Here is a 56,869-nt window from a genome sequence, read left to right on the forward strand (position 1 = left end):
ATCTCCGTGATGGAGACGGGGTATCAACTAATCTGGCGTTGATTTTTGGCACGCTGTTGAGTTCTCAAGGAACGGACGCTTCCTTCGTACTCACCCTCTCGGGCTTTCCTCCGGGCGCTTCCCTTCGGTATTTCGTGTTTCCAGCTTAGCAGATCCGTTTTCCGTTTCCGCCACCCGCTGGAGCGGGCTGCCGGGCCGTTCTCCGCTTTCGCGTTTCCCTTTCCGGCGGTTCCGACTCTATCAGCCTTTTTCCGACCCCCTGACCACCCACCCATGGACACAGAGGTGTAGACCAGAGGTGTAGACCAGTTAGGATCCGGCTTGAGAGTCGCTGCCGACCTACGACTCAACGTCGCGTCCGGGTCAGGCAGGTGTACGACCCTACCGCCCGTTGGTAGTTGAGGCAAATCGTTTCCGGTGGTCCCTAGGTCCCCGAACCCGGACCTCTCGTGCGGAACCCGGACTTCTTATGACATACGCTTCTGATCAGTACGCCGCCCAGGACAGGCAGGCGGCGACACAGAAGCTCCACCCCTGGGAGGCTCCCCATGACCACCGTGACCTCGCCGCTCGAGGGCCGCGCCATCGGACTCGCCGCAGTGCCCGACCCCGTCTTCTCCGGCGCGATGGTCGGCCCCGGTACCGCCATTGACCCCGTGCGGGAGCCCTCGGAGGCCGTGTCTCCCGTGGACGGCATCGTCGTCTCCCTGCACCCGCACGCCTTCGTGGTCGTCGACGACGAGGGCCACGGAGTACTGACGCACCTGGGCATCGACACCGTCCAGCTCAATGGCGAGGGCTTCGAGCTGCTCGTGAGCAAGGGCGACACCGTCCGGCGCGGGCAGGCCGTCGTGCGGTGGAACCCCGCGGCCGTCGAGGCGGCCGGCAAGTCCGCGATCTGCCCGATCGTCGCCCTGGAGGCCACGGCCGAGTCCCTGGCCGACCTCGTCGAGAGCGGCGATGTGAAGGCGGGCGACTCCCTCTTCTCCTGGCGGTGACGTCAGTGCCGCCTTCGGGCGGCATCGGGTCGGGACATTCACGCGCGGCGGCCGGGAAGCCGCCGCTCAATCGGAGACAGGTGTAATGGAGACAACGCTGCGGGGCGTCGGCGTCAGCCATGGGGTGGCGATCGGCGAGGTGCGCCACATGGGCACGGCGGTCCTCGAGCCGCCGGCCAAGCAGATCCCGGCCGAGGAGGCGGAGCGCGAGCAGGGGCGTGCCCGTCAGGCCGTCGAGGCGGTGGCGGCCGATCTGATCGCGCGGGGCAACCTGGCCGGTGGCGAGGCACAGCACGTGCTCGAGGCGCAGGCCATGATGGCGCAGGACCCCGAGCTGATGGCCGACGTCGAGCGCCGTATCGCCGTGGGGAGCACGGCCGAGCGGGCCGTGTACGACGCGTTCGCCGCCTACCGGGCGCTGCTGGCCGGGGCCGGCGAGTATCTGGCGGGGCGGGTCGCGGACCTGGACGACGTGCGCAACAGGATCGTGGCGCGGCTGCTGGGCGTGCCGATGCCGGGTGTGCCGGACAGCGACGAGCCGTATGTGCTGATCGCACGGGATCTGGCGCCGGCGGACACCGCGCTGCTGGACCCGACGCTGGTCCTCGGTTTCGTGACCGAGGAGGGCGGGCCGACCAGTCACAGCGCGATCCTGGCGCGGGCGCTGGGTGTGCCCGCGGTGGTGGCGCTGCCGGGAGCCGGTGAGCTGGCCGAGGGCACCGTGATCGCGGTGGACGGCAGCACGGGTGAGATCTTCGTGGAGCCGAGCGCGGAGAAGCGCGCGGAGATGGAGCGGGCGGCCGCCGAGCGCAAGGCGGCGCTGTCGGCGGCGACGGGTCCGGGTGCCACGTCGGACGGGCACAAGGTGCCGCTGCTGGCCAACGTCGGCGGGCCGGGCGATGTGCCGGCCGCCGTGGAGGCCGGGGCGGAGGGTGTGGGCCTGTTCCGTACCGAGTTCCTGTTCCTGGACGACAGCGAGCAGGCGCCGTCGGAGGCCAAGCAGGTCGAGGCGTACCGCAAGGTGCTGGAGGCGTTCCCCGAGGGCCGGGTGGTCGTGCGGGTGCTGGACGCGGGTGCGGACAAGCCGCTGGACTTCCTCACTCCGGCCGACGAGCCGAACCCGGCGCTGGGCGTGCGGGGTCTGCGTACGCTGCTCGATCACCCCGAGGTGCTGCGCACCCAGCTCAGCGCGCTGTCCAAGGCGGCGGAGGGGCTGCCGGTGTACCTCGAGGTCATGGCCCCGATGGTCGCCGACCGCGCCGATGCCAGGGCGTTCGCCGAGGCGTGCCGTGAGGCGGGGCTGCGGGCGAAGTTCGGGGCGATGGTGGAGATCCCGTCGGCGGCGCTGCGGGCGCGTTCCATCCTCCAGGAGGTCGAGTTCCTGTCGCTGGGGACGAACGACCTGGCGCAGTACACCTTCGCCGCCGACCGGCAGGTCGGTGCGGTGTCCCGTCTGCAGGACCCCTGGCAGCCGGCGCTCCTGGACCTGGTGGCGCTGGCGGCGGAGGCCGCCAGGGCCGAGGGCAAGAGCTGTGGTGTGTGCGGTGAGGCGGCTTCGGATCCGCTGCTGGCCTGTGTGCTGACGGGTCTGGGTGTCACCTCCCTGTCCATGGGCGCGGCGTCGATCCCGTATGTGCGGGCGACGCTGGCGAAGCACACGCTGGCGCAGTGCGAGCGGGCGGCGGCTGCCGCGCGGGCGACGGATTCGGCCGAGGAGGCGCGGCTGGCCGCGCAGGCGGTGCTGTCCGGGGAGTAGATCCCGGCCGGGTTGTCGAGGAGGGGCTTTTCCGCCGGTGGGCGGGGAAGCCCCTCCTTCTTTTCCGCTCAGTGGTGGGTGGGGTGGTCGTCGTCGGGGGTGATGTCGAATCCGGCGCGGTAGTCGACGCCGGGTTCGGGGGCGAGGGGCTCCCCGGTGTCGGCGTCGGTGCAGTAGGCGTTGAAGACCTCGGCCTCGGTGAGCGGGACGAGGAGGCCCTGGTCGAGGCGCCAGCCGTGGACGCGGTCGGGTGCGGCGGGGGTGGTGGTGCGCAGGACGAGGCCTCCGGGGGTGCGGAGGGCGATGCCGACGGCGAGGACGGTGACGAATTCGGCGGCTTCGGTGGTGTCGAGCGTGGCGGGTCCCGTGGGGGGCCGGTCGGCGTGGAGGACGGCGAGGAGCTGCTCGTCGGCGGGCACGCTGCACACGAGGTGGTGGGTGCCGGGGCCGGCTTCCTCAAGGAGGCGGGTGAGCAGGTGCGACGCCTGGTCGAAGGTGGCGCGGCCGATGTCCTGGCCGCAGTCGGCGCACTGTCCCAGGTCGGCGAGGAGCATGGTGGCGTACTCCCAGGTGGCCTGCCGGACCGCCCGGTGGACGAGGAGCGGGACGAGCCGGTCGACGGGCTGTCCCGTGTAGGTGACGGCGGCGCCGGTGGCGGCGATTTCGGCGGTGAAGCGGCTGCGGCTGTCGGGGGTGTCGGGGTCGAGGCCGGTTTCGGTGCAGTACTCGGCGTACTCCTCGGGGTCGAAGAGGGCGACGGTGGTGTGGCCTCCGTGATGGGCCAGGTCTTTCAGGAGGTGGTCGACCTGGCGGAGGTAGGTGCCGTGGTCGTCGAAGGTGAAGCTGCGGTAGCGGCGGCGCATGGCGGTGAAGTCCTCTTCGTCGGCGAGGAGGCCGACGGTGCTGGGTACTTCGCGGCGGAGTGCGCGTCGCATGGTCGTGGTGGTCGTGGTGCGTGCCATGAATCCCCCTTGTTCATTGGTGCTCACTCACCGTAACCGGGGGCACTGACAGCGGGGGGTGGGGAAGGCGTCGGCGGACCAGTCGGCGCTGGGCGAGGCAGGTGGCGGCGAAGCCGGCGCCGAGGAGGGGCCAGGCGAGGGGGCCCGCGGCGATGACGGCGGTGACGAGGAGGGGGCCGGCGCTGCGCTGGGTGGAGGCGGCGAGTCCGTGGACGCCGAGGTAGGCGCCCTGGGCGACGGTGGGGGCGAGGGCGACGGAGAGTTCCCAGGACGCGGTGGCGTGGATCATCTCGGCGAAGGTGAGGGCGACGGCGGCCGTGGTGAGCGCGGCGACGGCGGTCCAGCGGTCGCCGGCGGCCGAGGCGGCCATGGCCAGGCAGCCGGTGAGGAAGAGGCAGGCGAGGGGGGTGAGGAGGGTGCGGGCCGCTGTGGGGGTGGCGCCGAAGCGGGCGAGGGGGACCTGGAAGAGGACGACGAGCAGGGAGTTGAGGACCAGCAGGAGCGGGGCGAGGCCGAGGGGGGCGTCGGTGGCGTGGACGATCCACAGCGGCATGCCGACCTGGAGGATCGCGTCGTCGAGGTAGAGGACGGCCTCGGTGGCGGTGAAGAGGAGGAAGGGGCGGTCGCGCCAGGGGCTGGAGGGCTTGGTGGGGGGTGTGGGGGTGGCGGGGGCCGCGGGGGTGGGGGGGGGGGCGGGGGGGGTGGGGGGGGGGGGGGGGGGTTCGGCGCAGCGGAGGGTGAGGGCGGCGATGACGGCGTACGAGAGGGCGTTGGCGATGAGGAGGGTCTGGTACGCGGTGGTGGTGGCGAGGGCGAGGGCGGCGGCCGCGCCCAGGCCGCCGACGGCCCAGCCGAGGTTGGAGACGGTGCGGTTGAAGGCCTGGTAGCGGACGCGTCGGGGGCCGGCGACGCGGGCGGCGTAGAGCTTGGTGAGGACGTTGGAGGCGCGGTCGGGGAGGGCGCCGATGGCGGAGTAGAGCAGGAGGAGGGTGAAGTCGTGGGTGGTGAGGAGGGCCAGGAGGGCGGCGGCGCGAAGGAGTTGGGCGCAGATGAGGATGCGGGTGACGGGGAAGCGGTCGGCGAGGCGTCCGGCGAGGGGGGCGCCGGCGATGCCGATGGCGCCGGAGAGGCCGATGAGGAGTCCGACCTGGGCCAGGGTCATGGCGGTGACCTGGGTGAAGTAGAGCGGGAGGGCAGTGGCCCAGAGTCCGGTGCCGGTCTTGTCGATGAAGGCGACGAGCAGCATGCGGTGGCCGTCGCGGCCTCCGGGTATGCGGAGGCGTCGTGCGAGTGCGGGCCTGTGCTGGTGCGGGTCCACCGTTCCCCCTTGACTGCGCATTATGTATTGATACATAGTTCAGTACGTGGCAGCACAATATGCGATCAGTGGGACCACGGCCAGGGGAATCTCGGCTTCCGTGGAGCGGGCGGTGGCGGACGGGGGGCTGGTGCCCGGCGCCGCGCTGCCTCCGGTGCGGCGGCTCGCGGACGAGCTGGGCGTCAGTCCCGGCACGGTGGCCACCGCCTACAAGGAGCTGCGTCAGCGCGGGATCGTGGTGACCAAGGGGCGTGGCGGGACCGTGGTGGCGCAGGCGCCGGCGGTCGGTTCGCGGCGGCCGCCGCGGGTGCCGGAGGGCGTGCGCGACCTGGCGGGCGGCCACCCCGACCCGGCGTTCCTGCCGGAGCTGACGCCGCCGCCGTTGGTGCCGGCGGTGCCGGGTTCGCACCGGGCCTCGCCCCGGCTGGCGTCACTGGAGGGGCTGGCGCGTGAGTGGTTCGCGCGGGACGGGGTGCCGGCGGAGCGGGTGACGTTCGCGCACGGCGCGCTGGACTGCGTGGGGCGGCTGCTGTCGACGGAGCTGAGGCCGGGCGACTCGGTGGCGGTGGAGGACCCGGGGTTCCACCATCTGCTGGACCTGGTGCCGGCGCTGGGGCTGCGCATGGTTCCGGTGGCGGTGGACGACCGCGGGATGGTGCCCGAGGCGCTGCGGACGGCGTTGCGGGCGGGCGTGCGGGCGGTGGTGTGCAGTCCGCGCGGGCAGAACCCGGTGGGCGGGTGCTTCTCGCGGGAGCGGCGGGACGCGCTCGTGGAGGTGCTGGGCGGCTTCCCCGAGGTGCTGGTCGTGGAGGACGACCACAACGCCGACGTGTCGGGGGCGCCGTCGTACGCGCTGGCCGCGGCGGGGCTCCCCCGGTGGGCGCACGTGCGGACGGTGTCCAAGCACCTGAGCGTCGACCTGCGGTGGGCGGCGCTGGCGTGCGACGGAACGACGCTCGCGCGGCACGACGGCCGGCTGTTGATGACGTCCGGCTGGATCAGTCACGTCCTGCAGGAGACGGCGGCGCGGCTGATGGCGGACGGGGCGGTGCGGCGGCTGGTGGGACGGGCGGAGGAGGCGTACGCCGAGCGGCGCCGGGCGCTGATCGGGCAACTGGCGCGGCACGGTGTCGCGGCGCACGGGGCGAGCGGGCTGAACGTGTGGGTGCCGGTGCGCGACGAGGCGGCGGTGGTCAGCGGCCTGCGGTCGCGCGGGTGGTGGGTGGCGGCGGGGGCGCGGTTCCGGATCGCGGCGCCCACGGGCGTACGGGTGACGACGGCGGAGCTCCCGCCGGCCGACGCGGCCCGGCTGGCCTCGGACTTCGCCGCCGTGCTGGGCGAGTCCGAGGCCGTGTACGGGGGTTGAGCCGGGGCCTCAGAGGGTGTCGAAGGGGTGCCGTGCGGCGAACTCGGGGGCGGTCATCCCCACGAGCACCAGGTCGTGGTGGCGGCCCGCGAAGAACTCGTGGTCGCGCAGCCTGCCCTCCTCGGTGAAGCCGAGCTTGCGGTGCAGGGCGAGCGACGGCTCGTTGTACGCGTGGATGCCGGCCTCGCACTTGTGGTAGCGCCGCTCGCCGAACATGAAGCGCAGCAGCACCACCACGGCGTCGGCGGCGTAGCCGCGCCGCTGGTGGTCGCCGCCGATGCCGATGCCGTAGCGGAACCGGCCGGCGCGCGGGTCGGAGTCGGCGGTGGCCACGGAGCCGACGAGTTCGCCGGTGTCCAGGGCCTCGACGGCCAGCCGGAAGTCGTCGCCCTCGGGCACGGCGACGGCCTGGCCGGCCGCCCAGGCGTGGTAGCCCTCCGCGGAGCGCGGCGGGTGGAGGGCGTCGACGGACCGCTGGTGCCCGGTGTGGGCGTCGAAGTCCATGAACGCCTGCCAGTCCTCGGGCTCGCTGCCGCGCAGCCGGACGCGCTCACCGGTCCACAGGGAGGTCACCGGGTGCCCTGGGCGCGCTTGCGGGCGAGCTCCTCGTAGAACCGGAGCAGGTCGAGGTTGTCGACGGAGCCGGGGTTGACCGCCTTGGACAGGTCCGTGCCCTGGAGGAGCCGCTTGACCGGGACCTCGATGCGCTTGCCGGTGAGGGTGTGCGGGACGCCGGGCACTTCGATGATCTCGTCGGGGACGTGGCGCGGGGAGAGCTGTTCCCGGATGGTCCGCTTGATGCGGGCGATCAGGTCGTCGTCCAGGGCGGCGCCTTCGGTGAGGTGGACGAAGAGCGGCATCCAGTAGCCGCCGTCGGGCTCCTCCAGGCCGATGACGAGGGACTCACGGATCTCGGGGAGGCGTTCGACGGCCTCGTAGATGTCGGCGCTGCCCATCCGTACGCCCTGGCGGTTCAGGGTGGAGTCGGAGCGGCCGTGGATGACCACCGAGCCGCGGTCGGTGATGGTGATCCAGTCCCCGTGCCGCCACACGCCGGGGTAGGTGTCGAAGTAGCTGTCGTGGTAGCGGCTGCCGTCGGGGTCGTTCCAGAAGCGGATCGGCATGGAGGGCATGGGGTTGGTGACGACCAGCTCCCCCACCTCGTCGGTGACGGGCTTGCCCTGCGGGTCCCACGCCTGGAGGTCGGTGCCGAGGCAGGCGGCCTGGAGCTCGCCGGTGTGCACGGGGAGGGTGGGTACCGCGCCGGCGAAGCAACTGCACACGTCGGTGCCGCCGCTGACGGAGGCGATCCACAGGTCGTCGCGCACCTCGTCGTGGAGCCAGCGGAAGCCGTCCGGCGGCAGCGGGGAGCCGGTGGTGGCGACACAGGTGACGCGGGAGAGGTCGTAGTCGCGGGAGGGGTGCACCCCCGCCTTGCGGCAGGCCATCACGTACGCGGCGGAGGTGCCGTACAGGGTGGCGCCGGTGATCTCGGCGATCCGCCACTGGGCGCCGGTGTCCGGGTGACCGGGGCTGCCGTCGTACAGCACCACGGTGGTCCCGGTGAGGAGGCCGGAGACGAGGAAGTTCCACATCATCCAGCCCGTGGAGGTGTACCAGAAGAAGCGGTCCTCGGGGCCCAGGTCGCAGTGGAGGCCGAGCTGTTTGACGTGTTCGAGGAGGATGCCGCCCTGGGACTGGACGATCGCCTTGGGCAGGCCGGTGGTGCCCGAGGAGTACAGCACCCACAGGGGGTGGTCGAAGGGGACCTGCTCGAAGACCGGCTCCGCGTCCCCCGCCGTGAGGGCGTCCCATGCGAGGGCGCCCTCGGGTGCCTCGGTGCCCAGGAGCGGGATGTGGACGACGGCGCGGAGGGTGGGCAGCTCTCGGCGCAGCTCGGCGACCGTGTCACGGCGGTCGTGTTCCTTGCCGCCGTAGCGGTAGCCGTCGATGGTGAACAGGACCACCGGCTCGACCTGCTGGAACCGGTCGAGGACGCTGCGGGCGCCGAAGTCGGGGGCGCAGGAGGTCCACACGCCGCCCACGGCGGCCGTGGCGAGCAGGGCGACGACGGCCTGCGGGATGTTCGGCAGGTAGCCGCTGACGCGGTCGCCGGGGCGTACGCCGAGGGCGCGCAGCTCGGCGGCGAGGGCGCCCACCTGGCGGCGCAGCTCGGCCCAGCCGATGGGCGTCACCTCCTGCAGCTCGTCCACGTGGAGCAGGGCGGGGGCGTCGGGGCGGTCGGCGGCGGCGCGCAGCGCGTGCTCGGCGTAGTTGAGGGTGGCGCCGGGGAACCACTGGGCGCCGGGCATGGAGCGGTCGCCGAGGACGCGCTCGTACGGCGTGGAGAACCGGATGTCGAACCACTCCGCCACGGCCTGCCAGAAGGTGTCGAGGTGGTCGACCGACCAGCGGTGCAGCGCGGGGTAGCCGCCGTCGGCGGGTGCGCCGTGCCGCTCGGCCGCCCAGGTCTGGAAGCGGGTGACCGCGGCCGCGTCGACGCGGTCGGGGTCGGGCTGCCAGAGCGGGTCGGGCTGGGCGTGCTCTGTGGTCATGGGGCTGCTCCCTGGCTGTACGTCCCTGTACGCGGGTCTGCGTGGGTCTCGCGCACGTGCGGGGTGTGCGCGTGACGCGGCTGAGCAGGACGATGCCATGTGATCGTTGTTCGCACCAGGGTTCGCCCCCCATGGTCGGCGGGATGAATATGTGCTCCCGCCACGGGTGAACGGCAGTTGAACGGCCCTTGCGCACCCCCGGGCCGGTGGCAGGGTGATCGGCATGGACGGTCGTGATCTGGTGCGTTCGGTGAGGGTCTTCGCCACGGTCCGGGGCCTGCGGGCGATGCGGTCGGCGTGGCGGCAGCGGCGTACGGATGCCTGGGCACTGCGGCCACCGGGGGCCGAGCGGGCCCGGGTGCCCGGGCCCGCGCAGGGGGTGGAGCGGCTGCCGGGCGGGGGGATCGTCCGGTTCGCCCGGTCTCAGGTGCGGGTGTGCGTCTCCAGCGGCGGCACGGTGTTCTGGGGCTGGGACGGGGCGGAGCCGCTGCCGTCGTACGCGGTGGCGGGGCGGGTGCCGGAGCCCGATCCCCGGGCGGAGCTGGAGCCGGACAAGGGCGGCGGCTGGCGGGTGGTGTCGGAGCGGGTGACGGTCGCGGTGTCGCGCAACGGTGCCGTGGAGGTCCGTACCCCCGGCGGGGTGGTGCTGAGGCGCGACATGCCGCCCCGCTGGTGGGAGCCGGCCGCCGGGGGCCCGGCGCGGTGGGTGCAGCGGTCGGAGGTGCCGGCCGACGCGCGGTTCTTCGGGCTGGGCGGGCGGGCGTCGGGGCCCCGGCTGCGCGGCGGGACGTACCGGCTGTGGAACACCGACCCGCGCGGCAGCTTCGGTCCGGGCGACGATCCGCTCTACATCACCATGCCCGTGCAGTTCGTGGTGTCGGACGCGGGCACGCACCTGGCCTTCCACGACAGCTCCTGGGACGGGCAGGTGACCCTGCGGGAGGGCGAGGAGGGGGCCGGGTCCGGGCACGACCGGCCGGGCGCCAGCGAGGTGCGGATGAGCGGCGGGCCCCTGCGGTGCTGGGTGGTCGTCGGCACCCCCGCGCGCGTGCTGCACGGCTGGACCGCGCTCACGGGTGCCCCGGCGCTGCCGCCGTCGTGGGCGCTGGGGCCGCAGCACGCCCGGTGGGGGTTCGGCAGCCAGGAGGAGGTCCGGCGGGTGGTGGCCGGCTACCGGGAGCGGGAGCTGCCGCTGTCGGCGCTGCACCTGGACATCGACCACTACGAGGCGCACCAGGTGTTCACGGTGGACGAGGAGCGGTTCCCCGACCTGCCGGGGCTGGCGCGGGAGCTGCGCGAGGAGGGGGTGCGGCTGGTGTCGATCGTCGACCCGGGGGTGAAGGCGGAGCGCGGGAACCCGGTCTATGAGGCCGGCTCCCGGGTGGGGTCCTCCGGGGCGTTCGTCCGGGACCCGAGGGGCGGGGCGGTGCGGGGCGTCGTGTGGCCGGGTGAGTGCGTCTACCCGGACTTCACCGACCCGGCCGTGCGGGAGTGGTGGGGCGGGCTGTACGAGGAGCGGCTGGCGCGGGGCTTCTCCGGGGTGTGGCACGACATGAACGAGCCGGTGTCGTTCACCCCGTTCGGTGACATGACGCTGCCGCGGTCTGCCCGGCACGCGCTGGAGGGCCGGGGCGGGGACCACCGGGAGGCACACAACGTGTACGGGCTGGCGATGGCGCGGGCCGGGTACGAGGGGCTGCGGCGGCTGCGGCCCGACGAGCGTCCGTTCCTGTTCTCGCGGTCCGGCTGGGCGGGGATGCAGCGGTACGGAGGGACGTGGTCGGGCGATGTGTCGACCGGGTGGCCGGGGCTGCGGGCGTCGCTGTCGCTGGTGCTGGGCCTCGGCCTGTGCGGGGTGCCGTACTCGGGGCCCGACGTGGGCGGGTTCGACGGGAGTCCGTCGCCGGAGCTGTTCCTGCGATGGTTCCAGTTGGGTGCCTGGCTGCCGCTGTTCCGTACGCACGCCGCGATCGACGCGGGGCGCCGAGAGCCGTGGGAGTTCGGCCCGGAGGTGCTGGAGCACGCGCGTGCGGCGCTGGCGGAACGGGAGCGGCTGCGGCCGTACTTCGTGACGCTGGCGCACTTGGCACGGCGTACCGGCGCCCCTTATGTGCGGCCCGTCTGGTGGGGGTCCCCCGAGGACCGGGCGCTGCGGGACTGCGAGGACGCGTTCCTGCTGGGGGACGCGCTGCTGGTGGCGCCGGTCCTCACACGCGGGACGGACCGGCGGGCGGTGCGGCTCCCGCGCGGCCGCTGGTACGACACGGCGACGGGTGCGGCGCACGAGGGGCCGGGGCAGGTGCTGGTGGACGCGCCCCTGTCACGCGTCCCGGTGTTCGCCCGGGCGGGTGCGGTGATCGCGGTGCGGGGCGCGGACGGCGCGGAGGAGCTGGAGGTGTGGGCCCCGCCGGTGGGGCGGACCGGGGGCGGCCTGGTGGTGCGGGACGCCGGTGACGGCTGGGCGGAGGCGGAACTGGAGCGGTACACGTCCCGGGTGGTGGACGGGCGCGTGGTGGTGGAGCGGGTGACGCCGGAGGGGGCGGTGGAGGCCGGGCGGAAGGTGCGGGTGCGGGGGCCGGGTGGTGGGGCAGGGGTTCGGGTGCGGTAGCGGGCGGCTCTGAGGTGCTGGTGCGGCTGGTTCTCCGGTGCTGGTGCGGCTGGATTTCCGGTGCTGGTGCGGCTGTTTTCGGGTGCCGTAGCGGCGGGTTTCTCCGGTGCTGGTGCGGCTGGATTTCCGGTGCTGGTGCGGCTGTTTTCGGGTGCTGGATTTCCGGTACTGGTACGCCGGTCTTCAGGTGCCGTAGCGGCCGGCGAACCAGTGGGCGGCCGCCGTCGTGTGGAGCGGGAAGGCCAGTTCGGCGGGGGCGCGCAGGATGTGGTGGCCGGCCGTCTCGTCGGTGGCGACCGAGGGCGGGAGCGCGGCGGCGGGGCGTGCGGGCAGGAGGCCGAAGAGGAGCAGGTGGCCGGCGGGCGAGCTCATCGCGTCGGCCAGCGTCACGTCCTGGGCGGGGGCCTCGATGCCGGTCTCCTCCCGCAGCTCGCGCACCACCGCGTCCCGCCAGTCCTCGGCGTGGTCGATGAAGCCTCCGGGCAGGGCGATGCCGCCGCGCCGCGGCTCGATGGTGCGGGTGATGACCACGAGCCCGGTGCCCCGCGCGTCGGCGACGGGCAGCAGGGCGACGGCGACCGGCAGGGGGTTGCGGTAGGCGACCGTGCCGCAGGACGGGCAGGCGCGGGGCCAGCCGGTGCCGGCCGGGTGGGCGGTTCCGCAGCTCGCGCAGTGGGAGTTCACGGGTGGACTGTACCGATCCGGCGGGGCCCGGTAAGACGGTGGCCATGACAGCTTTCGCTTCCGGCGCCCGCCTGCGCCGTGCCCTGGTGGTGACCGCCGCGGCGCTCCTCCTGGGGGCGGCCGTGCCGCCCGCCGCGCGGGCCACTCCCGAGCCCAAGGCGCCGAAGGAGTTCGTGGCGCTGCGCTCCGTCGACCCGACGATCATTCAGGAGATGCGCTACACGACCGCGCACAACTTCGTGGGCGAGCCGGTGGACGGCTACCGGCAGCCCGTGTGCATCCTGACCCGGCCGGCCGCCGAGGCGCTGCACCGGGCCCAGGTGAGGCTGCTGCGGCAGGGCCGTTCGCTGAAGGTCTACGACTGCTACCGCCCGCAGCGGGCCGTGGACCACTTCGTACGGTGGGCCAAGGACCTCGGGGACGAGCGGATGAAGGCGGAGTTCTACCCGCTCGTGCCCAAGTCGCGTCTCTTCGCGGACGGTTACATCGCCGAGAAGTCCGGGCACAGCAGGGGTTCCACGGTCGACCTGACCGTCGTGGAGCTGCCCGCGGCACGGACACGCCCCTATGTGCCGGGCGAGCGTCTGGTGCCCTGTCACGCCCCGAGGGAGGAGCGGTTCCCCGACAACTCCGTGGACATGGGGACGGGTTTCGACTGCTTCGACACGCTGTCGCACACGGAGGACCCGCGTGTCCGGGGGGCGCAGCGGGCGAACCGGCAACTGCTGAAGGGCACCCTGGCCGCGGAGGGATTCGTCAATCTGCCCGAGGAGTGGTGGCACTTCACGTACAAGCCGGAGCCCTTCCCAGGCACGTACTTCGACTTCCCGGTCTCCAGGCGGTCGGTGGCGGGGCACTGACACGGCCGGCGTCTCGCGGGGCGCGTCTCCCCGTGGCACACTTCTGACGATCCGTCAGATCGGTCGGCGTGCGGTGGGAGGGGCCTTGAGGCGTACGCGCACACCCGTGGTGGCCGGGTGGTTCACCCAGGACGGTGCCGAGGGGGACTTCCGGCTGCTGGGCACGCGGTGCTCGGCCTGCTCGGCGGTCTTCTTCCCGCGCGAGGACGACTTCTGCCGCGACCCGGCCTGTCCGGGCGGCGGTGAGCTGCGGGAAGTGCCACTGTCCCGGCGCGGACGCGTCTGGTCGTACACCGACGGCCGCTACCGGCCGCCCGCGCCCTACCCCTCGGACCCCGAGGCCGTGTGGCGGCCGTACACCCTGGTCGCCGTCGAGCTGGAGGCCGAGGCCATGGTGGTGCTCGGTCAGGCGGCTCCCGGGGTGGGCGTCGGCGACCTGGCCGTGGGCATGGAGGTGGAGCTCGTGCCCGGCGTCCTCGCCGAGGACGCCGAGACGGTGTGGACCACCTGGCACTGGCGCCCGGTGACGTCATGAGCGGCGACGTCGCCGTCCTGGGCGCGGGCATGCACCCGTGGGGCAAGTGGGGCCGCAGCTTCGTGCGGTACGGGACGGTCGCGGCCCGCGCCGCGCTCGCCGACGCGGGCGTCGACTGGCGGGACGTGGGCTCGGTCGTCGGCGCCGACACCGTGCGCGGCGGCTACCCGGGGTACGTGGCGGGCGCGACGTTCGCGCGGGCGCTCGGCTGGCAGGGCGCGCGGGTGACCAGCGTGTACGCCGCGTGCGCGTCGGGCGCCCAGGCCATCGCCACCGCCCGGGCGCAGATCCTGGCCGGGCTGGCGGACGTGGTCCTGGTGGTGGGCGCGGACGCGGCGCCCAAGGGGTTCTTCGCACCGGCCGGCGGGGACCGGCCGGACGACCCCGACTGGCTGCGGTTCCGGGTGCTGGGCGCCACGAACCCGGCGTACTTCGCCCTCTACGCCCGGCGCCGGATGGCCCTGCACGGGGACACCCTCGAGGACTTCGCCCTGGTCAAGGTGAAGAACGCGGCGGCCGGGGCGCTCAATCCGCACGCCCGGTACCAAAAGCCGGTCACCGCCGCCGAGGTGGCCGCGTCGGCCGTGGTCGCCGACCCGCTGAGGCTGCTCGACATCTGCGCGACCTCGGACGGCGGCGCGGCGCTGGTCCTGTCGTCGATGGCCTACGCGCGCGTGCACGGCGTCACGGACCCGGTGCGCATCCGGGCCGTGTCGACCGTGACGCCCGCCTATCCGCGTACGGTGCTCGATCTGCCGGACATCGCCACCGACTCGGCGGCCGGTGCCGCGCCCGGGATCCCGTTCCGGGAGTCGATCGCGGCGGCCGCGTACGAGGAGGCGGGCATCGGCCCCGGGGACCTGTCCCTCGCGGAGGTCTACGACCTGTCCACCGCCCTGGAACTGGAGTGGTACGAGGACATCGGCCTGTGCGGCCGGGGCGAGGGGGCCGGGCTGGTGCGGGCGGGAGCCACGGCGCTCGGCGGGCGGGTCCCGGTGAACGCGAGCGGCGGGCTGGCCTCCTTCGGCGAGGCGGTGCCCGCCCAGGCCATCGCCCAGGTCTGCGAGCTGACCTGGCAGCTCCGCGGTACGGCCGGGGCGCGGCAGGTGGCGGGTGCCCGCGTCGGGATCACCGCGAACCAGGGCCTGTTCGGCCACGGTTCGGCCGTCGTGGCGGTGCGCTGACGGTACGGACGGCCGGGGACGGTACGGAGGGGCGGCCCGTGCCGTCGGCGACCTTGACGGTCCATCAGGGCAGGAGAACACTGCCTCTTCGTCGACATCGCCGGTCCGCCCGTCGCAGCACCCCATGCCCGTTCGGCACGCCGTGAAGCCATCGAGCCCAGGAGCCGCCGTGAGCAATGGAGACATCTTCGCCGGTGAGGTCATCGGCACCGCGATCCTCATCCTGTTCGGGGCGGGCGTCTGCGCCGCCGTCACCCTCACCTTCTCCAAGGCGAAGGCCGCCGGCTGGGCCGTCATCGCGTTCGGCTGGGGCTTCGGCGTCCTGGCCGGGGCGTACACCGCCGCCCCGCTCTCCGGGGGGCACCTCAACCCGGCCGTGACGGTCGGGGTCGCCGTCGACACGGGCGAGTGGGGCAAGGTACCGCTGTACGTGCTCGCGCAGATGGTCGGCGCGATGCTGGGAGCCGTCCTGGCGTGGCTGGTCTACTACGCCCAGTTCCGGGCGAACGCCGACGAACGGACGGCGCAGCCGACGCTGGGGATCTTCGCCACCGGCCCCGAGATCCGCAGTCCGGCCGCCAACCTCACGACCGAGGTCGTCGCGACGGTCGCGCTGGTCCTGCCCATCCTGGCGTTCGGGAAGAACGACGGCATCGGCATCGGCCAGATCCCCGGCGAGCGGGCGGGCATCTACGGCTCCGGCATCTCCATCCTGCTGGTGTCCCTGCTCGTCGTCGGCATCGGCATGTCGCTCGGCGGCCCGACGGGCTACGCCATCAACCCGGCCCGCGACCTCGGACCGCGCATCGCCCACGCGCTGCTGCCCATACCCAACAAGGGCACCTCCGACTGGGGTTACGCCTGGGTGCCCGTGGCCGGCCCGCTGATCGGGGGGCTGCTCGCCGGAGTGCTCTTCAACGCGGCCTACTAGCGGCGCCCACACACTCGCGACAAGGGGTTTCGTGATGACGGACAGGTTCGTCGCCGCAATCGACCAGGGCACCACCTCCAGTCGCTGCATCATCTTCGGTCAGGACGGTGCCGTCGTCTCCGCCGACCAGCGCGAGCACCGCCAGATCTTCCCCAAGCCGGGCTGGGTCGAGCACGACGCCACCGAGATCTGGTCCAAGGTCCAGGCGGTGGTGGCGGGCGCCCTCGCCAAGGCCGGGCTGCGCGCCGAGGAGCTGAGCGCGCTGGGCATCACCAACCAGCGCGAGACGACCGTCCTGTGGGACCGGGCCACGGGAAAGCCGGTGCACAACGCCATCGTCTGGCAGGACACCCGCACCTCGGCGCTGTGCGCCCGACTCGGCGGCGCGGACGGCCAGGACCGGTTCCGGGACACCACGGGGCTGCCGCTGGCCAGCTACTTCTCCGGGCCCAAGGCGGCCTGGCTGCTGGACAACGTACCCGGGCTGCGCACCCGCGCCGAGCGTGGCGAGATCGCGTTCGGCACCATCGACTCGTGGCTGATCTGGAACCTCACGGGCGGCACCGACGGCGGCGTCCACGTCACCGACGTCACCAACGCCTCCCGGACCATGCTGATGGACCTCCGGACCCTGGAGTGGGACCGCTCGATCCTCGCGGCCATGAACGTGCCGGAGGTGATGCTGCCGGCCATCCGGTCGTCGGCGGAGGTGTACGGCACCGCCACCGGGCACCTGCGCGGGGTACCGGTCGCATCGGCGCTCGGCGACCAGCAGGCGGCCGTCTTCGGGCAGGCCTGCTACGACACGGGGACCGCCAAGAACACGTACGGCACCGGCAGCTTCCTGCTGCTCAACACCGGTGAGCGGCCCGTGCCGTCGAAGAACGGCCTCATCACCACGGTCGGTTACAAGATCGGCGCTCAGGCGCCCGTCTACTGCCTGGAGGGCTCGATCGCGATCACCGGCGCCCTGGTGCAGTGGTTCCGCGACCAGCTCGGCATCATCCGCAGCGCCGCCGAGATCGAGACGCTCGCGGCGAGCGTGGAGGACAACGGCGGCGCGTACATCGTGCCCGCGTTCTCCGGGCTGTTCGCGCCCTACTGGCGCTCCGACGCACGCGGCGTGGTCACCGGCCTGACCCGGTACGTCACCAAGGCGCACCTGGCCCGTGCCGTCCTGGAGGCGACGAGCTGGCAGACGCGGGAGGTCGTGGACGCCATGTACCAGGACTCGGGCGTCCGGATCTCGTCCCTGAAGGTAGACGGCGGGATGACCGCCAACGGGCTGCTGATGCAGCACCAGGCGGACGTCCTGGGCGTTCCGGTGATCCGGCCCAGGGTGCCCGAGACCACCTGCCTGGGCGCCGCGTACGCGGCGGGGCTGGCCACGGGCGTGTGGTCCGGCCTGGACGAGCTGACGTCCCACTGGCGGCGCGACACGGCCTGGGAGCCCCGCATGGAGGCGGCCGTCCGCGAACGGGAGTACGGCAGGTGGCGCAGGGCGGTCGAGCGGAGCTTCGGCTGGGAGGACGACTGAGCAGAAGCCAGGACCAGGGCCCGCCCCGCGCCACGGGGGCGGGGCGGGCGGTGGTTCAGGTCGTCGCCGGTTCGCGGCCGCGGGCGGCGAGGGTGTGGGCGTGTTCCACCACGGCGACCAGGACGTCCTTGACCGACTCCCGGTCGCGGGCGTCGCACATCAGCAGCGGCACCTCCGGGTCGAGGTCGAGTGCCGTCCGTACCGTGCCGGCCGGGAAGCGCGCGGCCCCCTCGAAGCAGTTGACGGCCACCGCGAAGGGGATGCCGCGCCGCTCGAAGTAGTCGATCGCGGCGAAGCTGTCCTCCAGGCGGCGGGTGTCGCACAGCACCACCGCGCCCAGGGCGCCCTGCGCGAGCTCGTCCCACAGGAACCAGAAGCGGTCCTGTCCGGGCGTGCCGAACAGGTACAGCACCAGGTCCTCACGGAGCGTGATGCGCCCGAAGTCCATGGCGACCGTGGTGGTGGCCTTGGTCTCGACGCCGTGCAGGTCGTCGACGGGCCGGCCCGCCTCGCTGAGGGTCTCCTCGGTGCGCAGCGGCCGTATCTCGCTGACCGCGCCCACCAGGGTGGTCTTGCCCACCCCGAATCCGCCCGCCACCAGGATCTTCAGCGTCACCGGCTCGACCGGACGCTTCCTGCGGCCGGAGCTAGAGCGCCCGAAGGCCATTGATCACCTCACGGAGGATGCTGACGTCCGGCAGTTCGGCCGGCGGCACGGGACGGGTTACGTGGACGAGTTCGTCCTCGACAAGGTCGCCGACCAGGACGCGGACCACCCCTACGGGGAGGTCCAGCCCGGCGGCCAGCTCGGCGATCGACCGGGGGAGGTCGCTGCACCGCTCGACGATCTCCACGTGCTCCGGGGAGAGCGTCTGGTCGCGGCCGGGATCGTCGGCGGCGGGTTCGGGGACGACCACCGCGATGAGGTCGAGGCGGTGGCGGGTGGCGCTGCTGGTCCGGCCGCGCGTCATCGCGTACGGGCGGACGACCGGGCCCGCCTCGTCGTCGAACCAGTGGTGCGGCCCCTGGCTGCCGGGACGTCTGTGCCGGCTCTGCTGTCCTGCTGCGTCACTCATCGCATCCCCCGTCACCCTCCGGCGGGCAGTCCGGCCCGGGGCGCGGTCGCGAGGTGGGCGCCGACCCGCTTGACCATCAGCGTCATCTCGTACGCGACGAGCCCGACGTCCGAGTCGGCGTCGGCGAGCACGGCCAGGCAGCTTCCGTCGCCCGCCGCCGTGACGAAGAGGAAGGCGTCCTCCAGCTCGACGACGGTCTGACGGACGCGGCCGGCGTCGAAGTGGCGGCCGACGCCCTTGGCGAGGCTGTGGAACCCGGAGGCCACGGCCGCCATGTGCTCGCTGTCCTCGCGGCTGAGGTCCTTGGACGCCCCCGTGGCCAGGCCGTCGCTGGAGAGCACCAGCGCCTTGCGGATGGAGCCGACCCGGTCGACCAGTTCGTCGAGGAGCCAGTTGAGCTCGCCGGTCGAGCCGGTGGTGCTGGGTACTGCGGCGTTCGGTGCGGTCATCGACCGTCCCCCTCCGGTGTCGTTCCTGGTGCTGTGTCCGCGCGGCCGGCGGGCGGTGTGCTCCCGGCGTTCTGCCGGCGCCCGCGCTGCCAGCCGCGCTGCATCGCCGCCATACGGCTGCGTACTTCTTCCGCCTCGCGTTCGGTGTCGCGGTCGGTGTCCACGGCCTCCGGCTCGGGCCGGCCGGCCGCCTTCCTGAGCTGGGGCGCGAGGCTCGCCTGGCGTACCCGGCGGGGCAGCCCGCGCAGCAGCATGGTCGCCTCGTCGTCGGGTGCGGGGCCGGTGGTGGGCGCGGGGCTCGCGGGCGGCCGGTCGCCGGGTGCCGGGGCGGGGGGCGCGGGCGCGGCGGGCCGGGTGGCCCGTGCCCGTCCCTCGGGCGCCGCCGGATGGGTCCGGCCGCGTTCGTCCAGGCGCCTGCCGCGGTGCGCGATGAGCGTCGGCGGTGTGCGGCGCGGCAGCGGGACGGGGCCGCCGGGCGGCCGCTCGGGGCTCGGGTCGGGGGCCTCGGACGCCTGCTGGTGCTGTTCGTGGTCGCCGTGGCGGCCGGAGACGGGGCGCAGCGGCGGCCGGGCACGGAACAGGCCGCCGCGCTCGCTCTCGGTGTCCTCCAGGTCGCCGAGCCGTTCGTCGAGGTCCCCGAGGCCGGCGAGCCGGTCTTCCGGGCCGAGGGCGCCGACCGGGGCCTCCAGTTCGACCGGTCCGTCGAGGACGGAGGGTCCGGTGTGGGGGGACAGGCCCGAGGGCACCTTGGAGAGCGCCGCCCTCCGCGGCGGGGCGTCCTTGCCGCCCTTGCGGTCCAGCCGGAATCCGGCGCCCTGGGTCTCGGGGGCCTCGGTGAGCAGGGCGGCCGGGATGAAGACGACCGCGGTGGTCCCGCCGTACGGGGAGGGCTGGAGCGAGACGCGCACGTTCTGGCGCTGGGCGAGCCGGCTGACGACGAAGAGGCCGAGCCGGTCGGTGTCGGAGAGCTCGAACTCGGGGGTCTCGGCGAGACGCAGGTTGGCGTCGAGCAGGGCCTCCGGGGCCATGCCGAGGCCGCGGTCGTCGATCTCCAGGGTGAAGCCGTTGGCGACGCGTTCCCCGTGGACGTGGACGGCGGTGTGCGGCGGGGAGAACACCGTGGCGTTCTCGAGCAGTTCGGCGACGAGGTGGGTGAGGTCGGCGACCGCGGGGCCACCGACCCCGATGCGCGGCAGTCGCCGCACTTCTATGCGCTCGTAGTCCTCCACCTCGGCGACCGCGGCCCGTACGACGTCCATGAGCTGGACCGGCTTGCGCCACTGCCGTGAGGGCGCCGCCCCGGAGAGGATCACCAGGCCCTCGGCGTGGCGGCGCATCCGGGTGGTGAGGTGGTCCAGGCGGAACAGGTCGGCGAGCTCCTCGGTGTCCTCGGTGCGCCGCTCCATGGTGTCCAGGAGGGTGAGCTGGCGGTGGAGCAGGACCTGGTTGCGGCGGGCGAGGTTGACGAAGACCTCGGACACGCCGCGGCGCATGTCGGCCTGCTTGACGGCGGCTTCGACGGCGGCCCGCTGGAGGGTGTTGAGGGCTTGGCCGACCTGGCCGACCTCGTCCTTCTCGTACTCCAGGTGCGGCACTTCGGTCTCGACGTCGACGTGTTCACCGGCGGCGAGGCGGCGCATCACGCTCGGCAGCCGTACGCCGGAGACCTCCTGGGCCTCCTTGCGCAGGCGCCTGAGGTCGCGCACGAGGCCGCGTCCGATGCGTACGGAGACGACGATCGACACCAGCAGGGCCACGAAGCCGAGGACGCCGGCGACGCCCGCCTTCAACAGGACGCTGTGGGCGACCGGTTCGACGCGGTCCTGGTAGCGGTTGCCGGCCTCGGTGTTCTCGCCGGCGAGCCTTTCCAGGACGGGGTTCGCCCGTTCCTCCCAGCGCGGGGCGGCGATGGTACGGGGGTCGTCGGTGGCTCCGGCGGCGAGGAGCGCGTCCTCGGCGTCACGCAGGGGCTCGGTGTCGGGGCCGCTCCAGTACGCCTCGAAGATCTCGCGTTCGGAGCCCGGCATGAGCTCCAGGTTGACCTCGTAGAGCAGCTCGCGGTGGGCGACGAGGTCGGAGATGGCGCGGATCTCCTGGGCGGTGATCCGCTTGCTGATGAGGGAGGAGACCACCAGGGCGTCCTCACGGGAGAGCATCTCGCGGGCGCGGACGACACCGACCAGGGCCCGGCCCTGCTTGTCCATCTCCACGTTGTCCAGGGCGTGGAGGTTGGTGAGGAAGCTGTAACAGGGGTCTATGAGCCGGTTGTAGAAATCCAGTGCCTGAAGGCGGCCGACGGCACGGTTCTCGACGGAGCGGCGCAGCGAGGTGAGGTCGTCGAACGCGTCGAGGAGGGAGGTGAGCCTGGTGGACGCCGGGGTGCTGAGGGCGTCGGTGACCCCGGGCTCCTGGGCGTTGGCGCGGATCAGGGAGATGGCCCGGTCGGTCGCGGCGCGGTCGCGGCGCAGAGCGGGGAGGGCCTCGGAGGAGCGGGGGTCGGCCAGGTAGACGAGGGTCTGGCGGCGTTCCCGCTGGATGACGTGGATGGTGTCCTCGAGGGGGTGGCCCACCTTGCCCACGATGTAGCCGACGTCGAGGAGCTGGCCGGCTTCACGGCCGGTGATGAGGGTCGCGAAACCCCAGAGCCCGGTGAGGGAGAGGAGCGGCACGAGGAGCAACGCCACGATCTTCCGGCGGATCGACTTGCCGCGAAAGCGCATGGCCTCCCCCACTCGCACCCGCCCTGCCGTCCGGCGTGGGTGTACCCATCAACACATCAACACATCAACAAACGGCGCGAGCCTACTACTGCATCACGGACAACTCGAAGGGACGTCCGGGCGATTTTCAGCCGCACCGTGGCGCGCAGATCATGAGTTGTCCTGGTATTCGAGGCGGTGAAGAACCCGTGGGACGAAGGACGCCTGGCGGGGCGTGACTTCCGCCTGGTCGCCGGATGGCTGGAAGTACGCGTTCCGGAGGGAATCTTCACCGGCGGTCGTTCGTCCTTCTGTACGGGGAGGCGAGAACGGTCGGCGTAAAGCGGCTCAAGAGGGGCAGCCACCCTGGAGACGGTCGGTCGTGGGGAGTGGCGATTCGGATGGAGACGGCGGCACGGCGCGAACTGTGGGTGGAGGAGCCGGTGGGGAGGCGAAGGCTGCCCGATCCGGTGCGTACGGCGGCGGTGCGTGCCGTGCTGATCGCGGCGCTGACCCTGATACAGGCGATGGTGGCGTTCTTCTGCACGCTCACCGCGTCGTGGCTCGCCTTCCCGATGGTGCTGAGCAGTGTCGGCAGCACGGTCGTGGCGACATGGGCGGTCCTCGACGTGTGGGTGACGCGGCAGGTGTGGAACCAGCGCCATGGCGTCGTGTCGACGCCGAGCAGTACGGCACGGCAGCTCCGGCGGGAGCGGCGCCGGGCTCGGCGGGCCGCCCGCGCGGAGGCCCGTGCGACGGCGCGCATAGGGCGGCGGCAGGGCACGCGCGACAGGCATCTGTCCCGGGCGTGATGGGCCGGTCCGGGAGGGCCGGTGGCGGGCATGCCCGGGCCCTGGTTCTTCGGGCCCGGTGGGGCGGTGGAAAGACCTGGCGCCGCCCCCTGGCCGGGAGGGGGCGGGGCCGAGGCCGGGTCACAGGGACGCGTCGCGGTGGGTGGGTCGGCCGGCGAGGACGGTGAGCAGCACCGGGACGTCCGGTAGCCCGGTGGCCGCCGTGGTGAGCGGGTCGGCGGCGAGGACGGTCAGGTCGGCGCGGTGGCCGACCGCGATGCGGCCCGCCTCGTGCTCCTCGCCCGCCGCGTGGGCGGCGTTGACGGTCATGCCCTGGAGGGCTTCCAGGGCGGTGAGGGCCTGTTCCGGGCCGTGCGGCGCGCGGGTGAGGTCGCGGGTGGGCCGGCGGTGCCGGGCTCCCGCCATGACGCCCAGCGGCGGGGAGGGGGGGGGGGGGCCGGCGGGGCCGGGGGCGGCGGCAGCTCCGGGGGCGGACAGGGGGCCGCGGCGCCCGGCGCGGGGGGGCGCCCCCCCGCCGGGGGGGGCGGGGGGGGGGGCGGGGGGGCGGGCGGGGCCGGGCTCCCGCCATGACGCCCAGCGGCGGGTAGGGGGCGATGGGCCAGTCGGAGCCGAGGACGACGACAGCTCCGGAGTCGTACAGGTCGCGGCAGCGCCAGGCGCGGGAGGCGCGCTCCTCGCCGAGGCGGCGCGACCAGTTGTCGGTGTGGTCGGCCCGGGTGAAGTCGCAGCAGTGGGTCGGCTGCATGGAGGCGGTGACGCCCAGCCGGGAGAACCGGCTCAGTGTGTCGTCGGGGACGGTCTCGATGTGCTCGATGCGGTGCCGCACCTCGGGCCCGCCGCCCGCCCGGGCCTTCTCGACGGCGTCGAGGGCATGGCGTACGGCCGCGTCGCCGATGGCGTGCGTGGCGGTGGGCACCCCGGCCCGGTGGAGTTCGCCGATGACGCGGGTGTACTCCTCGGGGTCCGGCCAGAAGGCGTGCCGGGACTCGCCGTGGCAGTCCGGGCGTTCGAGCCAGGCGGTGCCGTTGTCGATGGTGCCGTCCATGAAGAGCTTGACGCCGGCGGTCCGCCAGAGCCGGCCGCCCGTGCCCTGCTGCTCGATGAGTGCGCGTACGCCGTCGGCGCCGGTTCCGGGCTGGCACCAGGGCGCGACCCGCAGGCGCAGCGGCAGTCGACCGGCCGCGTCGAGTTCGGCGTAGAAGGCGAGGCTGTCGCCGTTCGCGTCCATGGCGTGGCCGCCGGTGAGGCCGGCGGCCGCCATGGCGCGCAGCGCGGTGGCGAGCCGTTCGCGGCGTTCCTCGCGGGTGGGCCGCGGGGCGATCCGCTCCACCAGCTCGCAGGCGGCGTCCTCCAGGAGCAGCCCGGTGGGCCGGCCGTCGGCGTCGCACACCACCTCGGCGGTGGCCTGGTCGAAGGTCCGTGGTCCGTCGATCCCGGCGAGTTCCAGCGCGCGCCGGCTGGCCAGCATGGAGTGGGCGTCGAAGAGGAGCAGCATGGCGGGAACGCCGTCGAGCACGGTGTCGAAGGGGGCCGTTGCGACGGGGTGGCCGGCGAAGACGTTGGGGTCGAGGCCCCAGCCGTGCAGCCACGCGCCGCGGTCGAGTTCGCGCACCGCGCGGGCGAGTGCCTCGCGCACCTGCTCCACGTCGGTGCAGTGGGACAGGTCCAGGCCGTGGGTCAGTTCGGCTCCGGAGGCGGGGTGGAGGTGTCCGTCGACCAGTCCGGGGGTGACGACCGCGCCCTTGAGGTCGATCACCGTGGTGGAGGCGTCGGCGAGGGCGCGGACCGTGGGGTCGTCACCGAGGGCGGTGATGCGTCCGCCGGCCGCGGCGAGCGCGGTCTGCGGCAGGACCCGGCCGGTGACCGGGTCGAGCAGGCGGGCGGAGAGCAGGATGAGGGAGGGGCGCACGAGGTTTCCTTGCCGGACGGGTCAGTTGGGGGCGGTGGCGGTCAGCGTGCCGGCGGGGAGGCCGAGTTCGCGTTCCGCGGTGGTGAGCGGCATGCGGAGGATCTCCGGCGGGTCGTCGCCGGTGTCGTGGCTGTTGACGAGCATGCCGAGGCCGTCGAGGACGACCAGGATCTGCATGGCCGTCACCATCGGGTCGGCGGTGCGGAACTCGCCCTGGTGGACTCCGTCGCGGATGAGCGCCTCGAGCCGGTCGCGCCAGGCCGCCTCCTGAACGGCGACGCGGTCGCGCAGCGTGGGGCGGTAGCGGCTGAGGTGGCGGGCGTTGAGCCAGAGCCGGCTGATGTTGTCGTACGCCTCTCCGGTGGTCCGGGCGAGGAAGCGCGCCAGATGCCGGGTGGGGGTGGCGCCGCCCCGGTCGGTCGGCAGGAGTGCGTCGAGTTCGGTGGCGGCGGCCTGTCCATACGCCTCGGCGACCAGGTCCTCCACGGCCGGGAAGTAGTGGCTGATCAGGCCGGGGCGGACGTCGAGCTCCTCGGCGACGCGCCGGAGGGTGATGCACTCCAGCCCTTCGGTCAGTGCCACAGCGGCGGCGGTGTCGACGATTTCCGCACGTCTGGCGGCTGGAGACTTGCGGATTCGCTTGTTCGGGAGGCTTGACGGCATGGAAACGATGCTATTGAGTGTGCGACCAACAAGCAAGCAGGTGGGTAACCAGCATCCGGAGGGGCCGCATGGCGTCCACGATTCCCGACCCGCACCGAAGCACCCGCGGAGAGCGGCAGGAGGAGCCCTCCCCGGGCGGACGGACGGGCCGGGTGGAGGCCCACGGCATCGACCACATCCCCGAGCACGAACGCCACGGCCGGCCCCGGCAGTTGTTCTCCGTCTGGGCGGCGGCCAACGTGAACTACCTGAGCCTGGTGATCGGCGGCGCCCTGATCCTGATGGGCCTCACCCTGTGGCAGGCCCTCGCGGTGATCGTGGTCGGCAACCTGTTCTGGGTGCTCACGGGCGTGCTGTCGATACCGGGCCCGGCGGCGGGCGCGCCGAGCGAGGTGATCACACGGGCGATGTTCGGCATCCGCGGTAACCGGGTGAACAACGCGGTCGTCGGCTGGCTCATCTCCGTCTGTTACTTCGCCCTGAACCTGGCCGCCGCCGCGACCGCCGCCTTCTCCCTCGTGGAGCGGGCCGGCACCACCACGACCACCGGCGTCAAGGTCGTCGTCGTCCTGGTGATCGCCGTGCTCACCCTGACCATCGGCGTCTACGGCCACGCCACGATCATGAAGCTGTACTTCCCGGTCACGCTCGCCCTCGCGGCCGTCTTCGCCGTCGTCGCGGCCGGCGTCCTCCGGCACACCGACTTCGGGTACGCCCCGGCCGAACCGCTCGGCGGAAACACCCTGTGGGCGGTGCTCCTCGCCGGTGTCACCCTGGTCGCTTCCGGCCCCCTGTCGTACACCACCAGCGCCGACTTCTCCCGCTACCTGCCCCGGACGACCTCCCCCCGGGCCATCATCGGGTGGACCGCCCTGGGCGGCTTCCTGCCGAGCGTCGTGGTCTGCTCCCTGGGGGCACTGGCCGCGACCGCGGTCGACATGACGGACCCCCAGTCGGGGCTCCGGACGATCCTGCCCGGCTGGTTCGAGCCGGTGTTCCTGCTCGCCCTGGTCCTCGGCACCATCGCCATCAACGCCCTGACCGCCTACAGCGCCGGGCTCGCCCTCCAGGCCGTCGGCATCCGCGTCCGCCGCTCCCTCAGCGTGATCGCCGACGGGGTCGCCGCCGTCTCGCTCACCCTGTACGGGCTCCTCGTCTCCGACTTCCTCGACACCGTCAGCAACGTCCTCCAGCTCACGGTCGTCCTGCTCGGCCCGGCCGTGGCCGTCTACGCCACCGACATCCTGCTGCGCCGCAACCGCTACGACGGCCCCGCCCTGGTGGACGAGAGCCCCGGCAGCCCCTTCTGGTACACCGCCGGGGTCAACACGGCGGGCGTGCTCGCCCTCACCGGAGGCGTCACCGCGGCGGCCCTGTGCGTCAACACGCTGTACACCGGGCCGGTCGCCCGGGCCCTGGACGGCCTGGACCTCGCCCTCCCCGCCGGTCTCGCCGTCTCCTCCTCGCTCTATGCGCTCCTCTGGCGCCGGAACAGCGCCCGGCCGGCCGCGGGCCGCTAGCCCGCGTTCGCCGCCTCCGGGTCCGGGGTGCGCCGGAACATGCGGGTGGCGGTGATCTCGCCGTGGACGACCGTCTCGCCCTCGGTGGCGGGCTGCGGCAGGCCGGGGCGCAGGTGCTCCTCCACGCTGATGTACTTCAGGCCCGCCCGCAGGTCCGCGTCGTTGCGCAACCGGATGACCAGCGGGAACTCGGCCAGCGCGGTCGTGTCGAACAGGCCGGTGGTGTACAGGAGCTGGACGCCGAGCGCGTCGGACACCGCCCGCTGGAGCTCCAGCAGGTACGTGGCGTTGGCGCGGCCGATCGGATTGTCGAGGAACAACGTGCCGGCGTGCCGGTGCTTGTCGCGGCCCCGGTCGTTGCTGCGCAGGGCGGCCATCGTGCAGTACAGCGCGATGGCGGCGGTGAGCAACTGGCCGCCGGAGAAGACGTCGCCCATCTGCCCGACGGGGACGCGCTCGGCGCGCAGCACCGCGTCGGGCTTGAGGATCTCCACCGCCACGCCCTTGGGCTGGAGGGCGGCCTGGACACCGCGCAGCAGGAGGGACATCCCGTCGCGGCGCAGGTCGGAGTTCTTCTTGACGGCCGCGCGGGTCGCCTCGTCGATGACCTCGCCGAGCCGCTCGATGAGCGTCGCCTGGTCCGGCTCCTCGAACCTTATGCGCAGGAACTCCTGGCCCGACCATTCACCGAGGCCCTCGGGGAGGCGGGACAGGCGCTGCGCCGAGCGGAGCGTGGCCAGCGCGGACTCCACCAGGCCGCGCAGCCGGTCGACGATGGAGTCGCGGTTGCGCTCGAGCTGCGCCAGCTCGTCGGTCAGCACGCGCAGCCGGGGCGCGAAGGCGTCGGCCCACTTGGCGGCGTGTTCGGGCAGGGCCGAGGCGGGCAGTTCGCGGATCTGCTGCCGGGCGGGGGTGCGGACCTGTTCGTAGCGGGTGGAGTTGGCGTGCCGTACCAGGACGTCGCAGGCCTCGCGTACGGCGGCGTCGGCGGCCGACAGGTCGGCCGCGCAGCCGCGCAGGGAGCGCCGCGCCTCGGCGGCGGACCGGCGGGCCTCCTCCAGGCTGCCCGGGTACGGCTCCGGTGCCTCCTGCTCCTCGTCGGTGTGCTCCCTGAGCAGGTCACGCAGGAGGGCGGCCGTCTCGTCGAAGCCGCCGGCCGCGTCCTCCGCGGCGCGGTGGGCCTGGAGGAGCCGGGCGTGGGTGGCGCGGGCGCTCTCCAGGGCGTCGGTGCGGACGGCCAGTTCGGTGGTGGCGGTGCGCAGGAGGGACTGGGCGTGGTCGGCGTCGGTCGGTTCCAGCTCCTCGGGCAGCCCGGTGTGCGCCTCGCCGTCCGCGGGGGCCAGCCGCTCGGCCTCGCCGCGCAGCCGGCCGAGCTTCTCGCTGGCCTCGGAGGCGCGGGACTCCAGCATCTGGACCAGGGACTCGGCGCGGGCGGCGGCGGCCTGGCGGGAGGGGCCGTCGGCGCCGTCGGGGCTCTCCAGGAGCTGGGCGGCCCGGGTGCGGACCTTGTTGGTGAGCCGGTCCAGCTCGGCGAGGGCGGCGCTCTCGTCGCTCTCGGCCCGGGCCTGCTCGGCGCGCAGGTCGGCGCCGACGCCGACCTTCTCGTACAACTGGGAGGCCGCGCGGTACGCCTCGCGGAGGGCGGCGAGCGGCACGCGGGGGGCCTCGCCGTCCTCCTCCGGCAGGTTCTCGGGCGCGCCGGCGATCTCGGCGCGCTCGGCCCGCAGGGCGCGGGCGGTGCGGTGGGCGTCGTCGGCGGCGCGCTGGGCGGCGCGGCGGTCCTCGTCGGCGGCGCGGGCGCGCTCCAGGCAGGTCTGGGCGCGGGCTTCGTACTCGGTGGCCTCGTCGGCCAGTTCGCGGAGCCTGGCCTGCCAGCCGGCCCGCTCGCGCAGCCGGAACGCCAGGCCCGCGAGGGCGTCGGCGGCCCGGCGGGCGCGCTGCGCGGCTTCCTGCCGCTCGTCGCGCACCCGGGCGGTGTCGGCCGCCGCCTCGTCCGCCTCGGCCCGTACGGTGCGGGCTTCGGCGAGCGCGGCCTCGGCCGTTTCGGCGGCCACGCGCGCGGTGGCGGCGGCCTCCGCCAGTTCGGTGAGCATGCCGGGCGGGCAGTCGGCGCGCCAGGAGCCGATGCGGGCGGCGAGCGAGCGGTCGCCGGTGAGGCGGGCGGCGAGGGTGCGGATCTCCTCGTCGCGGGCGGCGGCGCGGGCGCGCAGCGCCTGGCGCTCCTCGTCGGCGGCGTGCTCGTCGTGCATGGCCGGGTTCGGCGGGACGAGGAAGACGTCGGTGTCCGTGCCGCCGGTGGGTCCCGGCACGGGGGCGAGGAGCGCGGCGGCGGTGCCCACGGCCACGGCGGAGCGCGGCAGGAGGGCCGCGCCGGCGAGGACCTCGCGGGCCCTGGCGTACGAGACCGGGTCGGTGATGACGACACCGTCGACCAGCTCGGGCCGTGCGGCGAGCACGGCGGCGTGGTCGGCGGGGTCGACGGCCTGGGCGAGGTAGCGCCAGCCGGGCAGGGCGGGGATGCCCTGCTCGCCGAGGTACTCGACGGCGGCGAGGACGTCGGGGCCGGGTGGCAGGAGCCCGCCGTCACCGAGGGCGCCGAGGATGCGGGAGTCGTCGGCGGCGGCGGTGCGCAGTTCGAAGAGCTTGCGCTCGGCGGAGGCGATGCCCTGGTCGAGGAGGTCGCGCAGCTCGTCGGCGTACCGGTCGAACTCCTCGACGGTGAGCGGCCCCTGTCCGGATCGCACGGGTGCGGCCGCGGCCTCGTCCGGCTCTCCGCCCTGGCGGGGGCCGGGGACGGCGGGCTTGGCGGGCGGGAGGCTCAGCAGCTCGGCGAGGCGCTCCTCGGCGGCGATGGACTCGGCGGCGCGGCGCTCCGCCTGGTGGGCGCTCTCGGCGGCCTGGGCGGCGTCGGCCGCGCGGGCGGCGGCCAGTTCGGCGCGGGACTCGGCCGCGGCGGCCTCACGGGCGCGGTCGGCCGCCGCGCGGGCGGCGTCGCGGGCCTCGTCCCAGGCGGCGACGGTGGTCTTCTCGGCGTCGCTGGCGGCGAGCGCGGCGCGGGCGGGGTCGGCGTCCGGGGCGGTGTCGTCGAGCCATCCGGCGCGTACCGCTTCGGCGGTCTCCTGCTCCACCTCGGCGAGGCGCTGGCGCAGGTGACCGGCCTCGCTGCGGGCGCGCTGGGCCTCGGTGGCGGCGGCGGTGGCGTCGCGGTGGGCGGTCTCGCCGGCCTCCTGGAGGGCGGCGGAGCGCTCCTCCTCCTCGTCCGCGTGCCGCTCACCCTCCTCGGCTGCGGCGTGCAGCGCCCGTACGAGGTCGGCGGCGGCCTTGGCGCGGGCGGCCAGCGCGGGGGCGGCGTCCCGCTCGGCCTCGCGGATGGCGGCGGCCACGCGCGCGGAGCGGTCGGCGGCGGCACGGTGCCTCAGGACCGCCTCGGCGGCCTGCCAGGCAGCGTGGAGCGTGCGGGCGTCGGACAGCTCGCGGCGCTGGGCGGCGGCGCCCTTCTCGGCGGCGGTGAGGGCCAGGGAGGCGTGGCGGTAGGCCAGTTCGGCCGCGATGAGGGAGGCGCGGGCGCGTGCCTGCTCGGCCTCGGTGACGGTGTGGGCGGCGGCGGTGACCTGCTCGGCGAGCTCGGCGGCGCGGCCGCGTTCACCGGCGGCGCGGGCGGAGAGGCGGGTGGCGAGGGTGCGGGTGCGCCGCTCGGCTCCGGCGTGGACGTCGCGGGCACGCGCGCGTGTGCCGGCCGCTTCGACGATCCGGCCGAGGAGGTCGACGGAGCCGGCGGTGAAGTCGCGTTCGGCGGTGAGTTCGGCGCGGCGGCCGAGCTTGTTGCCGAAGCCGCTGACCAGGTCGGCGAGGCCGTCGGTGTCCCGGGTGTCGGTGACGGCGCGCAGCAGCAGGTCGGTGAAGTCGGAGTCCTTCTTCACCGCGAAGAGGCCGGCCGCCTCTCCCTCGTCGGCGTTCATCTCCCGCTGGTAGCGGAACAGTTCGGGGTCCAGGCCCAGGTCGCCGAGGTGCTCGTTCCAGCGGTCGTGGATCTCCTCCCAGTACACCTCCAGGTGCGGGTACGCCTTGCCGGCCTCGGTGAGGGCGTCACGGAAGCCCTTCATGGTGCGGCGGCGGCCCTGGGCGCCGGAGACGCCCTCGGCGGGCGGGCGCACGGCGTTGGCTTCGGCGACCGGGAGGGAGTCCAGGCTCAGGCCCGGGCCGGGGCGGAAGGAGTACCAGGCCTCGGCGAACTTGCGCGGGTCGTTGGAGACCTGCCTGCCGCGCCATTCGCTGACCTTGCCGACGACGACCAGTTCGCCGGTGAGCGTGTGCTGCCACTCCAGGGCGACGTGCCCGCAGTCGTCGGCCAGCAGGAACTTGCGCAGCACGCCGGAGCTGGCACCGCCGAGGGTGTTGCGGTGGCCCGGCAGCATGACCGAGAAGATCAGCTTGAGCAGGACGGACTTGCCGCCGCCGTTCTCCAGGAAGAGCACGCCCGCGGGCGCGGGGCGGCGCGGCGGGCCGACCGGCTCCTCCTCGAAGAACTCCGCCTGGGTGGGGGCGGGGTTGGGCACGGGCGCACCGACTCCGCGCAGGTCCAGCACGGTGTCGGCGTAGCGCGCACCGGCGGGCCCGATGGAGTAGAGGCGGACCCGGGACAACTCGTACATGGCGGCGGACTCTCAGTCGTGTGCTGTCGTGTGCTGTCGTGTGGCGCGTGTCAGGCGTGGAAGGGCAGGCCGGCGTCGGCGGCCAGCTCCAGGTCGTCGCCCTCCGGCGGCGGCAGGAGGGTGGCGGTGCCGTCGGAGACCGGTACGACGCCCAGTTCCAGCAGTTCTGCCATGGCGGCGCTGCCCGCCATGTCGCGGACCTGGAGCTGGTAGCGGGCGGTGGTGCGGTAGGAGCCGCCGCCCTCGTCGCCGGTGCGCTGGAGGAACCCGGAGTCGGTGAGGAAGGCGACGGCCTTGCCGATGATGCCGGTGGTGGAGCCGGCGAGCCGGCGGGCGTCCTTGGTGGCGCCGGTCGCGCTGCGCCGCGCGTAGATGCGCCAGGCGGCCTCCAGGCCGGGTGCGTCGGTGGCGGGGTCGGTGTTCTCGCCCTGCTCCTCGGCGCGCTCCTCCAGGCGGCGGCAGGCCTGGCGTACGAAGGCGTCGACGCCGTTGACGGTGATGCGGCCGATGTACCCGTCGTCGGCGAGGTCCTCGGGGCGGGGGAAGGCCATGGCGGCGACGGCGAGGTGGGCCAGGCCGTGCAGGAAGCGGTCGCCGGAGTCGGTGGAGGCGCGGCGCGCGTAGTCGCCCATGCGGACGGCGAAGACGGAGTCCTCGGCGGCGGTGACGGCCATCCCCGCGCGCGGGGAGACCTCCAGGACGATCAGCCCGAGTCCGGTCGCCACGGCGTCGGCGAGCCGGGCGAAGGCGGGCTCCTCGCGGTACCGGCGGAGCAGGTCGGCGTACTCGGCGTCGCGGGCGGGCAGCAGCTTGGGCTGGAGCCCGAAGGAGACCAGGCGGGCGGCGTCGGCGGCGTCGGCGGGCGTGACGGTGCCGGACGCGGCGGGCTGCGGCGCCTGGGGGGCGTCCGGCTCGCTCCACGCGTCGGCGTGCTCGGCGTGGTGGTCGCTCACGGCTGGTGCTCCTTGGTGGGGGTGGTGCGGGCGGGGTCGGGGGGTGCGGGTGGGGGTGGGGTGTGGCGGTCCGGGTCCGTGCGCGGCGCCCCGGGGTCACCCCCGGCGGTCGGCACCCCGCCGGGGTGGGCCGTGCGGGGCCGCCCCCGCGTCGGGGCGACGGCGGACGCGGGCGGTGGCGGGGCGACGGCGGACGCGGGCGGTGGCGGGGCGCGTCATGCCGCGTCCGTGCGGTCGGCGGCCATGCCCACGGCGTCCAGCAGGGCGGTGCCGACGATCAGGTCGGCTCCGCCGAACTCGGGGTCGTCCAGCTCGGTGCCGTCGTCGACGGCGAACAGCAGCCGTTCCTCGCCCTGCCGGTAGGCCGTGCCGACCGGGGGGCTGGCCGCGTGGACCGCCAGCAGGGCGACCAGGTAGGGCAGTTCGGGGTCGCGGCGGCGGGCTTCGGCGAGCAGCCCGGAGAGGCGGCGTGGCGCGTCGTGCTCCAGGTCGAGCAGCTCCATGGCGCTCGCGAGCTGCTCCTCGCTGAACCGGCTGTCGTCGGGCGTGGCGATCAGGTCCGGTTCCGGCATCTCGGCGCCGAGGTGCTCGCGCTCGACCGGCGGGGTCAGCAGCAGGTCGACCAGGTCTCCCATGCGGACCGAGCCGGGGGCGCGCAGGCCGGTGCCGTGGGCGAAGTACGCGTCGGTGACGCGGGTGGCCCGTTCCACGGCGAGCGGCAGGACGGGGGCGACGAGCTGCCCGTACAGATCGAGTCCCGCACGGGCGGTGGGCTGGGCGAAGGCCTGCCGGTCCTGCTCGGCCCGGAACAGCGGGCCCGCCTCCAGGAGCCGGGACTGGAGCTGGGTGTGGCGGCGGATGCAGTCCTTGACGATGTCGACGAGCTCGGCGGCACGCCGCTTGTGCTCGTGGTCCTCGGCCTCGTCGCGGGCCTTGCGGATGTTGGTGAGGATGGCGTTCTCGTGGCGGTACCGGTCGGCGACGTGGTCGAGCGCCTCGTCGATCATGTCGGGCACGGCGGTGAGCCAGTCGACGGCGCGCACATTGCGCCGGGTGGCCTCCAGGGTCTTGCGCAGCGTCTCCGCGTACTGCACGGTCCGGTACCGCGCCTGTTCGGCGGCGAGCTGGGCGTCGGCGAGCCGGCCGCGGCTGATCAGCACCTCGAGCTTGACCTCGGCGGCGATCTGGGCGCTGGTGACGTCGGTGTCGAGGGCGCCGACGAGGACGTTGACCGCCTCGTCGGTGGTGCGGAGATAGACGCTGCCGCCGTACCCGGGGACTTCCTCGATGAGCTTGAAGTCGTAGTCGCGGCGGACATAGACGCCGTCGGTGCCGAACGTGCCGTACACGGCGCGGAAGCCGCGGTCGACGCTGCCGACGTTGATCAGGTTCTCCAGCACCCAGCGGGCCACGCGCTCGTGTTCGGCGGCGGGCCGCCGGGGGGCCTGGGCGGCGACCCTGGGCAGCAGCCGGGCGACGATCTGCTCGTGGTCGGCGCCCGTGTCGAAGTCCATGTTGAGCGTGACGAGGTCGATCGCGGCGAGAGCGACCTCCGCCATGGCGTACGTCGAGTACTCCCCCGCCAGGTTCGCCTTGCGCGCGTCCAGGTCGTGCAGGGGCGCCGTGCACGCGAGCGCGCGCAGCCGCCGCGCGAGCCCTTCGTCGGCGGCCGGGCCCTGGGCGGGCCTCGGCCCCGCGCTGAGCTGGGGCGGAACGGGTTCCGTCGAGGCAGGCGAAGTCACGCTGCACAGATTAGGTCCTCGCACTGACAACGGTCGAAACGGCGCAGACGCCCCGCCGGGAGCCCCTCGGCCCGGGGTCCCGCGCCGGTGGTGTCAGTCGGCTTCGGCCGTCGGCCCGTCCTCCACCAGATGGGCATAAACCTGGACCAACCGCTCACGCGAGTCGTCCAGGTACTCCACGAGCAGCCGCTCGGCCCTGGTCCGCTCCCCCGCCCGCAATGCGTCCAGAATCTCCCGGTTCCGGATGAGATACGGCTCGTGCAGGGCACGCGGGTCGTCCACCATGTGGAAGACGAGCCGCAGTTCGGCGAGTACGCCGCGCATCAGCTCGTCCGTCCGGTCGCTGCCGGCCAGGGCGACCAGTTCGCGGTGGAAGTGGATGTTGGCGGTGGAGACGCCCTTCCAGTCGCCCTCCCGGGCGTCGCGCTCGCCCTCGCCCACCGCCCGGATCAGCCCGTCCAGCGCGTACGGCGGCTCGCCCAGGCCGTGCACGACGGCGCATTCGACGAGCCGTCGCGTGCGGTAGATGTCCACGACGTCGCCGACCGCGAGGACGCGCACGAACACCCCGCGGTTCAGCTCGTGGACGAGCAGGCGCTCGTGGGTCAGCAGCCGGAACGCCTCGCGCAGGGTGTTGCGCGACACCCCCAGCGCGCCGCCGATGCTGTCCTCCGACAGGCGCGTCCCGGGAGGGAAGAAGCCCTCGGCGATCCGCGTGCGCAGGATGTCCGCGACCCGCTCCGCCGTGCTCGTACGCCCCAGCAGCGCCCGGTCGTCCGCCAGTCCGCCGCCCCGCTCGCTCCCGGAGCCCGTCGTCCCCACAACGCCCTCTTCTCGTCCGCCCGGTGCCGCCCCGCTCATCGTAGAAGGAAATCGGCGAGCGAGAACGAGAGAACGAACCCCTTGTCGGATCGTTCAACAATCCCTACCTTGGGGGCACCGCACGGTTCCCGCTCTCCTCTGCGAGGTGCAGATGAGCACGACCAAGACCCCCCGGACCTCTTCCGCCGAACCGACCGGCGACAGTGGGGCGTTCGCCTGGCTGCGCGCGCTCGGGCCGCGCGGCCGGCGCGCCTTCGGCGGCGCGTTCGGCGGCTACGCCCTGGACTCCTACGACTTCTTCACGCTGCCGCTGAGCATGGTGGCGATCTCCGCGTACTTCAGCCTCAACAGCGGCCAGACCGGGCTGCTCACCACCGTCACGCTCGTCGTGTCGGCCGTCGGCGGCGTCCTCGCGGGCATCCTCGCCGACCGGATCGGCCGGGTGAAGGCGCTGATGATCACGGTCATCACCTATGCGCTTTTCACCGTTCTGTGCGGTTTCGCACCCAACTACGAGACGCTGCTGGTCTTCCGTGCCCTTCAGGGCGTCGGTTTCGGCGGCGAGTGGGCGGTCGGCGCGATCCTGGTCGCCGAGTACGCCTCCGCCCGGCACCGCGGCCGCACCCTCGGCGGCGTCCAGAGCGCCTGGGCGGCCGGCTGGGCGCTGGCGGTCATCGTCTACACCCTGGTCTTCCACTTCCTCGACCCGGACACCGCCTGGCGCGTGATGTTCTGGACGGGTGCCCTCCCGGCGCTGCTCGTGATCTGGGTGCGCAGGAACGTCGAGGACGCTCCGCACGCCGCCGAGGTACGCGCGGCCAGCGGCGAGCGCGGCTCCCTCGCCGCCGTCTTCCGCCCCGGCCTGCTGCGCACGACGCTGTTCGCGACGCTCCTGTCCACCGGTGTCCAGGGCGGCTACTACACGCTCGCCACCTGGGTGCCCACGTACCTGAAGAACGACCGGGGCCTGACCGTGGTCGGTACGGGCGGCTACCTCACGTTCCTGATATCCGGGGCCTTCATCGGGTACCTGACGGGCGGTTACCTCACCGACCGGCTCGGCCGGAAGCGCAACATCGTCCTCTTCGCGGTCCTCTCGGCGGTGTGCATCCTCGCGTACACCAACATCCCGGCCGGGGCGAACGGTCTCGTCCTCGTCCTGGGCTTCCCCCTCGGCTTCTGCATGTCGGCCATCTTCAGCGGCTTCGGCTCGTTCCTCGCCGAGCTCTACCCGACGGCGGTGCGCGGCACCGGCCAGGGGTTCACGTACAACACCGGCCGGGCGGTCGGCGCGTTCTTCCCCACCCTGGTCGGCTTCCTCGCTGATAGCTGGGGCGTGGGCGGGGCGCTGGTCTTCGGAGCGGTGGGCTACGGCATCGCCGTCCTGGCCCTGCTCGGCCTGCCCGAGACGCGCGGCCGCGAGCTCGTGTAACACCTGCGTAGGGAGACTCCACCATGACCTGGGCCTCGATCGACCTCAACGCCGACCTCGGCGAGGGCTTCGGGCGCTGGCACCTGACGGACGACGAACAGCTCCTGTCGGTCGTCACCAGCGCCAATGTGGCCTGCGGCTTCCACGCCGGGGATGCGGCCACCATGCGGCGCGTCTGCGCGCTGGCCGCCGAGCGCGGGGTGCGGATCGGCGCCCAGGTCTCGTACCGCGACCTGGCGGGGTTCGGGCGGCGCTCCATGGACGTGCCGCACGACGAGCTGGCCGCCGAAGTGGCGTACCAGATCGGCGCCCTGGAGGTGTTCGCCAGGGCGGCCGGTGCACGGGTGTCGTACGTGAAACCGCACGGGGCGCTCTACAACCGGGTCGTGCACGACGAGGGGCAGGCCCAGGCGGTGGTCGACGGGGTGATGCTGACCGGCGAACGGCTCCCGCTGCTGGGGCTGCCCGGCTCACGACTGCACGAGGTGGCCGGGAAGGCCGGGCTGCCGGTCGTCTCCGAGGCCTTCGCCGACCGGGCGTACACCGCCGACGGCACGCTCGTGCCGCGCCGCGAGGAAGGCGCGGTCATCACCGACCCGGCGGCCGTCGTGGAACGGTCCGTGTCCATGGCCCGGTTCGGTGCCCTCACCTCCCGGTGCGGGCGGCCGGTGGCCGTCCGCGCCCGTTCCCTGTGCCTGCACGGCGACACGCCCGGTGCGGTGGACCTGGCCCGCCGTGTCCGGGCGGAGCTGGAGGCGTCGGGCGTCCGCGTGGAGGCGTTCGTATGAGGACCCTCCCGGTGGGCGACCGGGCCTTGCTCGTGGAGCTCGGCAGCGGCGAGGAGACCGAGGCGTTCCACGCCGAGCTGCTGCGCCGCCGGGCGGCCGGGCGGCTCCCCGCCGTCACGGAGATCGTCCCGGCGGCACGGACGGTGCTGCTGGACGGGGTGGAGGACCCCGGGCGGCTCGCCGCGCTGATCGCCGGATGGAACGTCGCACCGCTCCACGCGCGCGTGGAGCCGGCCGTCGAGATCCCCGTCCGGTACGACGGGCCCGATCTCGAGGAGGTGGCCGCCCTGTGGGGCGTCACGCCGCGGGAGGTGGCGCGCGTCCACGCCGCGACCGAGTTCCGGGTGGCCTTCTGCGGGTTCGCGCCCGGGTTCGGCTACCTGACCGGGCTGCCGGCCCGGTACGAGGTGCCCCGGCGGGCCACTCCGCGCACGTCCGTCCCGCCCGGCTCGGTGGCGATGGCCGGCCCGTACACGGGCGTGTACCCGCGTTCCTCGCCGGGCGGCTGGCAGCTCATCGGGACGACGGACGCGGTGCTGTGGGACCCCGCCCGGGAACCCGCCGCGCTGCTGGCCCCCGGCACCCGCGTCCGGTTCGTGCCCCGGGACGTGAGGGGCCGATGACCGACCGGGCCCTCGCCGTCGTACGCGCCGGGGCGCTGACCACCGTGCAGGACCGTGGGCGCCCCGGCCACGCGCACCTGGGCGTGCCGCGCTCGGGCGCCCTCGACCCGTACGCCGGCGCCCTCGTCAACCGGCTGGTCGGCAACGACGCGGACGCGGCCGTGCTGGAGACCACGCTCGACGGGTGCGCCGTGCGGCCCCGCTGTGCGGTGACCGTCGCCGTGGGCGGCGCGGCCTGCCCCGTCACGGTGGACGGGCGCCCGGTGGCCTGGGGCGCCCCGGTGCGCGTGCCGGCCGGTGCCGTGCTGGAGGCGGGCCCGGCGGTGCGCGGCCTGCGTTCCTACGTGGCCTTCGCCGGGGGCGTCGCCGCCGACCCCGTGCTCGGCAGCCGCTCCACGGACCTGCTCTCCGGGCTGGGCCCGGCCCCGTTGCGCGACGGGACGGTGCTGCCGCTGGGGCCGGCGCCCCGTGCGGCGGCCGCGCCCGGAGCCGTGCCGTGGCCGGGGCCGCCCCGGGAACTGGTCCTGCACGTCCGGCTCGGCCCCCGCGACGACTGGTTCACCAGAGCGGCGCTCCACACCCTGGCCACGCGCGCGTACCGGGTGTCGCCGGCGAGCAACCGCATAGGGCTGCGCACCGAGGGCCCGCCCCTGGAGCGTGCCGTGGCGGGCGAACTGCCCAGCGAGGGCATGGTCCTGGGGGCGGTCCAGGTGCCGCCGGACGGGCGCCCGGTGGTGTTCCTCGCGGACCACCCCACGACCGGCGGCTACCCGGTGGTGGCCGTGGTCCGGGAGCGGGACCTGGCGGCGGCCGCCCAGGCCGTGCCGGGCACGCCCGTCCGGTTCATCCCCACCCGCTAGGCGCCGGCGCCGGTGCCGGGTGCGCCCGGTGGCCGGCCCCCACCCGCCGGGCGCACCCGTCCGGGCCGCCCCACCCGCCGGGCGCACCCGTCCGGGCCGCCCCACCCGCCAGGCGCACCCGCCGGGCGCACCCGTCCGGGTTCACCCCGGCCCGCTGGGCGGCGTCCCGTAGCCGCCGCCCCCGGGAGTGGAGACCACCAGGACGTCGCCCGCCCCCACGTCCACCACGTCCACGCCGCCCAGCCGCTCAACGGTGCCGTCGGCGCGCTCCACCGCGTTCTCGCCGAGCGCCCCGGGGGCGCCGCCCGCCATGCCGTACGGAGGCACCCTGCGGTGACCCGTCAGGAGGGCCACCGTCATGGGCTCCAGGAAGCGGATGCGCCGGACGACGCCGTCGCCGCCCCGACGGCGGCCGCGCCCGCCGCTGCCCTCGCGCACCGCGAAGGCGTCCACCCGGACCGGGAGGCGCCACTCCAGGATCTCGGGGTCGGTGAGGCGGGAGTTGGTCATGTGCGTCTGCACGGCGTCGGCGCCGTCGAAGCCGTCCCCGGCACCGGAGCCGCTCGCCACGGTCTCGTAGTACTGCACACGGTCGTTGCCGAAGGTGACGTTGTTCATGGTGCCGGAACCCTCCGCCTGGACGCCCAGCGCGGCGTACAGGGCCCCGGTGACGGCCTGGGAGGTCTCGACGTTGCCCGCGACCGTCGCGGCCGGGTAGGAGGGGGCGAGCATCGAGCCGTCCGGCACCCGGACGTCGAGCGGCTCCAGGCAGCCGCTGTTGAGCGGGATGTCGTCGTCGACGAGGGTCCGGAACACGTACAGCACGGCCGCCATGACCACGGACGTGGGCGCGTTGGCGTTGCCGGTCCGCTGCGGTGACGTGCCGGTGAAGTCGATGACGGCGCCGCGGGCCGCGCGGTCGACGCGGACGGCCACCTCGATGACCGCCCCGCCGTCGGTCTCGTACCGGTAGGAGCCGTCGTGGAGGGTGGCGACGATCCGGCGCACGGACTCCTCCGCGTTCTCCCGTACGTGCCGCATGTAGGCGTGGACGACGTCCAGGCCGAACTGGTCGACCATGCGGCGCAGTTCCTCGATGCCCTTCTCGTTGGCGGCGATCTGGGCGCGCAGGTCGGCGAGGTTGGTGCCGGGGTCCCGGGAGGGGTACGGGGCCTCGGTGAGCAGCCGCACGGTCTCCGCCTCGCGCAGCCGCCCGTCGCGTACGAGCAGCCAGTTGTCGAAGAGGACGCCCTCCTCGTGGATGGTACGGCTGAAGGCGGGCATGGAGCCGGGCGTGATGCCGCCGATCTCGGCGTGGTGGCCGCGTGAGGCGACCAGGAAGCGGAGGTCGCCGGATGGCCCGAACACGGGCGTCACGACCGTCACGTCCGGCAGGTGCGTGCCGCCGTGGTACGGGTCGTTGATGGCGTACACGTCACCGGGGCGCATGGTGCCCTCGTTGCGCCGCAGCACCTCCTTGATGGACTCGCCCATGGACCCGAGGTGGACGGGGATGTGGGGGGCGTTGGCGATCAGGTTGCCGTCCGCGTCGAAGAGGGCGCAGGAGAAGTCGAGCCGTTCCTTGATGTTGACGGAGTGGGCCGTGTTCTCCAGCCGTACGCCCATCTGTTCGGCGATCGCCATGAAGAGGCTGTTGAACACCTCCAGGAGGACGGGGTCGACGTCCGTGCCGACGGCGCTCCGGGCCGGCCTGGGGCGGGCCCGGGTCAGGAGCAGGTGCCCGGTGCCGGCCGCGACGGCCTGCCATCCGTCCTCGACGAGGGTCGTGGCGTCGGCCTCGGCGATGAGGGCGGGGCCCCGGACCGTGTCGGAGGGCCGGAGGTCCTCCCGCCGGTACAGCGGGGTGTCCCTGCGCCGGCCGGCCACGAACACGTCCACGGTCGCCCGGGGCCGCGGCGGCCCCTCTCCGGGCGGTGGTGCGGCGCCCACGGGGCCGTGCGGCCCGGCCCGGCCCACCGCCTCGACCGAGACGGCCTCCACCACGAGGGGCTTGTCCATGGTGAAGGCGTACCGTGCGCGGTGCGCCGCCGTGAACGCCTCGCCCATCTCCTCGGCGGACCCGAGCGGTACGGGCAGGCCCGCGTCCGTCCCGGCGTAACGGAGCACCACGCGCGCGTGGGTGGTGATCGCCCCGTCGGGGAGCCCGTCGGCGCGCAGGTCGTCGCGGGTGCATGCGGCGAGCCGGCCGCAGAGGTCCCTCACGCGCGCGTGGACGGTGCCGTCCAGTTCCGCCTCGACGGACTGCTCGCGCATCGCGGTGGCGTCGGCGAGTCCGATGCCGTACGCCGAGAGGACCCCGGCCAGGGGCGGCACCAGGACCGTGTCGACGCCCAGGGCGTCGGCGACCGCGCAGGCGTGCTGGCCGCCCGCGCCGCCGAAGCTGGTCAGCGCGTAGCGGGTGATGTCGTGGCCGCGCTGCACGGAGATCTTCTTGACGGCGTTCGCCATGTTGAGGACGGCGATCTCCAGGAACCCGGCGGCGACCTCCTCCGGTGTCCGGTCGGTGCCGGTGTGCCGCCGCACCTCCTCGGCGAGGGCGGTGAAGCGGGCGCGTACCGCCGCCGCGTCGAGCGGCTGGTCCCCGTCGGGGCCGAACACGGCCGGGAAGTGGTCCGGCTGTACGCGCCCGAGCATCACATTGGCGTCGGTCACCGTCAGCGGGCCGCCGCGCCGGTAGCAGGCGGGCCCGGGGTCGGCCCCGGCCGAGTCGGGGCCGACGCGGTAGCGCCGGCCGTCGAAGTGGAGCACCGAGCCGCCGCCGGCCGCGACGGTGTGGATGTTCATCATCGGCGCGCGCATCCGCACGCCCGCCACCTGGGTGCCCAGCTCCCGCTCGAACTCGCCCGCGTAGTGCGACACGTCGGTGGACGTGCCGCCCATGTCGAAGCCGATCACCCGCCCGTACCCGGCCTGCTCCGACGTACGGGCCATGCCGACGACCCCGCCCGCCGGACCGGACAGCACGGCGTCCTTGCCCCGGAAGTGGGCGGCCTCCCGCAGCCCTCCGTTGGACTGCATGAACATCAGCCGCACCCCGGCGAGTTCGCGGGCGACCTCGTCGACGTACCGCCGAAGGATCGGCGAGAGGTAGGCGTCGACGACCGTGGTGTCGCCGCGCGGCACCAGCTTGATCAGCGGGCTGACCTCGTGCGAGCAGCTCACCTGGGTGAACCCCGCCGCCCGCGCGGCCTCGGCGACGCGCACCTCGTGGTCCGGGTGGCGGTAGCCGTGCATGAGGACGACCGCCGCGCTGCGGAAACCCTCTCCATGGGCGGCCTTCAGCCGGTCGGCGACGGCGGCCCGGTCGAGCGGCCGGACGACGGTGCCGTGGGCGTCGACGCGCTCGGGGACCTCGACGACCCGGTCGTACACCGCTTCGGGGAGCAGGATGCGGCGGTCGAAGATGCGCGGCCGGTTCTGGTAGGCGATGCGCAGGGCGTCGCGGAAGCCCTCGGTGATGAGCAGCACGGTCGGCTCGCCGCGCCGCTCCAGGAGGGCGTTGGTGGCGACGGTGGTGCCCATCTTGACCGACGCGATCCGCTCCGCCGGCACGGGTTCGTCCGGCGCCAGCCCGAGCAGGAGCCGGATGCCCGCCACGGCCGCGTCACGGTACCGGGCGGGGTCGTGGGAGAGCAGCTTGCGGGTGACCAGGCGCCCCTCGGGCCGCCGGGCCACGATGTCGGTGAAGGTGCCGCCGCGGTCGATCCAGAACTCCCAGCGCCCTGTCATTCCCCCATTCTGGCAAGCGGCGCCGCCACGTCCACGGACGCGGACACCCGTACGGGCGTCTGCAGGGACACCGATACGGACTCCGGTACGGATGCCTGTACGGGTGCCGGCAAGGGCAGCGCTACGGCGGCGAGCGCGGCGGACAGGGCGTGCTCGGCACGTTCGTCGAGCCGTGCGCCGGTACCGCCCGCCCAGTGCCGCACCTCCGCTCCCGCGAGCCGCAGCAGTTGCGGCAGCAGGTCGTGGCACCGCCGCACCACCCAGCCGGTCCCGGCCGTGGCCAGCCACAGCAGCGCGTCCGCGCGGGTCGGCGGCGGCTGCCGGGGCTCGCGGTCCGGCGGGGCCCCGCAGGCCAGGCCGCGTTCGGCCAGCAGGGCGTGGAACCGGGCGGCGATCGTCCGGTGCCCCCGCTCCCCCGGGTGCAGCCGGTCGGCGCTCCACAGGGCGCGGTCCTCGACCCAGGCGGCGTCGGCCATGTGCAGGTGGACGGCGCCGTACCGGGCCGACAGGGCGTGCACGACGGCGTTGACCGACCGCTGGCGGCGGGCGAGCGGCCGCGCGAGCGGTGGCGGCAGGCCCAGCATGGCGCCGGGGTCGGGCAGGCACGCCGTCAGCAGGACGGTGCCCCCGGCCGACAGCCGCCCGCACACCCGGTCCAGGGCGAGGGCGAGCTCGGTGAGGTCGAAGGTGCGGCGCAGGGTGTCGTTGACGCCGACGACCACGGAGGCGACGTCCGGGCGGTACGCGAGCGCCCGCGGCAACTGGGACTCGGCGACGTCCCGGGTGCGGGCGCCGCTGACGGCGAAGTTGCGGAACTCCACGGCCCGCCCGCCCGGCTCGCCCGGCGCCGCACCACCCACGCGCCCTCCGACGCCCGTGTCCTCCCCCTCCTCCACGAGCCCGCCCGCGAGGAGCGCCGCCCAGCCGCGCCGGCCGCCCTCCACCGGGTCACCGACCCCCGCGGTCAGCGAGTCCCCGAGCGCGGCGAACCTCCGCAGCGGCGCGGCCCGTCCGCCCCGTATGCCCGTCGGCCGGCCGGGCGCCACGCACGCGTGCGGCCGTCTTCCCCCGGCGGGCCCTTCTCGCGGTGCCCCGGACTCCGGCCGGTCCGGTGCGCCCTCCGCGCCGGACGGCGCCACGCGCGCGTGCGGCAGCCGGGGCGCCGGGCCGGCGATCTCGGCGGACACGACGGCGTACGCGTCACCACCGGACAGGTCACCGCCGGACAGGTCACCACCGGACAGATCACCGCCGTACGCGTCACCGCCGGAGAAGTCACCGCCGGAAAAGTCACCGCCGGACGGCTCCGCCCCCGGGGCAACAGGCGGAGCGGGCGGTTCGGGGCCGGCGCCCGGGCGCGTGGGGGCGGTCATGCCGGGACCTCCGGGCCGGGGGTGCGGGCCGGCGCGGCGGGGGCGTCGTGGGCGGCCAGGAACGCCGCCACGGCGCGGTCCCAGTCGAAGAGCTCCGCCCGGGCGCGGGCCGCTGCGCGGCGGCGGGCCTCGGGGCGGGCCAGCAGGCGGGTCACGGCGTCGGCGAACGCGGCCGGGGTGTCCTGGGAGGCCGCGCCCGCGTCGCCGATGACCTCCGGAAGCGCGGAGGTGGCACTCGCGACGACCGGGGTGCCGCAGGCCAGGGCCTCCAGGGCGGACAGCCCGAACGTCTCCGCCGGTCCGGGCGCCAGGCACAGGTCGGCCGACGCCTGGAGGACGGCGACCCGCTCCCGGTCGTCCACGTGTCCGAGGAAGTGGACGGGCAGTCCGCGTGCCCGCCGCTCCAGGCCGCCGCGCAGCGGCCCGTCGCCGGCGACCACCAGGGCCGCCCGGACGCCGCGTGCGCACAGCTCCGCGAGGGTGTCCACGGCCATGCCGGGCCGCTTCTCGACCGACAGCCGGGAGCAGAGGAGGAGCAGCACGTCGGCGTCGGGCGCGTAACGGGCCCGCAGTCCGGCACTGCGCCGGCCGGGCTCGCAGCGGCGCAGGTCCACACCGAGCGGCGCCCGGACGACGTTGCGCGCCCCGATGCGGACGAACTCGCGCTCCGCCCACTCGGTGGTGCACACGACGCGGGTGTACGCCCAGGCGCTGCGGCGGTTGAGCCGGTCGGCCGTCCGCGCGGCCGGGCCGGCCGGCATCCCCCAGGTGCGCAGGACGCCGTCGGCCGTCTCGTGGGACACCATCACGGCTGGCACCCTGGCGCGCCGGGCCCACTCGCCCGTCCAGCGCAGGGTGGTGCGGTCGGAGACCTCGAGGCGATCGGGGGCGAGCCCTTCCAGCAGCAGCCGCAGCCGCCGCCGGTCGGTGAGGACCCTGTAACCGCCGGTGCCGGGGAGGGCGGGGCCGGGGAGGGTGATGACCCGGCCCTGGGGGGTGATCCGGTCGCTCTCCTCCTCCCCCGGCATCACCAGGACGGGTTCGTGGCCGGCGGCGAGGTAGCCGCGGCCGAGTTCGTCGAGGGCGGTGCGCAGACCGCCGGAGGAGGGGGTGACGAAGTTGGTCAGCCGGACGATGCGCAGGCTCATGCCGCCACCGCCGTCCGCTCGCGCAGCACCTCGTGGTAATGCTCGATGAGCCGGTCGCCGACGGCGGCCCAGGTCCTGTCCTCGACGGCGGCCCGCCCGGCGCGGCCGTAACCGGCGCGGAGGGCCGGGTCGGCGGCGAGGCTCTCGACGGCGGCGCGGACAACCCCCGCGTCGTGCGGGGCGACCAGGAGTCCGGTTCTGCCGTGGCCGACCAGGTCCAGGGGGCCGCCGGCGGCCGGGGCGATCACCGGGACGCCGCTGGCCATGGCCTCCTGGACGGTCTGGCAGAACGTTTCATGAGGACCGGTGTGCGCGAACACGTCCAGGGAGGCGAAGATCCGGGCCAGTTCGCCGCCCGTTCGGCGCCCCAGGAAGACGGCGCCGGGCAGGGCGGCCCGCAGCGCGCCGCCGCTCGGCCCGTCGCCGACGACGACCACCCGTACGCCGGGCAGGGCGCACACCCCGGCCAGCAGCTCCACCCGCTTCTCGGGCGCGAGCCGCCCCACGTACCCGACGAGCAGTTCGCCGCCCGGCGCCAGCTCGCGGCGGAGTGCCGCGTCCCGCAGCCCGGGCCGGAACCGCTGGGTGTCGACGCCGCGCGGCCAGAGCCTCACCCGCGCCACGCCGTGCGCCTCCAGGTCCCGGACGGCGGCCGTGGACGGGGCGAGGGTCCGGTCGGCCGCGCCGTGGACGGCACGCAGCCGCCGCCAGGCGGTGCCCTCGCCGGCGCCCACGTAGGTGCGGGCGTAACCGGCCAGGTCGGTCTGGTAGATCGCGACGGTGGGCAGCCCGAGCCGGGTGGCGGCCGCCATGCCCCGTACGCCCAGCACGAAGGGGCTCGCCAGGTGGACGAGGTCGGCCCGGTGGGCGGCGATGGCGGCGGCCACCCGCCTGCTGGGCAGCGCCACCCGGACCTGGGGGTAGCCGGGCAGGGGCAGCGAGGGGACGCGTACGACGGGGCAGGGGCTGTCCGCGTCGGTCTCACCGGCCGGGACGGCGGGGGCTATGACGAGCGGGTCATGGCCGCGTGCGACGAGGTGCCGGGCGGTCTGAAGGGCGCAGTGCGCCACACCGTTGATGTCGGGGGGAAAGGATTCGGTGACGATGACGACACGCATACGGGTGTTGTCGTCGCGCCGGGGGTGGCTCCGCCGACTTGGATCTTTCCTGGCGGGGAACGTCCCATGAGCGTTTGTCCGCGCGCCCCCGCGGTCCGCGCGCCCTCGTTGCCCGCGCGCCACCGCAGTCCGCACCACGGGCAGTCGCGCCACCACAGTCAGCGCCACGGGCAGTCCGCACCACCACAGTCAGCGCCACGGGCAGTCCGCGCCGCCGCGGTCCGCGCGCCCCCGTTGTTCGCGCGCCCCGCGCGGGGTCAGACCGCCGGCAGGTCGGGTCCGATCCTGCTCCGTACGGCGCTCTGCACCTCGTCCTCCTCGGCGGGGTCGGCGGCGAGGCGCCGCAGCCGCTCGGCCACGCGTACGTCGCCGGTCTCGGCGTGGAGTGCTGCGACCTCCCGGGTGGTCTCCTCGCAGTCCCACAGGCACTCGACGGCGAAGCCGGTCGGGAAGGAGGGGTCCGTGGCGGCGAGCGCACGGGCCGTGCGCCCGCGCAACTGGGAGGAGGCGGTCTCACGGTAGATGTGGCGCAGCACCGGCGCGGCGCAGGCGACGCCCAGCCTTCCGGTGCCGTCGACGAGCGCGTAGAGCGGCGGGGCGTCGGGGCCGTCGGCCCGTACGGTCTCGCGCAGCGCGCCCAGGACGAGCCCCGCGTCGCGGGCGTCGCCCCGGCAGGCGAGGACGCCGGCCGCGGAGGCGCCGAGCGCGTCGGGCCGGTGCGCCCAGCCGCGGGCGCGGTCGACGGCGGCGTCGCCGCACATGCGCTCGAAGGCGGCCACGGCGGCCTCGGCAACGGTACGGGAGTCACTGACCGCCGCGGCCTCGATGAGGTCGAGCACGGCGGGGTCGGCCGCTTCGGCGAGGTGGTGCAGGGCGGCGCAGCGGGCGCCGTCCGGGCCGCTGCGCGCCGCCTCCACGATGACCGCCCGGTCGTCGGGACCGGCGACGGCGGTCAGGCAGCGGGCGGCCGGCACATGGAGCGCCGCGCCGCGCTCCAGGCCCTCCTGGGCCCACTCCAGGACCGCCTGGACGCTCCAGCCGGGGCGGGGCCCGGTGGGGCGGAGCTGGCGCTGCCAGCGGTCGAAGGAGCCCTGTTCCTGGGCGGCGCGCACCCGGGCGCCGATGGCGTCCCGCCGGTCCTCGGCCCATAGCCGCCACGGTCGCGGCTCGAAGGCGTCCCGCATGGCGGCGGCCAGCTCGGCGTCACCCTCGGGGGTGGCGGGGAAGCGGGCGAGGACGGGGGCGGCGAGGCCCCGCAGCCCGGAGTCGTCGTCGCGCAGGGCGAGCTCGTCGAGCGCCCAGGCCCAGTTCGTGCCGGTCGCGGCGTACCCGCGCAGCAGCGTGAAGGCGTCCTCACGGCCGTACGCGGCGAGGTGGCCGAGGACGGCGAGGGCGAGCCCGGTGCGTGACTCCTCGGTGTCGAGCTGGTCCTCGGCGCCGAAGAGGTGGGCCTCGATCTCCTCCAGTCCGCCGTGCAGGTCCAGGTACAGACGGGCGTAGTAGAGGGAGCGGTTCTCGACCTGCCAGTCCTGGCGGGGGTCGTGGAGCACACAGTGGTTGAGGGCCGCGAGGGCTTCCGCGCGTGGGGCGGCGAGCGCGTGCAGCGTGCCGTCGCCGCGTCCCCTCTGCAACAGGCCGAGCAGGGTACCGCTCGGCGCTATGACTGGATCGAACATGGAAAATGCCTCACATCAAGCTGTCGACGCACCCGGACGGGACCGGGCCCGGGGTGACCTGGGAACGGTGATTGCCTAGGCCGCGCAGCAACATGTGGAGCCGCCCGTCGTCTTCCGCTTGGTGTCGACCATCTTCCTCTGCCTCTCGTCGGTGGCCCCCTGCGGGCCCGACGTCATGATGACCCAGCCATTTCGCCACCGCGACCACATTTACGGCACCGCCCTCACCTGGGGTTCAGCCCCCGTTCACCAGGAGGCGAACAGCTCCAGCAGGTGTGTCTTCCCAAACATCCGCGCGGTATCCACGGCGGACGGAGTTCCTGCTTCCGGATCGGCGCCATGGGTCAGCAGGGTACGGACCACCTCGTCCTCGCCCTTGAAGACGGCCCCGGCGATCGGGGTCTGGCCGCGGTCGTTGGCGCGGTCGGGGTCGGCGCCGCGCTCCAGGAGGGCGGCCACCGCCCCGGCGTGGCCGTGGTAGGCGGCGAGCATCACCAGGGAGTCGCCCTTGTCGTTGGTGAGGTTCACCGGGACACCGGCGTCGATGTAGGCGGCGAGCGCCTCGGCGTCGCCCTGCCGTGCCAGATCGAAGACCTTGGACGCCAGCTCGATCACCTCGGGGTCCGGGGTTTCACTCATCGGACGTACCGCCTCTCACCTCATTGACGCGCCATGGTGACCCATGGCCGCGCGCGGCCGCGACAGCCGCGTTGACCTGCGTGGACCCGGTTGAACCGGCCCGCACGGCGGGGGCCGCCGTACGAGTGAACCGACAGGGTACTGCCCGGGCGCGGACATGACCCGGCCCGGCCGCGGCAAGGGATGTGCCGCGCCCGGGCGGCGCACCCCGGCACGGACGCCGAGTGCGCCAGTCAAGTGAAAAGAACAGGAATTCACCCGAATGCACCTTTTATCACATAGATACTTCCTGTGAGGCTGGAAGTACTGAAGGTGACTGTCCCCTCACCCAGGAGATCCGCTCATGATCCTGTCCATCTCAGGCGTGGTTCTGCTCGGCATCATCGTCTTCCTCTTCTTCCGGAAGGACGGTCTCAAGGCGTCCCACGCCCTCGTCTGCGCACTCTTCGGCTTCTACCTCGCGGGCACCGCGATCGCGCCCAGCATCACGGCGGGCGGGGCGAGCCTCGCCAGCCTGCTCGGCGGGATCAAGTTCTGACGCCCGCGCCCCTTCCACGACTTCAGGATCAGGAGTACGACGTGGCCCGGCGCCTCCTTCCGCGACACATCCCGAACCTCCGGAGCATCCCGCGCATGCGGTCCCTGCCGAGCGGTGCCAGTGCCCGGATCGCCCGGGGGCGGGAGATCGCGCGAACGGCCGCCGACGGTGCCACCGACGTCCTCCATCCGCTGATCACGGTCACCCGCGGCCTGCGGAAGCTGGCCGGGGCCGGCCGGGCCCGGTGGGCGGCGACCCCCAAGGAGCGGCGCGGTCCCGCGCTGTTCCTGGCCGCCGCGGGTGTCCTGGTCGTCGCGCTCATCCCGTACGGGCCGCTGCTGGCCCTGGTCTCGGTGATGGGCGCGGCGGCGTGGCAGGGGCGCGAGCGCCCGGCCGTGAAGACGGGGCCCGACGAGGCGGAGACCGAGCGGCTGCGGGCCCTGTACGAGGCGCTGGTGCCGTACTTCTCCGTCCCGGAGGACCCGGACCCGCTGTTCGCGCACGGCGGCGACTGGGCCAGGGCGTTCGGCGAGGCCGAGTTCGACGGCGACGGGCGGCCGACCCGACTGCGGATCACGTATCCGGCGTACTTCACGGACGGCGAGGCGGCGTCCCGCGCGCGGATCGAGCAGGTGCTGCACGCCAAGTCCGGACGGGGCAGGGAGTACCTCTTCGACTGGGACGAAGAGGGCAACCAGCTCCTCATGCGGGTGCTTCCCGCCCTGCCCACCACGGTGGCGGCCCAGCGCTTCGTCACGGTGCCGGGCGAGACGGTGCTGGGGTTCACCGACCCCGAGGCGGTCCAGCGGACCGTGCCGGTGCGGGACGGCGACGAGTCCCGCGACGCGCCGCCGGTGGTCTGGCGCACCGGGCCGCGCTCGACGGAGCCCCACCTGCTGGCAGTCGGGCAGCCCGGCAGCGGCACCACCACACTGCTGCGGTCCATCGCGCTCCAGGCGCTCCAGCACGGCGACGTACTGATCGTCGAGGGCAGCGGAACCGGCGAGTACGCCTGCCTCACCGGGCGCACCGGCGTGCTGGCCGTCGAGTGCGGGCTCGCCGGGGCGCTGGCCAGCCTGGAGTGGGCGGCGCACGAGACGGAACGGCGGCTGATCGCGGCGAACCGGGCGCGGCAGGCCGGGCACCCGGCGCCGGAGGACACCCGGCGGCCGCTGTGGATCCTGCTGGACCGGCCGGGCGTGTTCGGCCACCTGGCGGCGGCGGACGGGCGGACGGACCCGCAGTCGCTGCTCCAGGTGCCGCTGCGGCACGGGCGGGCGGCGCACGTGACGGTGGTGGTGGCCGAGCATGCCGACAGCCTGGACGCGCTCAGCGAGGCGGTCTGGGCCCACACCCGGGCCCGGGTCGTCCTCGGACCGGCCACGCCGGAGCTGGTGCTGTCGGTCCTGGACGCCGCGCCGCACACCACCCCCACCCCGCACGTCCCGCCCGGGCGCGGCTACGCCCGGCTGGGTACGGGACCGGTGCTCCGGCTCCAGGTGCCGGCGACGCCCGACCCGTACGACGACGCGACGGCGGAGGCGCACCGGCAGGCGGTCCTGGACCTCCTGCCCGACCGCCAGCCGTCCCCGCACCCGGCTCCGGCTCCGGCTCCGGAGCCCGCCCTGCCCGCCGCCCCGCAGGCCGCTCCCGTCCCGGAGGCCGCCGCCGTACAGGCCGCCCCACAGACCTCCCCCACCGCCGGCGCCCCACAGGCCGGCCCTGTCGCCCCCGCCCCACAGGCCTCCCCCACCGCCCCCGCCCCGCCGGGCGCCGAGCCGGCCACGGCCGGCTGACGCCCGGCCGGGCCACGGCGGCACGGCGTCTCACGCCACGAACGTCCTGGGCGCGTCGCCCGCCCCGGCGCTCGCCCCCGCCCGCACCAGCCGGGCCGCCGCCGCGAGCCGTACGGCGGCCTCGTCGGCGACCGGACCCGACACGGTGAACGGCAGCCGTACGTACCCCTCGAAGGCCCCGTCCACACCGAAGCGGGGCCCCGAGGGCACCCGTACACCCACCCGTTCGCCCATCTCGGCCAGCCGGGAGCCGGACAGCCCGCCGGTGCGGACCCACAGGGTCAGGCCGCCGCGCGGCACGTCGAACTCCCAGTCGGGAAGCTCCCGGCGCACCGCCGCGACCAGCGCGTCGCGGTTCTCCCGGGCCTGGGCCCGCCGCAGGGCCACCGCCTCCTCCCAGCCGCCGGTCCGCATCAGCCAGTTGACGCCGAGCTGCTCCAGCACGGGCGTGCCGAGGTCGGCGTACGCGCGGGCGGCGACCAGGGAGCGGATGACGTCGGGCGCGGCCCGCACCCAGCCGATCCGCATGCCCGCCCAGAACGCCTTGCTCGCCGACCCGACGGTGAGCACCGTGCTGCCGGCCGGGTCGAAGGCGCACACGGGCCGGGGCATGTCGAGCCCCTCCTCCAGGTGCAGCTCCGTCATGGTCTCGTCGACGACGAGCACCGTCCCGGCCGAGCGGGAGGCGTCGACCAGCGCGCGCCGCCGGTCCTCGTCCGCCAGCGCCCCGGTCGGATTGTGGAAGTCCGCGACGACGTACGCGAGCCGGGGCGCCGCGTCCCGCAGCACCTGCCGCCAGCGCGTCATGTCCCAGCCCTCCAGGCCCTCGGACATCGCGACGGGCACCAGGCGGGCTCCGGCCTCGCGCATGAGCTGGAGGATGTTGGCGTACGACGGCGACTCGACGGCGATGCGCTCGCCGCGGCCGGCGAACAGGTGGCAGATGGCGTCGATCGCGCCCATCGCGCCGGTCGTCACCATGATCTGTTCGGGCATGGTGGGGATGCCGCGTTCCGTGTAGCGGTCCGCGAGCATCTGCCGCAGCGCGGGCAGGCCGGCCGGGTAGTCCCCGTGCGTGTGGGCGTAGGGCGGCAGCTCCTCGAGGGCGCCCTGGAAGCCCCGGGACAGCCACGGCTCGGGCGCGGGCAGGGAGGCGCAGCCCAGGTCGATCATGGAGCCGAGCGACTCCGGGGGCAGCGGTTCCAGGCCGCGCGCCGGGAGCGGATTGCCGGCGGGCACGGCCGTCCAGCTCCCGGCGCCCCGGCGGGACTCCAGGAACCCCTCGGCGCGCAGCGCCTCGTACGCGGCGGCGACCGTCGTCCGGCTCACGGACAGGGCGAGGGCCAGCTCCCGCTCGGCGGGGAGCCGGGCGGCGACCGGGACGCGGCCCTCCAGCACCAGCAGGCGGATGCCGTCGGCGAGCGCGCGGTAGGCGGGCGGCTTGCGGGTGCCGGGGCCGGCGGGCCGGGGCTGCTGCGCGTTGAGCTGCCGGGCAAGCTGGGCCGGGCCCACCGCCGAAGTCCACTCAGCCATGGAATTCAGTCCACCTTCCTGAAATTGGACCTGGTTGGAGTCCAAATCCCTGCCACAGGGTGACATGAGTCAGTCCACCACCACCACTTCGGGGGCACAACATGGCGTCGACATCCGGCACACCGGACCCGGACGGACCCGGCACACCGCGGCACCTCACCCGGCGGCTGCTCCAGCTCTACGCCGGCCTGGCCCTGTACGGCGTCAGCTCGGCGCTCCTCGTCCGCAGCGGGCTCGGGCTGGAGCCGTGGAACGTCCTGCACGAGGGGCTGGCCGAGCTGACCGGCCTGTCCATCGGGGTCGTCCTGACCATCGTCGGCGCGGCCGTCCTGCTCCTGTGGATACCGCTGCGGCAGCGGCCCGGGCTGGGCACCGTGTCCAACGTCGTCGTCATCGGTGCCGCGATGGACGGCACCCTGTGGCTGGTCCCGGACGTGCACGGGCTCCTGGCGCAGATCCCCGCGGTGGCCGGCGGGATCGTCCTCAACGGGGTGGCCACCGGTCTGTACATCGCGGCCCGCTTCGGGCCCGGCCCGCGCGACGGGCTGATGACGGGGCTGCACCGGCTGACCGGCCGGTCCATCCGGCTGGTCCGGACGACGATCGAGGTCACCGTGGTGGTGACCGGCTTCCTGCTGGGCGGCTCCCTGGGGGTGGGGACGGTGCTGTACGCGGTGGCCATCGGCCCGCTCGCCCAGTTCTTCCTGCGGGTGTTCGCCATCCCCGGTGGGGGCGGCGGCAGCACGGTGGTCGCCTCCGGGAAACCCGCACAGGCCATACTGCGGCGGTGACTCGCGTACGCCATCCCTATCTGGACCACCCCTCCTCCCTCATACCCTTCGCCCACCGCGGCGGGGCGGCGGACGGGCTGGAGAACACGGTGACCGCCTTCCGGCGCGCCGCCACGGCCGGTTACCGCTACTTCGAGACGGACGTGCACGCCACCGCCGACGGCCGGCTGGTCGCGTTCCACGACGCGACGCTGGACCGCGTGACGGACACCCGCGGCCGCATCCGGGACCTGCCGTGGAGTGCCGTGCGCCACGCGCGCGTGGCGGGCACGGAACCGCTGCCGCTCTTCGAGGAGCTGCTGGAGGAGTTCCCGGACGCCCGCTGGAACGTGGACATCAAGGCGGAGCCCGCCCTCCGGCCGCTGATCGAGACCGTACGCAGGGCGGACGCCTGGGACCGGGTGTGCGTCGGCTCCTTCAGCGAGGGCCGGGTGGCCCGGGCACGGCGCCTGGCGGGCCCTCGCCTGGCCACCTCGTACGGGGTCCGGGGCGTACTGGGACTGCGGCTGCGTTCGTACGGCATCCCGGCGGCGCTGCGGGCGGGCGCGGTGGCGGCGCAGGTGCCGGAGACGCAGAACGGCGTCCGGGTGGTGGACCGGCGGTTCGTGCGGACCGCGCACGAACGCGGCCTTCAGGTGCACGTGTGGACGGTGAACGACCCGGACCGGATGGCCGCTCTGCTCGACCTCGGGGTGGATGGCATCATGACCGATCATCTGGAGACGTTGCGCACGGTGCTGACCGACCGGGGGGTCTGGGTCTGAGCGTGCCCTTCCGTCTCCCACCACGGGGACGAAGGGGGCGGGCGTGAGCGACGCCGACACCACCGGCCGGGCCGCCGGCGAGGCCGGAGCGGCCGGCCGCCGGCGCGAGCAACGCGGCTGGTACTTCTACGACTTCGCGTGCTCGGTGTACTCGACGAGCGTGCTGACGGTGTTCGTCGGGCCCTATCTGACGTCGGTCGCCAAGGCGGCGGCCGACGCGGAGGGCTTCGTCCACCCCCTGGGCATCCCGGTCCGCGCGGGGTCGGTCTTCGCGTACGCGGTGTCCGCCTCCGTCCTCCTGGCGGTCCTGGTGATGCCGCTGGCGGGTGCGGCGGCGGACCGTACGGGCCGGAAGAAGCCGCTGCTGGCGCTCTCCGCGTACCTGGGGGCGGCCGCCACGGCGGGCATGTTCTTCCTGGAGGGGGAGCGCTATCTGCTCGGCGCCTTCCTCCTGATCGTGGCGAACGCCTCACTCGCGGTGTCGATGGTGCTCTACAACGCCTACCTCCCGCAGATCGCGGCCCCGGAGGAACGCGACGCCGTGTCCTCGCGCGGCTGGGCGTTCGGCTACACGTCGGGCGCCCTCGTCCTCGTCCTGGACCTGGCCCTGTACACGAACCACGCGTCGTTCGGGCTCTCGGAGGCGGACGCCGTGCGGATCTGCCTGGCGTCGGCCGGACTGTGGTGGGGCGCCTTCACGCTCGTACCCCTGCGGCGGTTGCGGGACCGCCGGGTGGCGCCGGGCGGCGAGGGGACGGTCGGCTCGGGCTGGCGGCAGTTGCTGGCGACGCTGCGCGACATGCGCCGCCATCCGCTGACGCTCTCCTTCCTGCTCGCCTACCTCGTCTACAACGACGGTGTGCAGACGGTGATTTCACAGGCCTCCATCTACGGGTCGGAGGAACTGGGCCTGGAACAGACCACGCTCATCACGGCCGTGCTGCTCGTGCAGGTGCTGGCGGTCGCCGGGGCGCTCGGCATGGGGCGCCTGGCGCGCACCTACGGGGCGAAGCGGACGATCCTGGCATCGCTGGCGGTGTGGACGCTGATCCTGGCGGCCGGGTACTTCCTGCCGGCCGGGGCGCCGGTGTGGTTCTACGCGCTGGCGGCGGCGATCGGGCTGGTCCTGGGCGGCAGCCAGGCGCTGTCGCGTTCGCTGTTCTCACACCTGGTGCCGCAGGGCAAGGAGGCGGAGTACTTCTCGGCCTACGAGATGAGCGACCGCGGGCTGAGCTGGCTGGGGCCCCTGGTGTTCGGGCTCGCGTACCAGCTCACCGGCAGCTACAGGGACGCCATCATCTCGCTGGTGGTCTTCTTCGCACTCGGTTTCGTGCTCCTCGCACGGGTGCCCGTGAGGCGTGCGGTGGCCGCCGCGGGGAACCCGGTACCCGACCGGATTTAGACGCGGAAGTGAAAGGCCGGTAGTGTACGCCTTTGGCCTGCCAGGCGGACCGTTACTGCGTGCTCTGTAGGCAAAGACGCTGGGTGACATCTGATGCCAGATGTGACAAACCGGGCACTGGTGGGTACAAAAAGGGGCGGCACGACGGGCGACGCATGACCCGCAACGGGAATCTTTACCGCCGACCGGACGTTGACCGGATGACGACGACAGCGACACCTGTCCTGTGGGCGACAAGCCCGGGAGGCACGATTCATGAGTGAGCGAGCTCTTCGCGGCACGCGCCTCGTGGTGACCAGCTACGAGACCGACCGCGGCATCGATCTGGCCCCGCGCCAGGCGGTGGAGTACGCATGCGAGAAGGGGCATCGGTTCGAGATGCCGTTCTCGGTCGAGGCGGAGATTCCGCCGGAGTGGGAGTGCAAGGTCTGCGGAAGCCAGGCACTCCTCGTTGACGGGGACGGCCCCGAGGAGAAGAAGGGCAAGCCGGCGCGTACGCACTGGGACATGCTCATGGAGCGGCGCACCCGCGAGGAGCTCGAGGAGGTGCTGGCCGAGAGGCTGGCGGTCCTTCGCTCCGGCGCCATGAACATCGCCGTGCATCCGCGCGACAGCCGGAAGTCCGCGTAAGCGCGCAGGCGCGAGCGCCACGAGCGTAAAGCCGCGGGGCGGCGGTACACCTGGTGTACCGCCGCCCCGCGGCTTTGCGCTGTCACTTCTCCGCTGCCGGGCCGGACCACGGGGCCCGGCCCGGAGGGCTCAGCGGGTCAGGGGCGGATGGGGCTCGTCGTGGGCGCCCGGCCCCGGGGGCGTGTCGTGGCGGATGACCTCGCCCTGCACGACCTTGCCGTCCGGGCGGCGCATCCGCACCGTGGCCGGAATCCGCCGCTCCAGGGCCTTCTCGGCGTACCGCGCGGCCGCGGTGCGCACGGGCGGGAGGAGCAGCAGCAGGCCCGCGGCGTCGGAGATCAGGCCCGGCAGCATCAGCAGCAGTCCGCCGAGCATGAGAAAGCCGTTCCCGGTGCTCGCCCGGTCGGGCGCCGCGCCCGGTTCCTTCCGCTGTTCCTGCTGCTGGAGCGTCTCGGTCAGCGTACGGAAGGCCCGCCGGCCGGCGCGCTTGATCACCGCGGCACCGAGCACACCGCCACCGACGAGCAGGGCGAGGACGGCGAGCCCGCCGGCCTCGGCCGCCACGAGGGACAGCAGCCAGATCTCCAGCACCAGCCAGGCGGCGATGCCGAGCGGAACGAGCGTACGGGCGCGTGAGCGCTGTGTGCGGGTGGGAGGGGGCGGTGAGCCGGTCATCATGTCCCCCAGTGTGCCTGGGGCCGTGCCAGGACGGCGTAAAGGGCCGGCCGGGGGCGGGGCCGGTACGGGCCCCGGGACGGCCGGGGGCCGTCAGGGGCGCTCGTCCGAGGGCTTGCGCCCCAGCAGGCGGCCGGCCCGGGAGCCGACGCCCCACGCGGTGACCCGCCACAGGGCCTCCACGACGATGTCCCGGCTCATCTTGGAGTCGCCCAGCTCGCGCTCGACGAAGGTGATGGGCACCTCGACCACGTGGTACCCGGCGGCGACCGCGCGGCGGGCGAGGTCGACCTGGAAGCAGTACCCCTGGGACGCGACCTCGTCGAGTCCGAGGCCCTCCAGGGTCTCCTTGCGGAAGGCCCGGAATCCGCCGGTGACGTCCCGGATGGGCACGTCGAGGAGGAGGCGCGAGTAAGTGCTGCCGCCGCGGGAGAGGAACTCCCGGGACTTCGGCCAGTTCACCACCCGGCCGCCCGGCACCCAGCGCGAGCCGAGGACCAGGTCGGCGCCCTTGAGGGCGGTCAGCAGCCGGGGCAGCTCCTCGGGCTGGTGGGAGCCGTCGGCGTCCATCTCCACCAGGACGCCGTAATCGTGCTCGATGCCCCAGCGGAAGCCCGCCAGGTAGGCCGCTCCGAGCCCTTCCTTGCCCTTGCGGTGCAGGACGTGGACGTGGTCGTCCTCGGCGGCCAGCTCGTCGGCCAGCTTGCCGGTGCCGTCCGGGCTGTTGTCGTCGGCGACGAGG

Annotated in this window: 44 protein-coding genes and 3 pseudogenes (1 of these 47 cut by a window edge); 21 read left to right on the forward strand and 26 right to left on the reverse strand. The window is 74.3% G+C overall.

Features of this window, described 5'->3' with window-relative positions; genetic code table 11:
• The first annotated feature begins 548 nt into the window (after window positions 1-548).
• A complete protein-coding gene (locus tag E2B92_RS18465) occupies window positions 549-998 on the forward strand; it encodes a PTS sugar transporter subunit IIA (RefSeq protein ID WP_126889444.1) in 450 nt (149 codons plus the stop codon).
• Window positions 999-1,083: 85 nt separating this feature from the next.
• Window positions 1,084-2,754, forward strand: coding sequence for a phosphoenolpyruvate--protein phosphotransferase (gene ptsP / locus E2B92_RS18470; protein ID WP_126889443.1), 1,671 nt, complete (start codon window positions 1,084-1,086; stop codon window positions 2,752-2,754).
• A gap of 68 nt (window positions 2,755-2,822) precedes the next feature.
• Here ptsP and E2B92_RS18475 read toward each other — a convergent pair whose 3' ends face one another.
• Window positions 2,823-3,716 (reverse strand): hypothetical protein, encoded by an 894-nt coding sequence (locus E2B92_RS18475; protein ID WP_126889442.1) that lies wholly within the window; start codon window positions 3,714-3,716, stop codon window positions 2,823-2,825.
• A gap of 13 nt (window positions 3,717-3,729) precedes the next feature.
• Window positions 3,730-4,962 carry an MFS transporter gene (locus E2B92_RS18480; RefSeq protein WP_133087619.1) on the reverse strand — a complete coding sequence of 411 codons (1,233 nt, stop codon included), beginning with the start codon at window positions 4,960-4,962 and terminating at the stop codon, window positions 3,730-3,732.
• A gap of 118 nt (window positions 4,963-5,080) precedes the next feature.
• Between E2B92_RS18480 and E2B92_RS18485 the strand changes: the two genes are divergently transcribed.
• Window positions 5,081-6,400 (forward strand): aminotransferase class I/II-fold pyridoxal phosphate-dependent enzyme, encoded by a 1,320-nt coding sequence (locus E2B92_RS18485; protein WP_126889376.1) that lies wholly within the window; start codon window positions 5,081-5,083, stop codon window positions 6,398-6,400.
• A gap of 9 nt (window positions 6,401-6,409) precedes the next feature.
• Here the strand turns inward: E2B92_RS18485 and E2B92_RS18490 are convergent, their stop codons facing one another.
• Together E2B92_RS18490 and E2B92_RS18495 are read right to left on the reverse strand one after the other, a co-directional pair.
• Window positions 6,410-6,973, reverse strand: coding sequence for a GNAT family N-acetyltransferase (locus E2B92_RS18490; protein ID WP_126889375.1), 564 nt, complete (start codon window positions 6,971-6,973; stop codon window positions 6,410-6,412).
• Window positions 6,970-8,955: an acetoacetate--CoA ligase gene (locus tag E2B92_RS18495; RefSeq protein WP_126889374.1), complete on the reverse strand. Its 1,986-nt coding sequence runs from the start codon at window positions 8,953-8,955 to the stop codon at window positions 6,970-6,972. Before E2B92_RS18495 ends, E2B92_RS18490 begins: the two co-directional genes overlap by 4 nt.
• Window positions 8,956-9,178: 223 nt before the next feature.
• On the opposite strand from E2B92_RS18495, the gene E2B92_RS18500 reads away from it, so the two are divergent.
• On the forward strand, window positions 9,179-11,563 hold the full coding sequence (locus E2B92_RS18500; RefSeq protein WP_133087609.1) for a glycoside hydrolase family 31 protein: 2,385 nt from the start codon (window positions 9,179-9,181) through the stop codon (window positions 11,561-11,563).
• Window positions 11,564-11,746: 183 nt separating this feature from the next.
• Here E2B92_RS18500 and E2B92_RS18505 read toward each other — a convergent pair whose 3' ends face one another.
• Window positions 11,747-12,298, reverse strand: a complete 552-nt coding sequence (locus E2B92_RS18505) for an NUDIX domain-containing protein (RefSeq protein WP_126889050.1) — start codon at window positions 12,296-12,298, stop codon at window positions 11,747-11,749.
• Between E2B92_RS18505 and E2B92_RS18510 the strand changes: the two genes are divergently transcribed.
• From E2B92_RS18510 to glpK, 5 genes are all read left to right on the forward strand, one after another.
• Window positions 12,292-13,107, forward strand: a complete 816-nt coding sequence (locus E2B92_RS18510; protein ID WP_126889049.1) for a M15 family metallopeptidase — start codon at window positions 12,292-12,294, stop codon at window positions 13,105-13,107. The genes E2B92_RS18505 and E2B92_RS18510 overlap by 7 nt on opposite strands.
• Window positions 13,108-13,192: 85 nt before the next feature.
• The gene (locus E2B92_RS18515; protein WP_185923782.1) at window positions 13,193-13,642 is read left to right on the forward strand and encodes a Zn-ribbon domain-containing OB-fold protein; all 450 of its coding nucleotides are present in this window, start codon (window positions 13,193-13,195) and stop codon (window positions 13,640-13,642) included.
• Complete coding sequence (locus tag E2B92_RS18520) at window positions 13,639-14,826, forward strand: lipid-transfer protein (RefSeq protein ID WP_126889051.1); 1,188 nt, start codon at window positions 13,639-13,641, stop codon at window positions 14,824-14,826. Before E2B92_RS18515 ends, E2B92_RS18520 begins: the two co-directional genes overlap by 4 nt.
• Window positions 14,827-14,995: 169 nt before the next feature.
• Complete coding sequence (locus E2B92_RS18525) at window positions 14,996-15,757, forward strand: MIP/aquaporin family protein (protein ID WP_126889048.1); 762 nt, start codon at window positions 14,996-14,998, stop codon at window positions 15,755-15,757.
• A 34-nt stretch (window positions 15,758-15,791) separates the two neighbouring features.
• A complete protein-coding gene (gene glpK / locus E2B92_RS18530; RefSeq protein ID WP_126889047.1) occupies window positions 15,792-17,294 on the forward strand; it encodes a glycerol kinase GlpK in 1,503 nt (500 codons plus the stop codon).
• Between the two features lie 55 nt (window positions 17,295-17,349).
• On the opposite strand, the gene E2B92_RS18535 is transcribed toward glpK, so the two are convergent.
• Genes E2B92_RS18535 through E2B92_RS18550 form a run of 4 tightly spaced genes read right to left on the reverse strand, consistent with a single transcriptional unit; the run spans window position 17,350 to window position 21,539 of the window.
• Window positions 17,350-17,961, reverse strand: a complete 612-nt coding sequence (locus E2B92_RS18535) for a GTP-binding protein (RefSeq protein WP_126889046.1) — start codon at window positions 17,959-17,961, stop codon at window positions 17,350-17,352.
• Window positions 17,942-18,370: a DUF742 domain-containing protein gene (locus tag E2B92_RS18540; protein ID WP_126889045.1), complete on the reverse strand. Its 429-nt coding sequence runs from the start codon at window positions 18,368-18,370 to the stop codon at window positions 17,942-17,944. Before E2B92_RS18540 ends, E2B92_RS18535 begins: the two co-directional genes overlap by 20 nt.
• An 11-nt stretch (window positions 18,371-18,381) precedes the next feature.
• Complete coding sequence (locus tag E2B92_RS18545) at window positions 18,382-18,819, reverse strand: roadblock/LC7 domain-containing protein (protein ID WP_126889044.1); 438 nt, start codon at window positions 18,817-18,819, stop codon at window positions 18,382-18,384.
• The gene (locus E2B92_RS18550; protein WP_133087610.1) at window positions 18,816-21,539 is read right to left on the reverse strand and encodes a nitrate- and nitrite sensing domain-containing protein; all 2,724 of its coding nucleotides are present in this window, start codon (window positions 21,537-21,539) and stop codon (window positions 18,816-18,818) included. The genes E2B92_RS18545 and E2B92_RS18550 overlap by 4 nt, the downstream gene beginning before the upstream one ends.
• A 380-nt stretch (window positions 21,540-21,919) precedes the next feature.
• Between E2B92_RS18550 and E2B92_RS18555 the strand changes: the two genes are divergently transcribed.
• On the forward strand, window positions 21,920-22,330 hold the full coding sequence (locus E2B92_RS18555) for a hypothetical protein (RefSeq protein WP_126889507.1): 411 nt from the start codon (window positions 21,920-21,922) through the stop codon (window positions 22,328-22,330).
• A gap of 120 nt (window positions 22,331-22,450) precedes the next feature.
• Here E2B92_RS18555 and E2B92_RS18560 read toward each other — a convergent pair.
• From E2B92_RS18560 to E2B92_RS18575, 3 genes and pseudogenes are all read right to left on the reverse strand, one after another.
• A pseudogene (locus tag E2B92_RS18560) lies at window positions 22,451-22,735 on the reverse strand (amidohydrolase family protein); the annotation flags it as partial.
• A gap of 160 nt (window positions 22,736-22,895) precedes the next feature.
• Window positions 22,896-24,239: pseudogene (locus E2B92_RS18570) on the reverse strand (amidohydrolase); the annotation flags it as partial.
• A 21-nt stretch (window positions 24,240-24,260) separates the two neighbouring features.
• Window positions 24,261-24,902 (reverse strand): TetR/AcrR family transcriptional regulator, encoded by a 642-nt coding sequence (locus E2B92_RS18575; protein ID WP_126888749.1) that lies wholly within the window; start codon window positions 24,900-24,902, stop codon window positions 24,261-24,263.
• A 68-nt stretch (window positions 24,903-24,970) separates the two neighbouring features.
• On the opposite strand from E2B92_RS18575, the gene E2B92_RS18580 reads away from it, so the two are divergent.
• Window positions 24,971-26,422 carry a purine-cytosine permease family protein gene (locus E2B92_RS18580; RefSeq protein ID WP_126888750.1) on the forward strand — a complete coding sequence of 484 codons (1,452 nt, stop codon included), beginning with the start codon at window positions 24,971-24,973 and terminating at the stop codon, window positions 26,420-26,422.
• Here the strand turns inward: E2B92_RS18580 and E2B92_RS18585 are convergent.
• From E2B92_RS18585 to E2B92_RS18600, 4 genes are all read right to left on the reverse strand, one after another.
• Entirely contained in the window at window positions 26,419-31,074 is a 4,656-nt protein-coding gene (locus tag E2B92_RS18585) for a hypothetical protein (RefSeq protein WP_126888751.1), read from the reverse strand. The two genes, E2B92_RS18580 and E2B92_RS18585, sit on opposite strands and share 4 nt — an antisense overlap.
• Before the next feature lie 50 nt (window positions 31,075-31,124).
• Window positions 31,125-32,027, reverse strand: coding sequence for a hypothetical protein (locus E2B92_RS18590; RefSeq protein WP_133087611.1), 903 nt, complete (start codon window positions 32,025-32,027; stop codon window positions 31,125-31,127).
• Between the two features lie 215 nt (window positions 32,028-32,242).
• Window positions 32,243-33,769 carry a hypothetical protein gene (locus E2B92_RS18595; RefSeq protein ID WP_126888595.1) on the reverse strand — a complete coding sequence of 509 codons (1,527 nt, stop codon included), beginning with the start codon at window positions 33,767-33,769 and terminating at the stop codon, window positions 32,243-32,245.
• Between the two features lie 93 nt (window positions 33,770-33,862).
• Window positions 33,863-34,591: a GntR family transcriptional regulator gene (locus E2B92_RS18600; protein WP_126888594.1), complete on the reverse strand. Its 729-nt coding sequence runs from the start codon at window positions 34,589-34,591 to the stop codon at window positions 33,863-33,865.
• A 151-nt stretch (window positions 34,592-34,742) separates the two neighbouring features.
• Here E2B92_RS18600 and E2B92_RS18605 point away from each other — a divergent pair, with 151 nt between their 5' ends.
• Genes E2B92_RS18605 through E2B92_RS18620 form a run of 4 tightly spaced genes read left to right on the forward strand, consistent with a single transcriptional unit; the run spans window position 34,743 to window position 38,294 of the window.
• A complete protein-coding gene (locus E2B92_RS18605) occupies window positions 34,743-36,023 on the forward strand; it encodes an MFS transporter (protein WP_126888593.1) in 1,281 nt (426 codons plus the stop codon).
• A gap of 23 nt (window positions 36,024-36,046) precedes the next feature.
• The gene (locus tag E2B92_RS18610; RefSeq protein WP_126888592.1) at window positions 36,047-36,811 is read left to right on the forward strand and encodes a LamB/YcsF family protein; all 765 of its coding nucleotides are present in this window, start codon (window positions 36,047-36,049) and stop codon (window positions 36,809-36,811) included.
• Window positions 36,808-37,434, forward strand: a complete 627-nt coding sequence (gene pxpB / locus E2B92_RS18615) for a 5-oxoprolinase subunit PxpB (RefSeq protein ID WP_126888591.1) — start codon at window positions 36,808-36,810, stop codon at window positions 37,432-37,434. The genes E2B92_RS18610 and pxpB overlap by 4 nt, the downstream gene beginning before the upstream one ends.
• Window positions 37,431-38,294, forward strand: coding sequence for a biotin-dependent carboxyltransferase family protein (locus E2B92_RS18620; RefSeq protein ID WP_126888590.1), 864 nt, complete (start codon window positions 37,431-37,433; stop codon window positions 38,292-38,294). Before pxpB ends, E2B92_RS18620 begins: the two co-directional genes overlap by 4 nt.
• 141 nt (window positions 38,295-38,435) lie before the next feature.
• On the opposite strand, the gene E2B92_RS34145 is transcribed toward E2B92_RS18620, so the two are convergent.
• From E2B92_RS34145 to E2B92_RS18650, 7 genes and pseudogenes are all read right to left on the reverse strand, one after another.
• The gene (locus E2B92_RS34145) at window positions 38,436-40,568 is read right to left on the reverse strand and encodes a hydantoinase B/oxoprolinase family protein (RefSeq protein WP_443070289.1); all 2,133 of its coding nucleotides are present in this window, start codon (window positions 40,566-40,568) and stop codon (window positions 38,436-38,438) included.
• 60 nt (window positions 40,569-40,628) lie between these two features.
• Window positions 40,629-42,044, reverse strand: a pseudogene (locus E2B92_RS34150) (hydantoinase/oxoprolinase family protein); the annotation flags it as partial.
• Entirely contained in the window at window positions 42,041-43,066 is a 1,026-nt protein-coding gene (locus E2B92_RS18630; protein WP_443070290.1) for an SGNH/GDSL hydrolase family protein, read from the reverse strand. The pseudogene E2B92_RS34150 and the gene E2B92_RS18630, both read right to left, overlap by 4 nt.
• A gap of 347 nt (window positions 43,067-43,413) precedes the next feature.
• Window positions 43,414-44,565 carry a glycosyltransferase gene (locus E2B92_RS18635; RefSeq protein ID WP_126889134.1) on the reverse strand — a complete coding sequence of 384 codons (1,152 nt, stop codon included), beginning with the start codon at window positions 44,563-44,565 and terminating at the stop codon, window positions 43,414-43,416.
• On the reverse strand, window positions 44,562-45,683 hold the full coding sequence (locus E2B92_RS18640; protein WP_126889133.1) for a glycosyltransferase family 4 protein: 1,122 nt from the start codon (window positions 45,681-45,683) through the stop codon (window positions 44,562-44,564). Before E2B92_RS18640 ends, E2B92_RS18635 begins: the two co-directional genes overlap by 4 nt.
• Before the next feature lie 257 nt (window positions 45,684-45,940).
• The gene (locus E2B92_RS18645) at window positions 45,941-47,359 is read right to left on the reverse strand and encodes a HEAT repeat domain-containing protein (protein WP_126889132.1); all 1,419 of its coding nucleotides are present in this window, start codon (window positions 47,357-47,359) and stop codon (window positions 45,941-45,943) included.
• 246 nt (window positions 47,360-47,605) lie between these two features.
• A complete protein-coding gene (locus E2B92_RS18650) occupies window positions 47,606-47,998 on the reverse strand; it encodes an ankyrin repeat domain-containing protein (RefSeq protein WP_126889131.1) in 393 nt (130 codons plus the stop codon).
• A gap of 343 nt (window positions 47,999-48,341) precedes the next feature.
• Between E2B92_RS18650 and E2B92_RS18655 the strand changes: the two genes are divergently transcribed.
• Together E2B92_RS18655 and E2B92_RS18660 are read left to right on the forward strand one after the other, a co-directional pair.
• A complete protein-coding gene (locus E2B92_RS18655; RefSeq protein ID WP_073757949.1) occupies window positions 48,342-48,536 on the forward strand; it encodes a hypothetical protein in 195 nt (64 codons plus the stop codon).
• A gap of 41 nt (window positions 48,537-48,577) precedes the next feature.
• Window positions 48,578-50,332 (forward strand): hypothetical protein, encoded by a 1,755-nt coding sequence (locus E2B92_RS18660; protein ID WP_443070287.1) that lies wholly within the window; start codon window positions 48,578-48,580, stop codon window positions 50,330-50,332.
• Between the two features lie 30 nt (window positions 50,333-50,362).
• Here the strand turns inward: E2B92_RS18660 and E2B92_RS18665 are convergent, their stop codons facing one another.
• Complete coding sequence (locus tag E2B92_RS18665; protein WP_133087613.1) at window positions 50,363-51,865, reverse strand: SCO1417 family MocR-like transcription factor; 1,503 nt, start codon at window positions 51,863-51,865, stop codon at window positions 50,363-50,365.
• Window positions 51,866-51,966: 101 nt separating this feature from the next.
• Here E2B92_RS18665 and yczE point away from each other — a divergent pair, with 101 nt between their 5' ends.
• The 4 genes from yczE to E2B92_RS18685 all read left to right on the forward strand — a co-directional run bounded on the left by yczE (window position 51,967) and on the right by E2B92_RS18685 (window position 55,452).
• The gene (yczE, locus tag E2B92_RS18670) at window positions 51,967-52,656 is read left to right on the forward strand and encodes a membrane protein YczE (RefSeq protein ID WP_126887829.1); all 690 of its coding nucleotides are present in this window, start codon (window positions 51,967-51,969) and stop codon (window positions 52,654-52,656) included.
• Window positions 52,653-53,420, forward strand: a complete 768-nt coding sequence (locus tag E2B92_RS18675; RefSeq protein ID WP_126887830.1) for a glycerophosphodiester phosphodiesterase family protein — start codon at window positions 52,653-52,655, stop codon at window positions 53,418-53,420. Before yczE ends, E2B92_RS18675 begins: the two co-directional genes overlap by 4 nt.
• Window positions 53,421-53,463: 43 nt before the next feature.
• Window positions 53,464-54,822, forward strand: a complete 1,359-nt coding sequence (locus E2B92_RS18680) for an MFS transporter (RefSeq protein ID WP_126887831.1) — start codon at window positions 53,464-53,466, stop codon at window positions 54,820-54,822.
• Window positions 54,823-55,077: 255 nt separating this feature from the next.
• On the forward strand, window positions 55,078-55,452 hold the full coding sequence (locus E2B92_RS18685) for an RNA polymerase-binding protein RbpA (protein WP_026278069.1): 375 nt from the start codon (window positions 55,078-55,080) through the stop codon (window positions 55,450-55,452).
• A gap of 129 nt (window positions 55,453-55,581) precedes the next feature.
• Here the strand turns inward: E2B92_RS18685 and fxsA are convergent, their stop codons facing one another.
• Window positions 55,582-56,127 carry an FxsA family membrane protein gene (gene fxsA, locus E2B92_RS18690; RefSeq protein ID WP_126887839.1) on the reverse strand — a complete coding sequence of 182 codons (546 nt, stop codon included), beginning with the start codon at window positions 56,125-56,127 and terminating at the stop codon, window positions 55,582-55,584.
• Between the two features lie 93 nt (window positions 56,128-56,220).
• Window positions 56,221-56,869, reverse strand: partial view of a polyprenol monophosphomannose synthase gene (locus E2B92_RS18695; RefSeq protein WP_126887832.1) — the 3' portion only. It continues 131 nt past the right edge of the window; only the last 649 of its 780 coding nucleotides appear in the window; its start codon lies beyond the right edge, outside the window; its stop codon occupies window positions 56,221-56,223.

The organism is Streptomyces sp. WAC05374 (assembly GCF_004353505.1).
GTDB lineage: Bacteria > Actinomycetota > Actinomycetes > Streptomycetales > Streptomycetaceae > Streptomyces.

Excerpts from the sequence above, each read along its gene's own strand:
- E2B92_RS18540 (WP_126889045.1), bottom strand. The coding sequence starts at position 18,370 with ATGAGTGACGCAGCAGGACAGCAGAGCCGGCACAGACGTCCCGGCAGC.
- E2B92_RS18635 (WP_126889134.1), bottom strand. The coding sequence starts at position 44,565 with ATGAGCCTGCGCATCGTCCGGCTGACCAACTTCGTCACCCCCTCCTCC.
- E2B92_RS18645 (WP_126889132.1), bottom strand. The coding sequence starts at position 47,359 with ATGTTCGATCCAGTCATAGCGCCGAGCGGTACCCTGCTCGGCCTGTTG.
- yczE (WP_126887829.1), top strand. The coding sequence starts at position 51,967 with ATGGCGTCGACATCCGGCACACCGGACCCGGACGGACCCGGCACACCG.
- E2B92_RS18585 (WP_126888751.1), bottom strand. The coding sequence starts at position 31,074 with ATGTACGAGTTGTCCCGGGTCCGCCTCTACTCCATCGGGCCCGCCGGT.
- E2B92_RS18550 (WP_133087610.1), bottom strand. The coding sequence starts at position 21,539 with ATGCGCTTTCGCGGCAAGTCGATCCGCCGGAAGATCGTGGCGTTGCTC.
- pxpB (WP_126888591.1), top strand. The coding sequence starts at position 36,808 with ATGAGGACCCTCCCGGTGGGCGACCGGGCCTTGCTCGTGGAGCTCGGC.
- fxsA (WP_126887839.1), bottom strand. The coding sequence starts at position 56,127 with ATGACCGGCTCACCGCCCCCTCCCACCCGCACACAGCGCTCACGCGCC.
- E2B92_RS18605 (WP_126888593.1), top strand. The coding sequence starts at position 34,743 with ATGAGCACGACCAAGACCCCCCGGACCTCTTCCGCCGAACCGACCGGC.
- E2B92_RS18555 (WP_126889507.1), top strand. The coding sequence starts at position 21,920 with ATGGAGACGGCGGCACGGCGCGAACTGTGGGTGGAGGAGCCGGTGGGG.
- E2B92_RS18500 (WP_133087609.1), top strand. The coding sequence starts at position 9,179 with ATGGACGGTCGTGATCTGGTGCGTTCGGTGAGGGTCTTCGCCACGGTC.
- E2B92_RS18685 (WP_026278069.1), top strand. The coding sequence starts at position 55,078 with ATGAGTGAGCGAGCTCTTCGCGGCACGCGCCTCGTGGTGACCAGCTAC.
- E2B92_RS18665 (WP_133087613.1), bottom strand. The coding sequence starts at position 51,865 with ATGGCTGAGTGGACTTCGGCGGTGGGCCCGGCCCAGCTTGCCCGGCAG.
- glpK (WP_126889047.1), top strand. The coding sequence starts at position 15,792 with ATGACGGACAGGTTCGTCGCCGCAATCGACCAGGGCACCACCTCCAGT.
- E2B92_RS18495 (WP_126889374.1), bottom strand. The coding sequence starts at position 8,955 with ATGACCACAGAGCACGCCCAGCCCGACCCGCTCTGGCAGCCCGACCCC.
- E2B92_RS18640 (WP_126889133.1), bottom strand. The coding sequence starts at position 45,683 with ATGCGTGTCGTCATCGTCACCGAATCCTTTCCCCCCGACATCAACGGT.
- E2B92_RS18650 (WP_126889131.1), bottom strand. The coding sequence starts at position 47,998 with ATGAGTGAAACCCCGGACCCCGAGGTGATCGAGCTGGCGTCCAAGGTC.
- E2B92_RS18465 (WP_126889444.1), top strand. The coding sequence starts at position 549 with ATGACCACCGTGACCTCGCCGCTCGAGGGCCGCGCCATCGGACTCGCC.
- E2B92_RS18610 (WP_126888592.1), top strand. The coding sequence starts at position 36,047 with ATGACCTGGGCCTCGATCGACCTCAACGCCGACCTCGGCGAGGGCTTC.
- E2B92_RS18575 (WP_126888749.1), bottom strand. The coding sequence starts at position 24,902 with ATGCCGTCAAGCCTCCCGAACAAGCGAATCCGCAAGTCTCCAGCCGCC.
- E2B92_RS18475 (WP_126889442.1), bottom strand. The coding sequence starts at position 3,716 with ATGGCACGCACCACGACCACCACGACCATGCGACGCGCACTCCGCCGC.
- E2B92_RS18520 (WP_126889051.1), top strand. The coding sequence starts at position 13,639 with ATGAGCGGCGACGTCGCCGTCCTGGGCGCGGGCATGCACCCGTGGGGC.
- E2B92_RS18535 (WP_126889046.1), bottom strand. The coding sequence starts at position 17,961 with ATGGCCTTCGGGCGCTCTAGCTCCGGCCGCAGGAAGCGTCCGGTCGAG.
- E2B92_RS18580 (WP_126888750.1), top strand. The coding sequence starts at position 24,971 with ATGGCGTCCACGATTCCCGACCCGCACCGAAGCACCCGCGGAGAGCGG.
- E2B92_RS18620 (WP_126888590.1), top strand. The coding sequence starts at position 37,431 with ATGACCGACCGGGCCCTCGCCGTCGTACGCGCCGGGGCGCTGACCACC.
- E2B92_RS34145 (WP_443070289.1), bottom strand. The coding sequence starts at position 40,568 with ATGCGCGAGCAGTCCGTCGAGGCGGAACTGGACGGCACCGTCCACGCG.
- E2B92_RS18510 (WP_126889049.1), top strand. The coding sequence starts at position 12,292 with ATGACAGCTTTCGCTTCCGGCGCCCGCCTGCGCCGTGCCCTGGTGGTG.
- E2B92_RS18545 (WP_126889044.1), bottom strand. The coding sequence starts at position 18,819 with ATGACCGCACCGAACGCCGCAGTACCCAGCACCACCGGCTCGACCGGC.
- E2B92_RS18480 (WP_133087619.1), bottom strand. The coding sequence starts at position 4,962 with ATGCTGCTCGTCGCCTTCATCGACAAGACCGGCACCGGACTCTGGGCC.
- E2B92_RS18655 (WP_073757949.1), top strand. The coding sequence starts at position 48,342 with ATGATCCTGTCCATCTCAGGCGTGGTTCTGCTCGGCATCATCGTCTTC.
- ptsP (WP_126889443.1), top strand. The coding sequence starts at position 1,084 with ATGGAGACAACGCTGCGGGGCGTCGGCGTCAGCCATGGGGTGGCGATC.